41 protein-coding genes (1 of these 41 running past the window's edge) are annotated in these 44,686 nt (G+C 56.7%); 19 read left to right on the top strand and 22 right to left on the bottom strand.

The genetic code is table 11. The features are described from left to right. Positions 1 to 226: 226 nt before the first annotated feature. Positions 227 to 1,477 (bottom strand): HhoA/HhoB/HtrA family serine endopeptidase, encoded by a 1,251-nt coding sequence (locus LEP6406_RS0207495; RefSeq protein ID WP_008308602.1) that lies wholly within the window; start codon positions 1,475 to 1,477, stop codon positions 227 to 229. Positions 1,478 to 1,694: 217 nt separating this feature from the next. On the opposite strand from LEP6406_RS0207495, the gene petJ reads away from it, so the two are divergent. The 4 genes from petJ to LEP6406_RS0207475 all read left to right on the top strand — a co-directional run bounded on the left by petJ (position 1,695) and on the right by LEP6406_RS0207475 (position 4,766). Then, positions 1,695 to 2,036, top strand: coding sequence for a cytochrome c6 PetJ (petJ, locus tag LEP6406_RS0207490; RefSeq protein ID WP_008308604.1), 342 nt, complete (start codon positions 1,695 to 1,697; stop codon positions 2,034 to 2,036). Then, entirely contained in the window at positions 1,993 to 2,922 is a 930-nt protein-coding gene (locus LEP6406_RS0207485) for a tetratricopeptide repeat protein (protein WP_008308607.1), read from the top strand. Before petJ ends, LEP6406_RS0207485 begins: the two co-directional genes overlap by 44 nt. A 167-nt stretch (positions 2,923 to 3,089) precedes the next feature. After that, positions 3,090 to 3,614, top strand: a complete 525-nt coding sequence (locus LEP6406_RS0207480) for a Ycf51 family protein (RefSeq protein ID WP_008308609.1) — start codon at positions 3,090 to 3,092, stop codon at positions 3,612 to 3,614. Between the two features lie 42 nt (positions 3,615 to 3,656). After that, the gene (locus tag LEP6406_RS0207475) at positions 3,657 to 4,766 is read left to right on the top strand and encodes an iron-containing alcohol dehydrogenase family protein (protein WP_008308611.1); all 1,110 of its coding nucleotides are present in this window, start codon (positions 3,657 to 3,659) and stop codon (positions 4,764 to 4,766) included. Positions 4,767 to 4,779: 13 nt separating this feature from the next. Here the strand turns inward: LEP6406_RS0207475 and arsH are convergent, their stop codons facing one another. The 6 genes from arsH to LEP6406_RS0207445 form a co-directional block, all read right to left on the bottom strand. Then, positions 4,780 to 5,433 carry an arsenical resistance protein ArsH gene (gene arsH, locus LEP6406_RS0207470; protein WP_008308613.1) on the bottom strand — a complete coding sequence of 218 codons (654 nt, stop codon included), beginning with the start codon at positions 5,431 to 5,433 and terminating at the stop codon, positions 4,780 to 4,782. Between the two features lie 21 nt (positions 5,434 to 5,454). Next, on the bottom strand, positions 5,455 to 5,976 hold the full coding sequence (locus tag LEP6406_RS0207465; RefSeq protein WP_008308615.1) for a pentapeptide repeat-containing protein: 522 nt from the start codon (positions 5,974 to 5,976) through the stop codon (positions 5,455 to 5,457). Positions 5,977 to 6,112: 136 nt separating this feature from the next. Further along, entirely contained in the window at positions 6,113 to 7,855 is a 1,743-nt protein-coding gene (locus LEP6406_RS0207460) for a TolC family protein (RefSeq protein ID WP_008308617.1), read from the bottom strand. 83 nt (positions 7,856 to 7,938) lie between these two features. Further along, entirely contained in the window at positions 7,939 to 9,330 is a 1,392-nt protein-coding gene (locus LEP6406_RS0207455; RefSeq protein ID WP_008308619.1) for a TIGR03279 family radical SAM protein, read from the bottom strand. A gap of 32 nt (positions 9,331 to 9,362) precedes the next feature. After that, a complete protein-coding gene (locus LEP6406_RS0207450) occupies positions 9,363 to 10,289 on the bottom strand; it encodes an undecaprenyl-diphosphate phosphatase (RefSeq protein ID WP_008308621.1) in 927 nt (308 codons plus the stop codon). 802 nt (positions 10,290 to 11,091) lie between these two features. Then, complete coding sequence (locus LEP6406_RS0207445) at positions 11,092 to 11,754, bottom strand: L-threonylcarbamoyladenylate synthase (protein ID WP_008308923.1); 663 nt, start codon at positions 11,752 to 11,754, stop codon at positions 11,092 to 11,094. A gap of 61 nt (positions 11,755 to 11,815) precedes the next feature. Here LEP6406_RS0207445 and larC point away from each other — a divergent pair, with 61 nt between their 5' ends. Then, positions 11,816 to 13,420 carry a nickel pincer cofactor biosynthesis protein LarC gene (larC, locus tag LEP6406_RS0207440; RefSeq protein ID WP_008308921.1) on the top strand — a complete coding sequence of 535 codons (1,605 nt, stop codon included), beginning with the start codon at positions 11,816 to 11,818 and terminating at the stop codon, positions 13,418 to 13,420. Positions 13,421 to 13,523: 103 nt separating this feature from the next. On the opposite strand, the gene LEP6406_RS0207435 is transcribed toward larC, so the two are convergent. Then, positions 13,524 to 14,900, bottom strand: a complete 1,377-nt coding sequence (locus LEP6406_RS0207435) for a hypothetical protein (protein ID WP_008308919.1) — start codon at positions 14,898 to 14,900, stop codon at positions 13,524 to 13,526. 715 nt (positions 14,901 to 15,615) lie between these two features. Next, positions 15,616 to 15,768, bottom strand: a complete 153-nt coding sequence (locus LEP6406_RS32740) for a hypothetical protein (protein ID WP_155834651.1) — start codon at positions 15,766 to 15,768, stop codon at positions 15,616 to 15,618. A gap of 47 nt (positions 15,769 to 15,815) precedes the next feature. On the opposite strand from LEP6406_RS32740, the gene ndhL reads away from it, so the two are divergent. Then, positions 15,816 to 16,067, top strand: a complete 252-nt coding sequence (gene ndhL / locus LEP6406_RS0207430; protein WP_008308918.1) for an NAD(P)H-quinone oxidoreductase subunit L — start codon at positions 15,816 to 15,818, stop codon at positions 16,065 to 16,067. Between the two features lie 2 nt (positions 16,068 to 16,069). Then, a complete protein-coding gene (locus tag LEP6406_RS0207425; RefSeq protein ID WP_008308917.1) occupies positions 16,070 to 16,369 on the top strand; it encodes a DUF3007 family protein in 300 nt (99 codons plus the stop codon). 261 nt (positions 16,370 to 16,630) lie between these two features. On the opposite strand, the gene LEP6406_RS0207420 is transcribed toward LEP6406_RS0207425, so the two are convergent. The 8 genes from LEP6406_RS0207420 to ispD form a co-directional block, all read right to left on the bottom strand. Further along, positions 16,631 to 17,227 carry a DUF3318 domain-containing protein gene (locus LEP6406_RS0207420; RefSeq protein WP_008308915.1) on the bottom strand — a complete coding sequence of 199 codons (597 nt, stop codon included), beginning with the start codon at positions 17,225 to 17,227 and terminating at the stop codon, positions 16,631 to 16,633. Positions 17,228 to 17,283: 56 nt separating this feature from the next. After that, on the bottom strand, positions 17,284 to 18,006 hold the full coding sequence (locus LEP6406_RS33545) for a hypothetical protein (RefSeq protein WP_008308913.1): 723 nt from the start codon (positions 18,004 to 18,006) through the stop codon (positions 17,284 to 17,286). Between the two features lie 103 nt (positions 18,007 to 18,109). Beyond that, positions 18,110 to 19,324: a M20 metallopeptidase family protein gene (locus LEP6406_RS0207410; RefSeq protein WP_008308911.1), complete on the bottom strand. Its 1,215-nt coding sequence runs from the start codon at positions 19,322 to 19,324 to the stop codon at positions 18,110 to 18,112. A gap of 489 nt (positions 19,325 to 19,813) precedes the next feature. Beyond that, on the bottom strand, positions 19,814 to 20,569 hold the full coding sequence (gene bioD, locus LEP6406_RS0207405; RefSeq protein ID WP_225886450.1) for a dethiobiotin synthase: 756 nt from the start codon (positions 20,567 to 20,569) through the stop codon (positions 19,814 to 19,816). Further along, positions 20,566 to 22,455: a serine/threonine-protein kinase gene (locus LEP6406_RS0207400; RefSeq protein WP_008308906.1), complete on the bottom strand. Its 1,890-nt coding sequence runs from the start codon at positions 22,453 to 22,455 to the stop codon at positions 20,566 to 20,568. Before LEP6406_RS0207400 ends, bioD begins: the two co-directional genes overlap by 4 nt. A 776-nt stretch (positions 22,456 to 23,231) precedes the next feature. Then, complete coding sequence (locus LEP6406_RS30985; RefSeq protein WP_008309080.1) at positions 23,232 to 24,077, bottom strand: DUF3037 domain-containing protein; 846 nt, start codon at positions 24,075 to 24,077, stop codon at positions 23,232 to 23,234. An 11-nt stretch (positions 24,078 to 24,088) separates the two neighbouring features. Next, complete coding sequence (locus LEP6406_RS0207390; protein ID WP_027268929.1) at positions 24,089 to 24,826, bottom strand: HipA family kinase; 738 nt, start codon at positions 24,824 to 24,826, stop codon at positions 24,089 to 24,091. A gap of 203 nt (positions 24,827 to 25,029) precedes the next feature. Then, positions 25,030 to 25,737 carry a 2-C-methyl-D-erythritol 4-phosphate cytidylyltransferase gene (gene ispD / locus LEP6406_RS0207385; RefSeq protein WP_008309084.1) on the bottom strand — a complete coding sequence of 236 codons (708 nt, stop codon included), beginning with the start codon at positions 25,735 to 25,737 and terminating at the stop codon, positions 25,030 to 25,032. Between the two features lie 222 nt (positions 25,738 to 25,959). Between ispD and LEP6406_RS0207380 the strand changes: the two genes are divergently transcribed. Both LEP6406_RS0207380 and LEP6406_RS30075 read left to right on the top strand, forming a co-directional pair. Beyond that, positions 25,960 to 26,925 (top strand): glycosyltransferase family 9 protein, encoded by a 966-nt coding sequence (locus tag LEP6406_RS0207380; RefSeq protein WP_008309087.1) that lies wholly within the window; start codon positions 25,960 to 25,962, stop codon positions 26,923 to 26,925. A gap of 63 nt (positions 26,926 to 26,988) precedes the next feature. Next, on the top strand, positions 26,989 to 27,522 hold the full coding sequence (locus LEP6406_RS30075; protein ID WP_008309088.1) for a hypothetical protein: 534 nt from the start codon (positions 26,989 to 26,991) through the stop codon (positions 27,520 to 27,522). Positions 27,523 to 27,672: 150 nt separating this feature from the next. On the opposite strand, the gene devC is transcribed toward LEP6406_RS30075, so the two are convergent. Beyond that, positions 27,673 to 28,818, bottom strand: a complete 1,146-nt coding sequence (gene devC / locus LEP6406_RS0207370) for an ABC transporter permease DevC (protein ID WP_008309089.1) — start codon at positions 28,816 to 28,818, stop codon at positions 27,673 to 27,675. Next, positions 28,819 to 29,991 (bottom strand): efflux RND transporter periplasmic adaptor subunit, encoded by a 1,173-nt coding sequence (locus LEP6406_RS0207365; RefSeq protein WP_008309092.1) that lies wholly within the window; start codon positions 29,989 to 29,991, stop codon positions 28,819 to 28,821. It abuts the gene before it with no gap. 180 nt (positions 29,992 to 30,171) lie between these two features. Here LEP6406_RS0207365 and LEP6406_RS33540 point away from each other — a divergent pair, with 180 nt between their 5' ends. Next, positions 30,172 to 30,315 carry a hypothetical protein gene (locus LEP6406_RS33540; RefSeq protein WP_008309093.1) on the top strand — a complete coding sequence of 48 codons (144 nt, stop codon included), beginning with the start codon at positions 30,172 to 30,174 and terminating at the stop codon, positions 30,313 to 30,315. A gap of 82 nt (positions 30,316 to 30,397) precedes the next feature. On the opposite strand, the gene cydB is transcribed toward LEP6406_RS33540, so the two are convergent. Next, complete coding sequence (gene cydB, locus LEP6406_RS0207355; protein ID WP_008309095.1) at positions 30,398 to 31,408, bottom strand: cytochrome d ubiquinol oxidase subunit II; 1,011 nt, start codon at positions 31,406 to 31,408, stop codon at positions 30,398 to 30,400. A gap of 288 nt (positions 31,409 to 31,696) precedes the next feature. On the opposite strand from cydB, the gene LEP6406_RS0207350 reads away from it, so the two are divergent. From LEP6406_RS0207350 to LEP6406_RS30070, 9 genes are all read left to right on the top strand, one after another. Continuing rightward, a complete protein-coding gene (locus LEP6406_RS0207350) occupies positions 31,697 to 33,190 on the top strand; it encodes an FAD-linked oxidase C-terminal domain-containing protein (protein ID WP_036029637.1) in 1,494 nt (497 codons plus the stop codon). A gap of 29 nt (positions 33,191 to 33,219) precedes the next feature. Then, positions 33,220 to 34,779: a glycosyltransferase family 39 protein gene (locus LEP6406_RS0207345; RefSeq protein WP_008309097.1), complete on the top strand. Its 1,560-nt coding sequence runs from the start codon at positions 33,220 to 33,222 to the stop codon at positions 34,777 to 34,779. A 177-nt stretch (positions 34,780 to 34,956) separates the two neighbouring features. After that, the gene (locus LEP6406_RS0207340) at positions 34,957 to 35,829 is read left to right on the top strand and encodes a coiled-coil domain-containing protein (protein WP_027268928.1); all 873 of its coding nucleotides are present in this window, start codon (positions 34,957 to 34,959) and stop codon (positions 35,827 to 35,829) included. A gap of 186 nt (positions 35,830 to 36,015) precedes the next feature. After that, positions 36,016 to 36,396 carry a trypco2 family protein gene (locus tag LEP6406_RS0207335; protein WP_008307942.1) on the top strand — a complete coding sequence of 127 codons (381 nt, stop codon included), beginning with the start codon at positions 36,016 to 36,018 and terminating at the stop codon, positions 36,394 to 36,396. 4 nt (positions 36,397 to 36,400) lie between these two features. Next, positions 36,401 to 37,918, top strand: a complete 1,518-nt coding sequence (locus LEP6406_RS0207330; protein ID WP_008307944.1) for a CHAT domain-containing protein — start codon at positions 36,401 to 36,403, stop codon at positions 37,916 to 37,918. 12 nt (positions 37,919 to 37,930) lie between these two features. Continuing rightward, the gene (locus tag LEP6406_RS0207325) at positions 37,931 to 38,956 is read left to right on the top strand and encodes a hypothetical protein (RefSeq protein ID WP_008307946.1); all 1,026 of its coding nucleotides are present in this window, start codon (positions 37,931 to 37,933) and stop codon (positions 38,954 to 38,956) included. Positions 38,957 to 38,958: 2 nt separating this feature from the next. Continuing rightward, the gene (locus tag LEP6406_RS0207320) at positions 38,959 to 39,891 is read left to right on the top strand and encodes an AAA family ATPase (protein WP_008307948.1); all 933 of its coding nucleotides are present in this window, start codon (positions 38,959 to 38,961) and stop codon (positions 39,889 to 39,891) included. Further along, positions 39,888 to 40,973 (top strand): hypothetical protein, encoded by a 1,086-nt coding sequence (locus LEP6406_RS0207315; RefSeq protein WP_008307950.1) that lies wholly within the window; start codon positions 39,888 to 39,890, stop codon positions 40,971 to 40,973. The genes LEP6406_RS0207320 and LEP6406_RS0207315 overlap by 4 nt, the downstream gene beginning before the upstream one ends. Next, positions 40,970 to 43,591 (top strand): caspase family protein, encoded by a 2,622-nt coding sequence (locus LEP6406_RS30070; protein ID WP_008307952.1) that lies wholly within the window; start codon positions 40,970 to 40,972, stop codon positions 43,589 to 43,591. The genes LEP6406_RS0207315 and LEP6406_RS30070 overlap by 4 nt, the downstream gene beginning before the upstream one ends. On the opposite strand, the gene LEP6406_RS35595 is transcribed toward LEP6406_RS30070, so the two are convergent. Next, complete coding sequence (locus tag LEP6406_RS35595; protein ID WP_008307954.1) at positions 43,588 to 43,794, bottom strand: formylglycine-generating enzyme family protein; 207 nt, start codon at positions 43,792 to 43,794, stop codon at positions 43,588 to 43,590. The genes LEP6406_RS30070 and LEP6406_RS35595 overlap by 4 nt on opposite strands. 709 nt (positions 43,795 to 44,503) lie before the next feature. After that, positions 44,504 to 44,686 carry the 3' end of an IS4 family transposase gene (locus tag LEP6406_RS0207295; RefSeq protein WP_027268927.1) on the bottom strand. Its footprint extends 1,017 nt past the window's final position, so only the last 183 of its 1,200 coding nucleotides appear in the window; its start codon lies beyond the right edge, outside the window; it ends in the stop codon at positions 44,504 to 44,506.

The following is a 44,686-nucleotide window of genomic DNA, read 5'->3' as shown; positions in this document are numbered from 1 at the left end:
GGCAGGAGTTTTGAATTTTGAGTTTTGAATTAAATTCCTGGTGCCCTGGCTCTGCCTGGGTACCTCTTCTGGAGGCTCTGCCTCCCCTGTTTTCCGTAAACAACCGATCAAAACCTGCTCTGCCCCATAGAGACAAAAAAAATCCCGTTGCGATCGCAACGGGATTGGGTCAGATAGGGTGTGAGGAGAACGCTGTTAAAGGGAAAATCTTTGAGGTCACCGCCGATTAACGGCTGGTGGGTAGGGGCTCAGGCTGCACCGTCAAGGTTTGGTTCCGCCCGTCGCGGGTGAACTCAACGGCCAAATCCTCCCCGACCTGAGTGGCTTCCACCTGGGTTTGCACATCCTGGGCTTCTTCTACTACCGTGTCGCCCACTTTGAGCAGGACATCACCGGGTTGCAATCCGGCTCGGGCAGCGGGGGAATTGGGCATGACCTCTACCACTAGCACCCCATTGCCCTCGGGGATGGTCAAATCCGTTTGCTGGGCTAGGTTAGCCTTGGTCTGCTCATTTAGGGTCACCATGCGAATACCGAGATAGGGATGGTCTACTCGCCCCGTCGCCGCTAATTGATCGGCAATGCGCTCCACCGTGTTGATGGGAATGGCAAAGCCGATGCCCTGGGCATTCTGGATAATAGCGGTGTTCATGCCGATGACCTCACCCTGCTCGTTGAGCAATGGCCCCCCGGAGTTACCCGGATTGATAGCGGCATCGGTTTGGATGAAACTCACCCGCTTGTCGGCAACGCCAACTTGACCACTAGAACGGCCCGTACCGCTGACAATACCCATGGTCACGGTGCTATCGAGTCCCAGGGGATTGCCGATGGCGATGGCCCATTCCCCTGGTTGAAGTTGGTCTGAATCGCTGAGGGCCACCATGGGCAGATCGTTGGCCTCAATATCGATAACCGCTACATCGGTGACGGGATCGGTACCCACCACGCGCCCTTCAAAGGTCCGGCCATCCTTGAGAGTGACCTGTACCGTATCGGCTCCATCCACCACATGGGCATTGGTGAGAATGCGGCCATCTTCGCTGACGATGAAGCCGGAGCCAACGCCCTGTTCTACCCGCTGTTGGGGATCCGGCGCTTCGCCAAAGAATTGGCGAAAGGCGGGATTGCGAAAGATTTCGGGTACCTGGGCGGTGACGGTGCGGGAGGCGTCAATTCTCACTACGGCTGGACCGACTTCCCGCACAATATTGGCGACAAAGCTTGTAGATGTAGGCGCGATGGGCTCATTGACCATCGCAGTTTCCCCTGTCCCATCCACTGCCGCCCCGTCTCCATTCTCTGAGGGGATGGACTCGGCTGGAAGATTGTTGGGGCGGGGCTGCATGGCCTGGAGTGCGCCGGTTCCAGCGGTGGCCAGTCCTGCCCCCAGTAGCACCAGCAACAGGGACTGGCCTGTGCGGGGTATCCAGGAGTAGCCACCAGGCGACTTGGGGTCAGGAAGTTGGTCTGTCATGGTCATCAGTCTAATACGGAGAAGGTAAAGGCTTATCGCTTAAATTCACTGTAGATAGGCGATTTGATTTCCCTGTGACCACGATGTGAAGGCTTTGTGATGCTGGAATTTTCCTGGCTTTCATGACAGGAGTAGGGGATTTCCTGTAAACTCTCCCCTTAGTGGAGATTATACTCTCCCCTAAGAGGAGAATTGCAGCAAAAGGAATGGTTTTACCGTGACAAAAGTGGCAAAAGTATTGATGGGTATGGTCTTGGGACTATACCTGATGGTGGTGATGGGCATCAGTCCGGCAATTGCGGCGGATACAGCCCACGGTGCCCAGGTGTTTGCAAGCAGCTGTGCGGCTTGCCATATTGGCGGCGGCAACGTGGTCAATGGGGCCAAAACCCTGAAGATTGAGGCGCTGAACCAGTACGAGATGGCCTCTATTGAAGCCATCAAAATCCAGGTGACCAAAGGGAAAAACGCTATGCCTGCCTTTCTAGGGCGGCTGACGGAGCAGGATATTGAGGATGTCGCGGCCTATGTGCTGGCCCAAGCTGAACAAGGCTGGTAATTCCCAATCCGTTGCGGGGTGGGGGCTGGTGCTAGGGATTCTGTTGACCTGTGTGGGGATCCTAGCGCTGCCCCAGCCCACTTGGGCTGGACCGTTCCAGCAGGGGGTGGCTGCTGCCACGCGGGGGGATTATGCTGCTGCTACGGACTATTTCACCCAGGCCGTTAAGCAGGGGGATCATCCAGGGGCAGCTTGGGGAAATCGCTGTGCGATCGCAGTTCAGATGAATGCCCTAGATTCTGCGGTGGACGACTGCACTGAGGCTCTAGGACTCCGACCAGATCATCCCCAACCCTATCTCCATCGGGGGCTTGCTCTATATCGCCTTGGTCAGTATGCTGCCGCGATCGCGGATTTCAGCCATTATCTAGCCGCTCAACCGGGGGATGCTCTGGCCCATTACAATCGGGGTCTGGCGGCCTTTGCCCAGGGCCAGTATGAAACTGCGATCGCAGATTACCATGCCGCTCTAGCCCATCGCAGCCAGCTCCAAGCCAGTGCCCAAGCCAGCCTTTACAACGATCTGGGCCTGTTGCACATGGCCCAGTCTCAACCCGCCGTAGCGATGGCCTATCTGGACCAGGCCATCGCCCTAGATGCTCAAGATCCCCGCGCCTATTTCAATCGAGGCTGTATTTGCCACCACCAAAAGCACTATGCTGCCGCCCTGAGTAATTTCGAGCAGGCCCTAGCCCTAGATCCTAACCATGGCGACGCCTATCTAAATCGGGGCGTCACCCGCCATGCCCTCGGGGATGAGGCAGGTGCGATCGCGGATTGGCAACAGGCTGCTCAAGCTTTCCGCGATCAGGGTGAGGCTAGGGGCTATCACCAAGCCCAGCGCCTGCTGCGCCAAGTCCAGGAAATTCCAGTGACCGTTGGTTAGTGCTTGCGGCAATCGGGACGATTGCGCGACGTAGATGAATATAGCCTCCAACCCCATCCGCCATGGCTGGGGCTGATAGGATCAGGATAGGATCGGGTGCCTGTGCCTGATCTTGGGATGATCGCTGTGATGGATCGTCTCGCTGTTACCCTTTTCTGATTGCTCCTATGCTGACCCCCACCGACTTTTTCGAGGTGACCAAATACGCCGGAGCCGCCACCCTGACCATGGCGGTGATCACCCTGATTGCCTTTATCGCAGGGTGGGGGTTCCGTTTTCGTCTAGTGGGGGTGACTGGGTTCATTGGGGTGCTGACGGTGGGCTTGTTTGGCCTCAGCTTCCAGCCCTTTAGTCGCACGACTATTCCGGGGGCAGTACCCTTTCAAACCGTATATGATTCTGGCTCGGCCCAAATCGCGATCGCGGTTCCCCCCACCATCACCCCCAGCGCCCTAGAGGCCACCCTCCAGCAAGCCGCTAGCAACCTGCTAAAACCCAGCCGCCTAGGACTTCTAGGCCAAGTCGCCACAATTCGGGCACGCACCCTAGTCCATGAGGCGGGGGGTGTCTCGCGCTTGGTCTATCTAGGAGAGGTGAAGGCGATTCCCAACCCCGAAACCGGGGAACCCTTGACCATAACCGTGCAGCGTGATCAACTGGCCCAGTTAGCCGCTGCTGCCGACCCGTCCTAGGTGAAGTCGGCCCCAAACTCCGATGCTCTCCCTGCCAAAGCCATGCTCTCTACTGTCTCGACACTGTTGACAATTGCTCCAGCCCAGGTAGTGCGGGGGGCAGGTATCTTAGCAGATCAGGGGTCTGCCATTGCTCGGTTGGGGCAACGCCCCTTGGTGACGGGGGGTGATCGGGCGATCGCGATCGCGGCTCCTGCTCTAGATGCAGCCCTAGGGAAACTCACCCCAGCCCAGATTCCCTTCGGCGGGGAATGTAGCGAAGCCACCCTAACTCGTTTGCGGCAGGCGGCGGAGCAACACCAAGCCGATGTGATTGTCGGCGTGGGGGGCGGCAAAGCCCTAGATGCCGCCAAACTTCTGGCCCATCAACTCCACCTGCCCGTGGTGACCGTACCCACCACCGCCGCCACCTGCGCCGCCTGGACCGCTTTGTCCAATATCTATTCCGATACCGGAGCCTTTCTCTACGATGTCCCCCTCGATCACTGCCCCGATCGTCTCGTGCTGGACTATGACTTGATCGTCACTGCTCCCCAGCGCACCCTGATCGCAGGCATCGGTGACGCCCTAGCGAAATGGTACGAAGCCTCCGTCAGCAGCGGCACCAGCGATCAAACCCTGATCATCGCCGCCGTGCAGCAGGCCCGCGTTCTGCGAGATATTCTGTTTCAGAAAACAGCCGCTGCCCTAGCGGCACCGGGCAGTGAGGTCTGGCGAGAGGTGGTAGATGCCGCCGTGTTAATGGCGGGCGTCATTGGCGGTCTTGGGGGTGCCCAATGTCGCACGGTCGCGGCCCACGCCATCCACAATGGTCTCACCCACCTACCCGCCAGCCACGGCACCCTCCACGGCGAAAAAGTGGCCTACGGCATTCTTGTACAACTGCGCCTAGAGGAAATGGCCCCCGGCACCTCCCTCGCCGCCACCGCCCGCCAGCAGTTGCGCCAGTTCTATGACGAAACGGGTCTGCCCCAAACCCTGAGGGATCTGAATATGGGAGACATTTCCCTGGCCGACCTCACCCATGCCGCTACCGTTGCCTGTCGGGAGGGATCGGACATTCACCACCTGCCCTTCTCCGTTACCCCGGAAGCCGTGGCTGGGGCCATGGTGTCTACCACGGCAGCCCTCATGGTGAGCCGCACCTCCTAACCGATAAATTGAGTTACGGATTTGGACCAATGGACTGACTGACAATTTCCTTCGCCTGCCGTTCAGTCTCTGCCTTGCGCTCACTGTAGCGATCGGTCAACTCGTCCACCTTATCCCGCAGCAGTAGTGTGAACTTGTACAGTTCCTCCATCACATCCACCACCCGATCCCGATAGGCGGAATCCTTCATCGTGCCGTCTTCATTGAACTCCTGGTACGCCTTGGGCACCGAAGACTGGTTGGGAATCGTAAACATCCGCATCCAGCGCCCCAAAATCCGCAGCGTATTGACGGCATTGTAGGATTGGGAGCCACCGCACACCTGCATCACCGCCAGGGTTTTGCCCTGGGTAGGACGGACAGCCCCCAGGCTGAGGGGAATCCAGTCGATCTGCAACTTCAGCAAGCCGCTGATATTGCCGTGCATCTCGGGACTAGACCACACTTGACCCTCTGACCAGAGCACCAGCTCTCGCAATTTCTGAACCTGGGGATGGGTTTCGGGCACGCTGCCATGGAGGGGAAGATCATGGGGATGGAAAAACCGGGCCTCTGCTCCTAGGGATTCTAGAATTCTGGCCGCTTCTTCCGCTAGGAGACGGCTATAGGACCGTTCCCGCAAGGATCCGTACAAGAGTAGAATTCTGGGCTTATGGTCAAATTGCATGGCTTTCTGGTGCCGATGGTTTTACCGACAGCCCAAGCTATCACGGGTAGCAACCCCAGTTACCGGGTTTACCCCATCAGCGTATTCACACATCTGGGCCACCTGGTAGCGGTCAAGAATGGTGCCGGAAAAGTCGGCTCCTTGGATTGTGGCCTCGCCAAAGGAGGTGCTGGTCATGATGGCATCGACTACTAGGGCATTGCTCAGGTCTGCTCCGTCAAAAATGACGCGATCGGCGAAGGACTGAGTTAAGTTCGCCCCCACCAATTTCGCCTTATAAAAATTGCCCTTGGTCAAGATGGTTTGGCTCAGGTCAGCTCCAGAGAAGTTGGCTTCCCGCGCATCTGCCGCCGCCAAGGAGGCCCCTGCCAAATTTTCTCCTGCAAAGTCCTGGCGATTCAGGTCGGAGTAGGTAAAGTCTTGGGTAATTTCGCCTATCGCGATCGCACGAGCCGCTATTCCCCCCCAGAGCACTATTGCGATCGCAAATAGCAGCCCCCCCCGCAAAATTTGCCGCCATTCCCCCGACCGTTGCCAAACCATAGGACTTCTCCCTTTATCCTGCCCCAGCTTTAGCCCATCGGGACTCAGCCATCAGCACGTTTTAGCCCCTATGGTAACGCTCACCCGGAAGGGCGTATCTTTGCTCTCTACTCCTGAGGGGATTCCTAGGAATGCTCTAATACCCCAACTCCCGGTAGTAGCGTTCGGGCAAGTTACTCACGGCTCGCTCCAGTGCTGCCAAAGAACGGTTGTAACCGAGGATGGCCTGTACGAGATTTACTTCCGATTCCGTCAGTGCCGACTGGGCTGTGATCACATCCAACTGGGTGCCCACACCCGCCTCAAAACGCAAACGGGCCAGTCGCAGCGCTTCTCGGGCCTGCTCTAGGGCAAGGCGAGCGGTGTTGATATTTTCCCGATTGGCTTGCAAGGTGAAGTAGGACTGCTCCACATCAAACCGGACCGTGGCCCTGGTTTCCTCAAAGCGGCGATCGGCAATGGCAATATCTGCCTCCCGTTGGGACGCCCGAGCCGCTGCGGCCCCCCCTTCAAAGATCGTCCACGATACCCGCGCCCCAAAGCTATAGTTGTCCACAAAGCCCGATGAACGGCTGAAATTATTTTGCACGCCGTAGTTGGCAAACAGATCTACCTGGGGACCCAGGGCCGATAGGGCAATGCGCCGCTGTTGCTCATTGATTTCTCGCTGGACTAGTTGCTGTTCTAGCTCAGCCCGGTTTTGGTAGGCTAACACGATGCTGTCCTCCAAGGGCAGGGGCCAAGTGCCAGCAATTTGCACCTCTGCCGTGGTGACATCTAGGGATGGGGGGAGATTTAGGCGACGAGCCAGTTGCCGCTGGGCCACTTGGCGATCGCTCTGAGCCTGGACTAACTGCTGACGGGCATTGGCCACCTGGACTTCGGCCCGCAGCACATCAAATCGGGTGCCTACCCCCACCTCTTCCCGCAGTTGGGTGTCCCGTAGGTTGCGGGAGGCTTCCTCTAGAAAAGCTTGGGTGATGGTGATCTGTTCTATCGCCCGTTGCAGGTCGTAATACTCATTGGTGGTGCTGAAGCGTAGGGCCGCCCGCCGCCGCTCTAGCTCTAACTCTGCTAGGCGCACTTGCTCTTCAGCCGTCCGAATGGTGGCTGCCCGCTGGCCAGAATTGTAGATGTTGTAGGTGAGATCCACTTGCCCATTGGCGGAGATGGCTAGGTCGTCGGCTTGGTTGATGCCCGTTGCGGTGATGGAGGTGCTGCGGCTGCTCTGGCCTTGGAGGGTACCGCTGACCGCCACTCGGGGTAGGAGGGCTGCTTGGGCTTCTCTCAGGGCAGCACGGCTCCGCTCCAATTCCAGTTGGGCCACCCGGAGGTCGGGGTTGTTGCGGTAGGCCAGTTCTAGTGCATCCTCTAGGGCAAGGGGCTGGGTACCAATGATGGTGACCTCTTCTGGCTGAGTCTGGATCAGGAGAGGATTGGGGTCAGGGTCAAGGTATTCCAGGGTGTCTACCACCCGTTCTGGGGGAATGGGGAGGACCGGAGGACCGTTGATTGGGGCGGGGGGGATGGGGCTAGTCTCCGGGGAACCTGTCACTTCCCCGTCTCGGAGGGGACGAAAGGTGCCCTCTTCATCTTCCGGTGGCAGGTCGGTAGCTGCGGGGGGATCGGTTTGGGCGAGGGATAGGGGGGCACTGGGGGGCTCAGAGGGCTCGATTTCCGCCTCGATCTCTGGGGAAATTTTTAGGGAAACCTCTGGGACTATCGCTGGGGAAGCCCAGCGCGTCTCTGCCTGGGCAGGAAGACCAAGGGCTAAAAGAATGCCCCAAGGAAGTGCGATGGTCAGGGAGCGGCCCAATGGGGCCACGGTCAGGAACCGGCCCAATGGGGTCAGCCAAAACTGAGCTATACCATTTTCCATGAAATTTATACTCACAGGCACTCGCAGGCTGACGAAGGAGGCGCTTTCAGGGAGTCATAACGGGGCTAACCCGAGGCTCGACCCTAGGATACTACACTGATCAGTTTAGTTGCCGGAAATGCCTCGGGGGGACGCAGGCAGCCCTGGATTAACCCTTCTACCCCCTCCACCACGGTGATGGGGCATTGCAGCGCTTGGCTCACCTCCACCACTTGACGATCGTCTAGAAACAGCCCTTGTTCTGAACCCTCTGCTCCCGGTTTCACCATGACTGAGGGGAGTAGTAGTCCATCCCCGAGGTCGCGATCGCGCAGGTGGTGCAGCAGGTCATGCCCCGTGAGCAGCCCCGTCACCGTCAGGTCTCGGCCCCAGTAGTCACTGGCGAGGGGGGCCAGGGTCACCCGCAATCCTTTTACCTGGTGGAGTCGATCCAGAATAGGCTGAAAGGCGTGCTGTACCGCATTCCCCACTACCCAGGTGTAGTGCCGGGGGGGAGTGACTTGGGGGGGCAATAGTTCCTCAGCCGCCGCTTCAAAGGCAGAAAGAAATTGGCGAATGGAACCCACGCCGTTACCCAGTTGGGGGTAGTCTTCATAGGCTGTCGCTGGGGGCAGCGATCGCCCCGCCAGCAGGAACCATTCATCCGCCAACCAAGCAAAGGTGGTGCCCCAGCGCTGGCGAAATTGGGCCTGGAGAACCTGGACTTGGTCCACTACTTCAGCGGCCTTGGCGGGGGTGACGGGCACGAGCTGATCCGCCGGGGGGCGGAATCGGGTCAACCCCACAGGCACCACCGCCACTGAGGCCACAGCGGGAATGTCAGCGTCATGGAACTGGGCTAGGTCTTGCAGGGTTTGGGTGAGGTGGTCACCGTCGTTGATGCCGGGACACACTACCACCTGGGCATGGATTTGCAGGCGGTGCTCTTGAAACCAGGTCAACTGGTCGAGAATTTGTCCGGCACGGGAATTTTTCAGGAGCCGCGATCGCACCTCCGGTTCCGTCGCATGGATGGAAACGTAGAGAGGCGACAGTCGCAATTGGGCAATGCGATCCCACTCCGCCGGGGGCAAATTGGTCAGGGTCAGATAGCTGCCATAGAGAAAACTGAGGCGGTAGTCATCATCCTTGAGGTACAGCGTGCCCCGCTTACCGGGGGGCTGCTGGTCGATGAAACAAAAGGGGCAGCGGTTATTGCACTGGATTAGCCCATCAAAGAGGGCAGTTTCAAACTCCAGCCCCAGATCATCGTCGTAGTCCTTCTCTAACTCAACGGTGTGGGTTTCCCCCGCCGCGTCTAGCACCTCTAGGGTCAGCTCCTCCTCCGCGCAGAGAAACTGGTAGTCGATCAAATCCCGAGGTCGCTGGCCATTGATGGACACCAGCCGATCTCCCGATTCAAAGCCCAACTCCGCCGCAATCGAGTCCGGTATCACCTGGGTCACCACCGCTGGCTGAATTGAGAGGGTACTCATAACTGTCGAAATTCCGAGGACAGATCATCACCCTACACATTTTGCATGAGTTGCAGGGCAATAGCCGCCAACAGTGCCACCCCAAAGCCCAGGCGATACCACACAAAGACCCAGGTGCTATGGCTTTTGAGGAATTCGATCAACCATGCGATCGCAGCATAGGAAGACACCACCGCCGCGGCCAGTCCACCGATCAGGGACAGCCAGCCAATCCCCGCCATATTGCTCTCCAGCAAGTCCTTTAGCTCCACCAGCCCCGCCAGGGTAATGGCGGGCACCCCTAAGAGAAAGGAAAACCGCGCCGCCGTAGACCGCTCCAGCCCCATAAACAGCCCCGCCGTCAGGGTCGAACCCGATCGCGATACGCCGGGAATAATGGCTAAAGCCTGGGCAATTCCCATCCAAATCCCGTCCCAGAGGCCCAATTTGTCAAACCCCCGCCCTCGCTGGCCCCACTGCTCCGCCGCTGCTAAAAATAGGGCCATAACGATGGAAGCGATGGCAATAGCCGCCGTGCTACGGAGAATCGATTCATCATAGTTGGGCACAAAAACCTTAACCAGCAGCCCAAAAAATACAATCGGCACCGTGCCCAGAAGAATCCCCAGCCCCAGTCGAAAGTCCACAGAAACCCAGTCTCGTCGCTGGGTTGCCCGCACCATATTCAACGTCACCTGGGATAAATCATCCCAGAAGTACCAGAGCATGGCGGCAATACTGCCCAGTTGAATCACGGCAGTAAAGGCCACTCCCGGATCACCCCACCCCAGCAGCACCGGGATAATCTTGACGTGGGCAGTGCTGCTAATGGGCAGAAATTCCGTAAAACCCTGGACAATGCCAATCACAACGGCCTGCCATAAGGGCATGGAGGAAACAGGCTCCGTCAGCGTCTCTGCCAGCAGCATCAGGGAAGGCGCGATGGCCCCAATGGGCCAGTCTGTGACTATCGCGGTCATAGACAGTTCTCATAACTCATAACATCGTTGTCCATACTGACACATCACCCCATCCCCCCCTGTCACCCCCTACATTAGGCGCAGAAACCGCGCCCCTACCATTCGCGGCATCACCCCACCACCTGTCACCCGGCAACAGCCGGGCGGGTTTTGAGCCTCCCATCCCGGATTCCCCATTAGATCCGAGCCAAACCTGCCCCTACGGTGACATCCTGCATTGGGCGCGGAAACCGCGCCCCTACCGGGAAATTCAATTCAAAACGAAACGACTGGATTACCCGGTACGGGGCAGGGCGGGTTTTGCTAGCCCATTCCTGAATCACCCACCCAATCCCGGCTAAACCCGCCCCTACGAGACATTCAAAATTCAAAACTCAAAAATCCCCCCCACTCCCTGGCAGGGCGAGCACCGCTCGCCCTTACCGCGCCTCCACTCCCCCACTCCCCCACATCGGTCACCCGCCACAAGGGCAAGCATCCTATGCCCTCCGGTCAGACTCCGCCCTAGCGTTAGCCATGCCCGAAGGGCTATACGACTCCGTTGCTCCTGCGGAGCCGCTACGCGAACAGGACAGGCAAGGGATTGCCCCTACGGAATTAACTTCAATCCTGGATTACCCGGCACTGGGTAGGGCGGGTTTTGAGCCTCCCATTTGGGATTTCCCAGTAGACACGAGCTAAACCCGCCCCTACGGGATTTACCCCAACACCCCAATACCCCATCACTCCATCACCCCATCACTCCATCACCCCAATACCCCAACACCCCAATACCCCATCACTCCAATACCCCATCACCCCATCACTCCATCACCGCCCCCTGCTCCACCGCTGCCTCCCAGCCCAACCCCTGTCGTACCAACAGCGGCACATCGGTCGCCGTCAGGTCCAGAATTGTGGACAGGCCATAGCTCAGATCGCGATCGTCATCCACAACGACATCCACTTGGCCCCCCACCCGATCAAAAAGTTCTGCCTTAGAGGCATGAGTTGCCCCCTCTGGGCCATGGTCTTCCCCCAACAGCGACAGTGCCGAGGTGGAAATAATAGGATTCCCTAGGGCCGAGAGCAGCCCCTGGCAAATGGCATGGTCTGGAACCCGAATGCCGGTGGTGCGTCGCTTTGGACTCATGACTAACTTGGGCACCTGCTTGCTGGCAGGAAGCAAAAAGGTATAGGGACCAGGAATCAATCGGCGAATAATCCGGTAGGCGGGGTCTGTGACCTCCGCATAGGCCGCAATATTCGACAGAGAGGAACAGAGAAAGGTGAGGGGCTTCTCGTTGGCAAGACTCTTGAGTTGACGGACTCGCTGCACCGCCGCCTTATCACTCAGGTCGCAGCCAATGGCGTATACCGTATCAGTGGGGTAAAGAATCACCGCCCCCTGGCGCAGGGCGTCTCGCACGGCATCTATCTTGCGCCGTTGAGGACTGTCGGGATGAATTTTATAGAACGTAGTCATAGCTCGCTTCCTTAGCCAGCTTCCATAATGAAAGCTGGCCGCTAGGGAAATAGAGCATCGCATGAAAACGTTAGCTTTCCTGGACTGCCCCACCGGGATTTCTGGGGATATGTGTCTCGGGGCGCTGGTGGACGCGGGGGTGCCCTTGGCCTACCTGCAAGCCCAACTAGCCCTGCTCCAACTCTCGGAAGTCTACGACCTGACCGCTGAGACGGTTCATCGCAACGGCTTAGCCGCTACCCAGGTCCAGGTTCACTTAGGGAAAAATTCCAGGCAGAATCCCGGCTATGGTCCCCATTCAGATCCGGATCATGGGCACAGCCATGGTCCCAACTACGCTCCTAATTCGGTTCAGGTTCAGGGGCATGGCCACAGTTCCCACGACGATCATGGCCATATCTCCAACCCGAACCCTGGCCATGGAGTCGATTCTCTGCTACCACCGCCCCGTCACCTAGCGGAAATCACTGCCCTGATCCAGGCTGCGCCTCTGCCGCCCCGTGTGGTCACCTGGAGCCTAGCCATTTTTCAGCGACTAGCCCAGGCGGAAGGGGCCGTCCACGGAATTGATCCCAGTCAGGTCCATTTCCATGAGGTGGGAGCTACCGATGCCATTGTGGATATTGTTGGTACCTGCTTGGGGCTGGATTGGCTCCAGATAGAGGCACTGTACTGCGGTCCCCTGCCTACGGGCTCGGGAACGGTGCGGGCAGCCCATGGGCGCTTGCCCGTGCCCGCTCCCGCTGTCTTGGCGTTAATGGCCATGGCCCAAGCCCCCCTCTACAGCAATGGGCTTCAGGGAGAACTGGTGACGCCAACAGGGGCCGCGATCGCAACCACCCTATGCCAAAGTTTCGGATCAGCTCCCGCTATGGTGCTGCGTCGGGTCGGTCTAGGGGCGGGCAATCGAGACTTAGCCCTGCCCAATATGCTGCGGCTGTGGCTAGGGGAGAGGGTTGGAGAGGAAATTTCGCAAGGGTCAGGAACTGTTCCCAACAGGCCATCGCAGTCCATGCCCACTCCAGTTCCATATATCCCAGTCTCCTCGAATCCCGTAACACCAGATCCTGTAATGCTAGATTCCGTAACACCAGATCCAGAGGCAGTTCCAAAAACAATCCCAGAGAAAACCCCAGAAAAAAAAACAGAGGCAGCAGCAGGCATCGAGACCGTAGTGGTCCTGGAAACTCAAGTAGATGACCTCACCCCCCAAGCTATCGGTTATGTGGGGGAGCGCCTGCTTCAGACCGGAGCCTTGGATGTCTTCACCCAATCCATCACCATGAAAAAATCCCGCCCTGGCCACCTGATTACCGTGATTACCTACCCGGATCAGGTGCCCCAGTGTGAGGAGATCCTATTTCAGGAAACCACAACCCTGGGCATTCGCCGCCAAGAGCAACAGCGCCTGCGCTTGGGACGAGAACACCGCACCGTAATTACCCCCTGGGGACCCGTGGGGATCAAAATCGCCTTTGATCCCCACGGAACTGTAGTGATTAATGCTCACCCAGAATACGAAGACTGTGCCCGCCTTGCCCGCCAGCACCAGATTCCCTGGCGCACCGTCCATCTCCAAGCTCTCTGCCAGTGGCAGCAGAGCCAAGCTGGGGAAAATCCCAATCTGCCATGCCACCTGAGCACTACCCCCACAGAAAAAGCGTAGTGCTCAGTCAATTAATGATTGCTGGGTGATCGAAATCCTGAAGTAAATCCTGAAGTTTAGTTGGGGGTAAATTTTGACGGGTCTTTGACCCGTCAAAATTTACCTAACCGCCGTCGGCCTCAAGGAGTGGGGAAGCCACCTTGACCTGATGTCCCCACTGGGACGCCGTCAATTGGGAAAATACTCGGCAGGCTTCCAGCGCCTCCGCTGACCACTCCACTTTTCCGTTCGGATCCTGAGGATTGATCAGGTTGTACTCCACATTCTCGGCATAGATGGCAAAGGTGACCTGGAAAACCTCCAGAAAGTTAATGACCCAGGCGCATTGATCCGGCGGGAACTGATCGTAGTACCAGATCAGGCTGGCAATGCGGCCCTCTAGGTAGGGGTGAGAGTTGCGGGAGATCAGGATAATTTTAAGCAGGACGATCGCCAGGGACAAAGAACTGCTCTGGGACAGCAGCAGTGTAAAGAGTTCTGAGGGAGACTTTTTATCCTCCGTCATCAAATAATCGATGACCCGATTGCAGGTTCGCAATATAAGGGAGGAATCGACAATATCGTCATCGTATTCCTGGTAGAGGGGGTCGAGACGCAGATGCAGGTGGCGTTTGAGGGTCTTGACCAACTGGGGTTCATGGGCGGAATAGATCAAATACTCGATCAGACTCCGCTTGAAACGGCGATAGCTGAGTTCCTCGGTTTGCGTCAAAAACAAGTGGGCCAAGTTGCGGTAGCTAAACCGCCCCCGCTTGGCCACGATGGTTTTGATGAGGCGCAGAGCACTATCTCCCAGGGCGGTCGGATTTTGCAGTACCCGCTGTTTTGCCAAGGCCGACTGGGAGTGGGCCGTGTACATGGCTAGGTCAAACTTGTACTTGTCCTTCAACCGCCGGGATAAGGTCCGCGCCGCCTCTCGCTGCTCTTGAGGATTGTCAGTATTCATATACTGATCCACTAGCAGATAGGGGGTGTAACGAGAGGTCCAGGGTGTCGTCTTGGCTTCCTCTGAAAACCGAGCGGCAAAAAGTTGGAGATCGCGGTAATCACTGCTCTTCACAAAATGCTGTAGCCATTCCCGTAGCCGCTTGAGTGTGGGGGAAAAGGTCTGGCGGGTAAGGCTTGTGTCTTGAAACAGGGCTACGACGGCTTGAATCGCCTCGTATTTTCGAGCTAGCTCCCAGTTGTTGACCAGGATGTAACATGCGCGCTTGAGGGTGTTGTGAAAGTCGGGCTCAGAGTTGGTAAACAGGATGGCGTAGAGTCCGGCCTCCGCTTCGGAGCTAGTGGTATCCCCCTGGTTGAAAAATAGCCGCTTGAATTCCTCCACCACGACGTCCCACGGCTGATAACGCACGATGTCTAAGAGAAAATCGAAGATCTGCTGCTGTGCCTGCTGAAGAGTCAGTTCGGCACGACTGCTGGAACGGAAGGAGTTTGATTGGCTACGATCCAACACGGTGACGGGGATCCTTTCCATGAACTTATGAGCTGACGCCTAGATATGGAGTGATATAAACCTTGTCCAAGTCCAGAAGTGGAGTTTTCCCGGTGGGGGAACTCCACTTCTGGACTTGGTATAGATCCCTGAGTGTTCCAGAACCGGAAAACGGTAGCAACGTAGGCCCATCCTAGCGGTCTTTACTGACTTCGGTATCGTTCAAGGATATGGATTCGGAACCCGTCAATAGGGAATCTATGGAGATCAACAAGGGCGCGATCGCATATTCCGTAGTTTTATAGGCGTTTTTACGGATGCCCCCATTATTGATCTTCCTGGATGGAAATGGAGGCCCCTGTCAATAATTACGGGAATTACGCGGGTCAATTGCTCCGACTCCATAGCCGTGAAGATGAGCCCCACTTGACCCCAGCCCCATTGACCCGTATTCCGTAAAATGGCGCTGGGGTCCGGGGACTCCAGCGCCATTTGGTCTGTCAAATTACATGGGGGCGGAGGGACTTGAACCCTCACGACCTTGCGGTCAACGGATTTTCATCCTCCCGCAGCTTTCGCTGCTGCCGAAAAGTGCGATCGCGCTTATTCGCCCGTTCTACACCTCTGGCTTTGAGAATTGGACCCTCCCTTTACCCTCGTCTTGACACGTTAGGGTAGCTCCCGTCGGGCCTCTGCACCTTCCAGGGGGTATCCCTGGCTTGGCTCAGGATTGCCATGTCTAGACTGCGTTGACAGCCTAGAGGTAGGTTTCCCTGAGTTTGAGAGCATCCACTTGGCAGGTTTCTCCACCAAGGCCCAGTTTTCCTAAGTCCGTAGCGTCTACCATTCCGCCACGCCCCCGCAGACAACGGGTAAGGTTGCCGTGCTGGCTTTCCATTGTATCGGTCAATAGCCCTTAAAATGAATGGGACTTCATGCTCTTCAGAATTAAGTGCCATGTCCCTTTTGAGCAATTTCAACCTATCCCCCGATACTTTGCTGGCCTTGGCCACCTACGGGGTGCTAGGGGGTGCGTACCTCCTAGTGGTGCCCGCTGCGCTGCTGTTTTACCTCAAGGTGCGATGGCACACTATGGGCTCTGTGGAGCGTACCTTGGTCTATGGCCTAGTATTTGCTTTCTTTCCCGGTATGTTGCTCTTGAGTCCCTTTGTGAATTTTCGTCCCCAGCCCCGTCCCCTCAAGCCCTAGCCATGCGCCGCATTGATGTAATTGGCATTGGCGTTGGCATCTTTACCGTGGGTGGGGTGCTCTACCTGGGTCTGCGGCTGGCGGGGTTAGATACCCTCTCGGCGGGAATCTGGAGTCAGGTACTCTTTCTTGGCGGCTTGCTGGGCTGGATCGCCACCTACCTCTTCCGGGTGGTGAATCGCGATATGACCTACAACCAACAACTTCAGGACTACGAGGACGCGGTGTTGCGAAAGCGTCTAGAGGAGATGACCCCAGAGGAATTAGCTGCGCTCCAAGCGAAATTAGAGGCGGAGGATTGATACGGGAGGTTAGGAAACTCAGCCTTCCGAGTTGAACACCCTAAGATGCGTTACGGTTTCACCTAACGCATCCTACTGGTTTGACACAGCTAAAACTGTGCTTTAGAAATTCCAGCGAATTCCTTTTTAGTGGGCAAAGCCCACCCTAAGTAATGCAGTAATGCACTATTTTAGCTATGTCGTACCACTACTAATACTGGACGGTGGCAGTAATTTACCTCGTTGTCAAAGCGGAAACCCTTCTTTCTGTAAGGGAATCACCTATTCATAGGTGGCCGCAGTCTTCTGGACCCGCATCCGTAAATTTTGGGTTCGCAGTAGTTCCAGATAATTTAGAACTCCCCGGCCCTCAATGACGGGGACTGCTTCAATGGCAGTGAGCAGATATTGAATCGCCTCCTGCTCACTGTAGCCCCGTCGTTGGGCCACACGAATTGCAGCCTCATCCGCCTCAATTTGGCTCTGGGCTCCCTGACGACTGCGCCAGATTTGGCTCGCCGCGATCGCGGCTAAGCCACCCCCGGCTAGAGTGCCCACCACATCCCCTTGAATCAGTTCAAAGATCCCCATCACGGCTCCCGCTGCCACCACCCCTTGATAGGGTTCCAGCTTTAGAAGGCGGACGGAACTAAGCCAGCAGACCGCCTGTAAAAACAACAGATCTCGCTGGGGCAGAGACATTTCCTGCCACAGTACCCAGTTGAGGGTAATCGGGTGACTGCGATGCCAGGGACGGGGAAAGGGAGTTTCAATCACGCTAGTGAGGCGATCATCCAGCATCAGACGGGTGTTCATTCGCCCTGAAGCGGGCATTAACTCCCGCAGGCGGGAAATTTCAGCATTAGTGTTGACTGCCATGGATCTTCGCTGCCATAGAGCCTTCAGGATGGCTCGGATTTCGGGTTACAGGCGGGTTACAGAATGGTGAGGCTTTCCACTAGGGCCGATGTCGCTTCAGGCAACTGCTCTAGCGCGGCATCCTGGGCGGCTACGACTAGCAGGTACACCGCTGCTCCTCGCTGCTGGGCCACAATCGTACCGCTAATGGGGGCTGGGGGAGCCATACCCTGGGTGAACTGACCCGTCCAGGCAATTTGAAGTCCCGTTGAGATCGGCTGAAATGTCTGGGTCTGAAACCCTTCGCCTCGCCCCAACACCTGCCGAGCCAGTTCCACCAGACCAATTTCCGAGAGGGGTGTTTCGCTATTGAGGGGAGCATGAATGAGGCTATAGGCCAAACTGCCATCCGGTGAGGTGAACAAAGAAGACCCTGCTGCCGTGCTCACGGCGTAGCCCTCGGCTAAGCCAATCTGAAACCGATTACGGGGATCTTCATAGGTGCCGCTGAGGGGAAAGGCAGAATTTGCCTCGGTAGCCTCAGTCTCAGGGGCCTCAGTAGCCTCAGTTTCAGTAGCCTCAGTTTCAGTAGCCTCAGTTTCAGTAGCCTCAGTTTCAGTGGCCTCGGTAGCCTCAGTCTCAGTGGTCTCGGTAGCCTCAGTTTCAGGCGTTGGCTCTTGGGCTATCAAAGCTGCGGGGGGTTCCGCTATCGCTACGGAGGCCGCAGGCACCCGCCAAACCAAGGTAAAGATGAGGGCGATTGCCGCCAGACCCAACCACCACCATGTGCGTCGCTTCATTGCTGTCTACACCTACCTGAATATGCCTACCCAGTGGGCTTTAACCCAAAGTCTTCCCTAGCTTACCGGGGAACTCTAGAGACAGCGTAGCCCTTGCCAGAATTTAACGAACACAGAAGGTTTCTACACAGCGCACAAACATTTCTACCCCTATGGCCAGGGCAGTTTCATCGAAATCAAAACGGGGGTGATGGTGGGGGTAGGTGAGATTGCGATCGCGGTTAGCAGACCCTAGGAAAAAGTAGCATCCCGGCACCGCCTCCAAAAAGAAGGCCATGTCTTCTCCCCCCATGGTCTGACAGTCAGGGGTCACCCCCGCAGGCGTCTCTACTACCGAGAGGGCCACCGAGCGCACCATATCGGTCACATCGGGATCATTAACTACAGCGGGGTATAGAGCTCGATAATCGAGGGTGTAGGTGGCCCCCTGGCTGAGGCAGATGCCCCCAATGACCCGATCCAGCCGTTGGGCAAAGAAGTCGCGGTAGCTGGGATCGAAGTAGCGTACTGTCCCACTCATGTGGGCACTGTCGGCAATTACATTCAGAGCCGTTCCCGCCGTCAACTTACCAATAGTGACCACCGCCGCCGCCAAGGGATCAACATTCCGAGACACGATGGTTTGGAGCGCGTTAATGATCTGGGCGGCAACCACGATGGAGTCCACCGTCTGGTGAGGGATAGCACCGTGACCTCCCTGGCCCTGAATGGAGCAATGGAAGAGTTCCGTCGCCGCCATCATGGGGCCAGTCCGCACCCCAATGGTTCCCAGGGGCAAGTTATTCCACAGATGGAGACCAATCATGGCATCCACTCGCGGCGATTCCAGGGCTCCGGCTTCGATCATCGGCTTAGCTCCCCCTGGCCCTTCTTCGGCAGGCTGGAAGAGGATCTTCACCGTCCCTGCAAAGCTATCTCGATGCTGGGAAAGGTAGTAGGCGGTGCCAAGGGCAATCGCAACATGGCCATCATGGCCGCAGGCGTGCATGACGCCATCGTGCTGGGAGCGATAGTCAACCTCATTTAGCTCATGGATCGGCAGGGCATCCATATCCGCCCGGATACCCAGGACGGGACCGGGCCGATCGCCAGGAATCACGGCGACCACCCCAGTCTTGGCCATACCAGACTGGTATTCAATGCCCCATTGGGTGAGCTTTTTGCAGATAAACCGGGCGGTCTGGGCCTCCTGAAAGCCTAACTCTGGGCGCTGATGAATTTGCCGTCGCCAGGTCATGAGTTGGGGCTGGAGCGATCGCAGGGCAAGGCGAACGCTAGCGTACTGGGCCGTAAGTGTGGGGAAAACCGTGGGGAGCATCGAAGTTATCAACCAATTCTTTGATAAGAGGGAGTTTCAAATAACAGCTTTGAAGCTTGAGGACCGCTGCCCATCGCAGGCGGGGGGATCCTTTCGGTTTCATCAATGCTTTTTGTCAACACCAATTTGGGAATGCTACGGGTAGACCAGCCCCTCGATCGGCTAAGGGTAGATAGGTAGGGTGCACCCTTCTATCAATGATTACCTATTCAGACTTCAGCCCCTAAAGCCTTAAGAATATTATGAAAGCCTGTCTCCCCGCTGTGTGTGATCCCAGTCTCTATGGTAAGTAAATTTTCTGGCGTACCCGTATTTTCTCGGTTGAAGGTTCTGTGAAGAAATCGGGGTGTCTTAACCATTGCAGGGCTTGAATTGTTTTTCTAGTAACAATTCCAGGGGATCGGTATTAGATGTTCAGTGGGGGATCGATTGCCCCGGACATTAGCCCCCGTTCCCCTCTGGTTACAAAGGGTGAAGCCCCTAGGGATCTTAACCCCCTTTAACAATTGCAGGGTCTGAGGGCGTCCAGAGGGCGTCTAGATTGAGGTGAGTGGCGGCGACCTCTAGGGCCGCCCGGTAGCCCATTTGGGACGCCCTCTGAGCATCGCGAGGGGCCTCCAGCCAGGGTAGAACCCCCAAAACTGGGGTTTGGGTAAGATTTTCCAGCAGGGGAATGGGAGCCCAAACGTCCTGCTGGGTTTCCGCCTCTGGGGTGCGGCAATTGAGGATCAGACCCCGGAGGGATAGGTGGTGCTGACGGGCTAGGGCCACATTGGCCACCGTCTGGGCGATGGCCCCTAGCTTGACGGGAATGACGAGTACCAAAGGCAGGTGCCATGCTGCTGCCAGATCCGCCACTGTCCATTCATGGGTGACCGGAGAGCCCAGCCCCCCTAAGGCTTCTACTAGAACCCGCTGGTGCTGCCCTAGAAGTCTTTGCAGTGCTTCCCAAACTGGAGCTAGGTCAATAGTGCGTCCCTCTTGGTCAGCGGCTAGAGGAGGAGCCAGGGGGGCTGAAAACCAGAGGGGATTGAGATCGGCAGGATTCTGGGTCAGGTCTGGGAAAAGGCGACTGTAGCATTCCCGATCCCCATAGCCCGTCTGCAAAGGTTTCATGACCGCGATTTCCGCCGGATCGCCATAGCGCAGCCCATGGGCCAGCAGGGCTGTAGTCACCACGGTTTTACCCACATCCGTGTCACTGCCTGCGATCAGCAGTGCCCGATCCATCGCTGCCGGGATCAATTTCGCACCCCTAACCGTAGGGTGAACTCGGCATCCCGAGGGGCGCTGACATCAATGGCGTATGCACCTCCCAAAGGCACCTTTCCCTGCCAAAACCGAATCCGTTCCGCATCGGGAATGAGCGTCCCCGAGGGTTGATTAATGGCAAACAGGACCGGACCTGACGCATCCTCTACATTCACCGTCAGGGTCTGGCCTTCCTGGATATTGATGACATAGCGCTGAATCCGACCCGACCCCACTCGGTTAGAAACTAAAAGGCTTTCTTCCCCCTGGGGAATACTGACCTGCTGTTCCGAGATGCTGGGAGCAGATTCAGGGGGGGATTCAGGGGGGCCAGGGGTCGGTTCTTCCGGCTCTGGGGCCGGATCCTCCAAGGCTACAGTCAGGGCGTAGTTGCTCTGGGTTAGTCCCTCTACGGGCTTAAGTTGCACCACGTATTCCCCTGTGAACTCCAGCGGCCCCGTCCAGCCCAGAACCCGACTGGCCTGACCATCCACCGGATTGCCGTTGGGGGCCAGCACCGTTAATAGCACCCCTTCTCCTGCCAGTTGTGCCCGCAGCGTTTGGCCTTGCTGTCCCTGGAAGCGGTAGTTCACTGTTTCATTGGCCCGCAGGCTGCCCTCCACCTCCGTTGACTCTCCCCCCCGCAGGTTGAGCTGTTGGCTGTACTCCACGGGCTCTGCTGGAGTTGTGGGCGTAGGTGAGGGGTCGGGGGTCGGGCTAGTAGTTTCTGGCTCTAGGGTGAGGGTGGGAGATGGAGGGGTCGTGTTGGGCTCACTCTGGTTGAGGGCATTCACTACCCCCCAACCGCCAATGCCCGCCACCACGGCAAGGCCCACCCCCATAGCGGCAACGGCCCAGGGATTTTCCCAAACGGAGCTGTCCTCTGCCACCATTGGCGGCGGTGCAGCGTGGGTGGGGCGGGCTCCAGGAGCGACGCCTGTAGTGGGTTGGTAGGGTCGGCCCACGGCCATGGTCCGCATCTGAGAAGAGGGCGGTACAGGCGTCGCTGGAAAGGCAGCGGGGGATGTCGCGATCGGGCCGAGGGGGGCACCGCCTAAGGCTTGGGCCATTTCACTGACGGACTGGAAGCGATCACCGGGGCGATAACTTAAAGCTTTGTTTATAACCTGGGCCAGATCGGGGCTGACATTGGCATACCGCTGCCAGTGCCAGGTGAGGTTGACATCATCGAATAGGTCTTGGGGTTCACGCCCGGTTAAGAGCACAACTGCGGTCACCGCTAGGGCGTAGAGATCGCTGTTGGGATAGGCGCGACCGGACTGCATTTGTTCGCTGGGGGCATAGCCAACCTTGCCTACGGTGGTGGCGGGGACGGTGGTTTCCGTCAGTTGAATGCGGGTAACGACCTCCTTCACCACCCCAAAGTCAATTAGGACGGGCAGGCGATCGCTGTTTCTCAACATCACGTTGTCGGGGCTAATATCTCGGTGGATAATACCCTTGGCGTGGATGTGGGCCAGCAATGGCAGCATCTGCCGCAAAAATTCCCGCACTTCAGATTCGGAGAAAGAGATGCCTTGGGGGCGGCGCTCGTTAAGGAGATCCCGGTAGGTGGTGCCGTCTACGTAGTCCTGCACCAGAAACAACCGCTGCTCGATCTCAAAGGTGGCCCGAAACTGGGGAATCTGGGGATGCTGAATTTGGTACAGGATCGCCGCTTCTCGCTGAAATAATTCTGTGGCCTTGCTGGAGAAGTGGTCTTCTCCCTGGCGGGGGACAAACTCTTTGATGGCGCATTGTTCGTCAAAGCGCCCTTGGTCTTCTGCCAGGTATGTACGGCCAAACCCTCCCTGTCCCAGCAGTTTGATTACACGGTAGCGATTTTGCAGCACAGTGCCGAGGGGCAGCGGGGGTTGCATGGCCGATATCCCTAAAACGTTGTCAATACAGTAGCGATCGCAGATGGAATCTGGGGGTATTCCGGAGCTGATTTCCAGCCGGGGGACACTCAGGGAATCCGCAGCGGTCGATTACTGATTGTAGAGCCTCAGCTTGAAAATTCTGGGGGATAGGTGTCAGGGGAGTAAACCGGAAAAGCGTTCTCCCCCCAAAAACTGCTCTGTGCCGGATGATCTGTTTGTCCTGGGATGCAGTGACTAGGGGCTGTGCGGCGTAAATACTCTGGCCGTTTCATCGTGGTACACCTCGGCCCCTCACCCTAGCCCTCTCCCACGGGGAGAGGGGACCAGAAAATGTTGAGTTGGCGCGACAATAGTGGACTGATTTACGCCCTGCGGTCCTAGGAGCTGTGCGGCGTAAATACTCTGGCCGTTTTATCGTGGTACACCTCGGCCCCTCACCCTAGCCCTCTCCCACGGGGCTACTGTGTACACACATCTCTCTGAGCAGTCACATTTTGGCGAATCCCCCGCGATCACCGCCCCCTTTTCAAGGGGGCTACTCCAATTCTGGATAGGACTGCCCCCCTTGAAAAGGGGGGTTGGGGGGATCAAACCCTAAACAAGACTCAACCGAAGACTTATGTATACACAGTAGCCCACGGGGAGAGGGGACCGGAAAATGTTGAGTTGGCGCGACAATAGTGGACTGATTTACGCCCTGCGGTCCTAGGGGCTGTGGGCAATCCAAGTCGGATTCCTGGTTATGGGGCGGTTACAGTCCCATAACCAGGAATTCATCCGTTAATGCGCTCTAATTGTCCGACAACCCAGGAACTCAGCTGCTGTTCCTCGCCTTGCAGTACTTCAAGAACCCGAGCCCCTAACGTTGTATAGGTATGGGTTGTTTCCTCATACAGTTTTACCAAGCGGTCATAATCTGGTATGGCCTGCTTCGGTGGCAAGGCCATTACCGCCAACGGAAAATCAGGTGAAGACTCTTTCACATCTGCAATCATCCAGGCCAAAGCATCTCTCACTGTTTCGGGGGGCTGCACCTCGAACGAAATGCCGTGAGCGGCAAAACAGGGTTTACCATTAGCCACTGCTACGTCAAACGTATGGGCTTGATGACGTCCCAACAGCTCATATTTTCTCTTTAATAGCCCCTTGGCCTTCTCGGGACCAACTTGCCGGATCAAAAGATCGCGAACAATGTTGATTGTTATCCGAGCAGCGGCTTGCCGATCTCGGGCCTTTGGCTGCTGCTCCATCTCCTTCAGATAGATTTGAGCCATATCCTCCAGCAGGTTTTCCGTTGGCTCCAGTGAGCCCTTAGGCTCCGTAAACTGAATCGCGTTCATCGACCCCTGAGCTACTTTCAGTAACCGTTCATGTCTTGGTAAACCGTTAGGCTGATCTCCTGGAAACACTTGCCCCAATTTTGCTGAGGCTTCCATCTGCCGTGCAAAATCCTTCAGAAGCGGCAAATCTTGTCGGTGGCCGAAACAACGTACCCGCTCCCAGCCCGCCAAAAATCGCACCAGTACCCTATCTTCATCAAACGCTACAACCCCAAAATTTATGCGCTCATCAGAGATCGGATCGGGCACATATTGAATCACGCTATAACGACTCACCATGGCTCTGTCCTCTATTCCTCTGCCTGAAGGGTGCTAGGCAACTCGCTCCGGCGATATAGCAAGTACTGCACCAATACCACTCGCTCTTCGATTGTAAGCCCCCATTCCTCTGGGATGGCGGCTACTGTATGCACGATCTCCTCTTCAGGGATCTGGGATAAAGCTAGCAATGCCTCTACCCAATCCTCAGGAGTCAGAGCACATACAGAAAAACACGAAGGAAGATAGGGGGGAGCAGCCTGTTGGAGATCTCTGACCGTCCACTCTGGGCCACCAGGGAAAAAATGGCCATGATCCACTGAGTAGACCAGCCGAGGGGGAGACTTGCTAAAGAGGAATTGCCAGTCACCTGGAACTACCCAAGCATAAAGCACAGCTAACCTGGCCAGACGCGAGCGGTTCTCCGGCTGACTGGTGGCAATTAGCTCAGGCTGATCCATGCAGTCTGGAATGAATCGGGTGCCGTGGGCGATCCCTGGTTGAAGATGAGACAGGTTTGGCTCAATCTCAATTAACGCTGAAGGAACATCAATCAGTTTTGGCTCTCCAACAGGAGCCCCAAGAAGCGTACCGAGACGGGCGACGACTTGGTCATTGATAATTTGGCGGCCTGCTTGACGACCTTTCACCATGTACTGCCCTCCATCTGCACAGTTCAACAGGACAGGCTGGGCCTTAGTGCGCCAAGCTCGGAGGTAGGTTCTAGCCTGGAGAGGGGGATCTTGTGTTGGAGATGCATTTTGGAGCATCTGTTTCCAGTGCTCATCTTCCTGATCTGTCCTGTTGGCCTCGTTTCTCACATACTTTCCTGACTGGTCAGAACCGTCAGCCCAGAGTATCGCAAAACTTGAACTGGGAAGAAGCTACCATCCCGTATTGGGCACCCTATGAGGTAGGGGCTGTGGACAATCAAAGTCAGAAGCTTTATTCAGGAGGGCGGGCGTGGTCATATCTACCCCACTGAGGACGAGGAATCGTCCAATTCCCGATCGCTTAGGATCCGTTCTGCGATCGCAAGATCGCTGGGGGTGGTGATCTTGAGGTTGGTTTCCTCCCCCGGCACGATGGTCACGGGCAGGCCGATTTTTTCAAACAGAGCGGCGTCATCGGTAACGGCCCAGCCCTCCGCCAGACCGCGATCGTGGGCCTGTTTTAGCAGGGGTACGGCAAACCCTTGGGGGGTCTGGGCGGCCCAGAGGGTGGCTCGATCGGGGGTGGCGACAATGATGCCATCGGTCCCGACAACCTTGATGGTGTCCTTGACGGGGACAGCGGCGATAAGACCGGGGCAGGTGTGGAGGTCTGCCCCACAGCGGTCAAACAGTCCCGGCGTCGCCAGACACCGTGCCCCATCGTGAATCAGTACCCGCTCTACTCCTGAGGGTAGGTTCTGGAGGCCGTTGTAAACCGATGCTTGCCGTGTGTCGCCACCGGGGATGAAGGTAATGGGTTTGGTCAGGGCCAAGGTGGGGAGTAGGCTTTCTAGAAACGGGCGGTCGCTGGGCTGGCAGATGATGCCAATCCAGTCCAGTGTCGCTGCTGCCTCCGCCGCCAGTAGGGTCCAGGCGATGATGGGCTGGCCCCGCAGGGTCAATAGCAGCTTGTTGCGATCGCTGCCCATGCGTCGTCCCATTCCGGCGGCTGGAATCAACAAATGCACGGGCGTCTCCTCGACATAAAGGTCTATTTTCCAACCCTACCGTGAATTTCGGCGGCAAAAATACCGGGTTAGGGATAGCCCGACAGGGTGACTTCAATAGGGTGACTTCAATCTGGCATGACAGTCCCGCTATCCCGCTATCTCCTACTTTGTCAGCTATAACGCACCTGGAGGGGCCACGTTCCACTAGAATGTGGGACGATAAGGCAGGACACTCAGCATATGCGCGTACTGGCTCTGGTTCCGGGAGGAATTAGCGAACAGCTTCTTTTCTTCCCGACCCTCGAACATATCAAGCAGGCATTTCCCAAAGCTGAGATTGCCATCGTGGCGGAACCCGTCTCTGGGTCGGCCTACCGGGTCTCCACCTTGGTGAAGGATGTATTTCCCTACAGCTTTTCCAAGCCCAACAGTCCGGCAGACTGGGCCAATCTTTTGGGGATTATTCGCGATCGCGAATTTGAAGCCGTTCTCACCGTCACCCCCAAAACCTCTCTAGGGTTGATGCTTTGGCTAAGTGGCATTCCCACCCGTGTGAGCTATCAAACGGGAATTAGTAATGTCTTAATGACAGCTACAGTTCCGGCTAAACCCAAGCAATACCAAGCCTTTCAATACCATGACCTACTGGCTGCCTTGGACATTACTGGTCCCTGCCCCGCCGCCACCATCAATGTGCCCCAAAAGGACATCGACTGGGTCGGTCGCCAAACTAAGGAGCAGGGTATTGGCGATCAGGGCTACGTGCTGTTCTACGGCGGTCCCGTGGATGGCACCCAAGGCGACCTCTATCCGGTGGAAAGCTGGGCCGCAATCGCCCAAGACTTTCAGGCTCGCCAGCCCGGACTACCGCTGGTGGTGGTGCAACAGCCAGAAACTGCTGACCTAGTCAAGGCGTTAACCCAGATTCAACCTAATCTCAAGGTGATTCGCCCCGAAAATATTGGCCAGATGGCCTCCCTGATTGCCGGGGCAAACTTGATGATCGCCACCGACAGCTACCCCCTGCAACTGGGCATCGCGCTGAATGTCTTTACCGTGGCCCTGTTTGGCAGTAACGTCCCGGAGCGCCGACTACCGCCGGTAGACGGTACGGAAACCCGGTTTGTGGGATTGACGGCATCAAGCGGTAAGGTGGCAGATATCACCCCTGAGACGGTGTTAAAGAAAATCTGGGGAGAAGGCTAGCTGTATTATTTTTCCTTGGCTACCTTTCCCTCTGCTGTGATGGGTTTAATGGGATAAACAACCATGGATAAAATCAAGACACAGGCTAGTAAAGTTGGGGAACTCCTATTCGCGCCAGACACTGGCGCGGCCTACAAGAAGACCCTCACCCTCACCTGGGACATCCTACGAGAAACGGGACTACTGCTGTGGCTAGTGATCTGTTTCGTCTTTGTCGGTGGAGAGTGGTTCTGGAACAGCGCCATTAGCCTGGGACAGAAGGGTCGAACTTGGTATGAAGGACTCAGTCAAGAGACCACTACCGAACCTAAATCTGCAGGGGAAATCGGTCAGTCCCTATTGGTCGCGGGGGAAAATAGTGCGGCCTTCCTGCTCTACCAGGCTAAGAAACAATTGGGTATCGATGCTGAGCCTCCCCAGCCCAAGGTTCCTGCTCCTCCCCAAGCGTCTGCCCCGAAACCCCCGACCGCTGCTACGGTCTCCTCAGCGCCAGTCTCCTCAACAGTGGACATGCCCACTGCACCTGCTCCAACAGCGCCTGCCCCAACAGCAGTAGACAGTGAGCCAGAAGAAGGCAGCGAACCAGAAGAGGAGTAGGGAGAGTTCTCCAGGGTGCAACCCCACTCGCAGAGAAGCTATTCCGTGTCTACCCTGAATTCCTATTCCAGGGTGGAAGAGCAACTTTGAATCCGGTTCCCCTTTTTCCAGTGGAAAAAGGGGAACCGGATCCCATTTAGCTGCAACATGCTAAAACACGTCGGCGGGGTCGGTGGTGACGGCCTTGCGAACGGAGATCAGGCCAGAGGCGCTACACATGACGATGGTGAGGAGCAACACAAAGATGATGCGGGAGAAGGTCATGGCGACGGGGAGGCTGCCAGCGGTGGCGGTGACGGTAAGTTCGTAGAGGCCCAGGGAGATGATCAATCCTGGCACGTAGCCCATGAGCGCTAGTATTACTGCCTCTTGGAGCACCAGTTGAAATAGGTATAGGCCGCTGTAGCCCATGGCCTTGAGCGTGGCGTACTCCATCATGTGGTCGCGGATATCGGTGTAGAGAATCTGATAGACGATGACGGTGCCAACGATAAACGAGACGACTACCCCAAGACCAAAGATGAAGCCGATGGCGGTGGTTTCCATCCAAAAGCGGCGGTCATTGTCGATGATTTGGGCTTTGGTATAGACCATGACATCGGCGGGGAGACGGGCCTCCATCAGGGGAATGACCCGGTTGGGGTCGGTGCCCGGTGTGAGTTTGATCACCCCTAGGTTAATCAGATTGAGGGGGCGGGGGCTAAAAAAGCGCCGGAAGTTCTGATCACTCATGATCACGGTGCCATCGGCAGCAAAGCCCCCGCCAAGGGTGTATTGGCCCCCAATGGTGACCCGCCGCCGCCCTGCCTCGGTTTCTAGGCCCGTGGTTTGGGGGCCAAATTCCTCGCGGGAAAGGCGGTCAATAAAGACTATGTTGGGCTGGGAGAGGGATGCGATCGCAGTTTCATCCTGGAGTTCCGGCATCAGAAAAACCGGATCCTGGGGATTGATGCCATAGACGAACATGGCCCGACTAACGCCAGTATCGGGGTTGCGCCACAACAGATATTCCGCATACAGAGGCATCACCCGCTCCACGCCTTCGATACCTGCTACCTGATAAAGGCGCGATCGCGGAAAGGACTTAGAGGAACTAATCTCCAACGTTTGGGGAGAGAGGAGAAAAATATCCCCATTGAACTGGTCGTAGATATTGGTCGCGGTCGCCAGCAATGCCCCCCGGAACCCTAGATTCATAAAAATCAAAAGCACCGCAAAGCCTACCCCCGCGATCGCCACCCCCAATCGAGTGCGCTCGTGGAGCAGATTCAGCCAAGCCAACGGAGTCCGCCCCATTCACCTCTCCACATCAATCAACACATCCACCTGCAAATTGGTCAATCCTCGTACCACCTCACTCTGGTCAATCCGTACCCGCACCTCCACCACCCGAGCATCAGCATTGGCGGTGGGGTCATCGTCCAGCACATCATTTTTGAAAATTTGCAACCCCACCTGCTCCACTGTGCCCGTTAAGGTTTGATCAAAGGCTCCATTGCGACTCGTGATATTGGCCCGTTGTCCCACCGCCACCAGCCCTACATCGGTCTCATAGACCTCCGCTACCACATACATTTGCTCCGTATTCCCTAAGGCCAGAATCGGCTGACTGGGGCTAATGGCCTCTCCCGGTTCCCCGTAGAGCCGCAGCACCTGGCCCGCACTAGGGGCGCGGACAATGGTTTGGGCCAGTCGTGCCTCTGCTAAGACTAGATTCTGAGCCGCTGACTCTACCTGTACTTGAGCTTGGGCCAGTTGCAGACTTGCCGCCTGGGAACCAACCTGGGCCTGGGCATTGGTGAGGCCGCTGGACCGGGCAGCTTGGAGTTCGCGCCTCCGGTTTTCAGCGCTGTCAATCTGTCGTCGCAGTTGGGTAACCACAGTCTGTTGCTGATCCAGGTCTTGGCGAGAGATTGCCCCATCTTGGTGCAGGCGCTGGAATCGAGCCAAATCCAGCTCGGCTCCATTGAGTTGGGCCTGCAAACTGGCAATGGTGTCCTGTTGGGCTTGGATGGCGGCAGCCTGGGGACCGTCGATTTGCCCAATGCGGGTCTGGGCTTCTTGGATGTTGGCTTCTCCGGCCTGGGTCTGGGCCGCTAGCAGGGCGCGAGCCTCTGTGAGTTGGCTGGCGGCATAGTCTCGCTCCGCTAACCGCACATCATAGAGATCTAGATAGGCTAAAACCTGATTGGCGGTGATCTGATCCCCTTCTGCCACCATCAATCGTTCTAGACGCCCACTCTCTGAAGGCACTACCTCCACCACTCGGCCAGCGGGCTCCACCCGACCTAGGGCCGCCACCTGAACCTGCTGGGGGGGTGGGACCACGGTTTCCGCTTGCTCTGCTCGGCGGGCCTCGATCAGCGATCGCACTCCCCAAAACGTTCCCCCCGCCAGCACAATCAGGACGCCGACTAAAATCCAGGGCATTGTTCCCGAGAGGGGCCATTGGGGGCGATTAGTGGCCATAGAGTAGCGGTTCCTTATTCCGAAAAAGAGAGAGGATTACGAGGCGAAAACCCTATCTAGGGTAACTGTACCGTTTAGTGTAGTGGGGTGACTTAACCTTATATTCCGCCAGCACCCAAAGGGTTTACCGTTGAGGTACACCAGAATCCCCGATATCCCCCTAGTCTTGAGGACTGTGCCATGGATCGTTCCAAAGTTGTTGCCATACTAACCGGGGCCGTGTCGCTGCTTCTGGCGATCGCCTACCTGCTTCTCGTCCAACTCCTCGACTTCCGGGGCGAGATGCTTCCCGCTCCTATCGGTACCCTATTTCATTGGGGCTAGGGGCCTGTCGCCGGGGAAAGACTGAGGTTTTTAGCAATCACCTTGGGCAAAGGGATGACTGCCGCCGCTTAATGCCGATCCCTTAACCGTAGTGATCGCCGGTAACTTTGCCGCGAAACACAACGTACTGATAAATGTTGTAGGCCAGCATGATGGGAATCAGAAAGCCAATAAAGATGATCATAAAGACCAGGGAACTAGGGGCAGCGGCGGCAGCGTAGATCGTCACCTGGGTGGGGATGATGTAGGGGAAGACAATCAGAGCCAGACCTAGGAACGTCAACAGAAAAATTAGAATCGTCCACAGGAAGGGAGCGCGCTCAGCCTCGGCATTGAGGCTCTTGATCAGTTGCCAGACTAAAAAGAGTCCCAAGAGGGGAATCACGGCAAATAGGTACACTTGGGGCGCTTGAAACAAGCGATCGCGGGCATATTCGATCAGTACCGGGGTTGTAATCGTAATCAGCAACGCCCCAATTAGGGTGGTGATTGCCGCGAGTTTGGCGGTGCGGTAGTGGGTGGCTTGCAGGGGTCCCTCAGTTTTCATAATTAAATAGGTGGACCCGATCAGCACATAGCCCTGGATCAGGGTGAGGGCTATCAAGATGGAAGGCAGGTTCAGCCAATCCCAGGTGCCGCCGATGAAGTGACCGCCACTATCTACCTCAATACCTCCCAGGACACCGCCCAGGGCAAAGCCTTGGCCCAGGGCGGCCATAAAGCTACCGGCTCCAAAGGCAAGGTTCCACAATACTTTGTTGTCGGAATGCTCGCGAAACTCAAAGGCCACCGCCCGAAAGATCAGCCCAAAAATCATGATCCAGATGGGCAGATAGAGGGCGGTCAAAATGGTGCCGTAGGCTAGGGGAAAGGCTCCAAAGAGACTGCCCCCCATGATCACCAGCCACGTTTCATTGGCGTCCCAGACGTTGCCCAGGCTGGTCATAAGAATGCCCCGCCGCTCTTCGGTCGAGGAGGTCAGCGACAGGATGCCCACCCCTAGGTCGAAGCCGTCGAGCATGACATAGAGAAACAGAAACAGGGCCAGAATGGCGAACCAGACTTGGGGTAGAAAGTAGGTAAGAGATTCCATGGCCTGATCATACCGATTTAGGCGTGTTTCAGCTAAATCCCGTTCCCAGTGGGGGTACGAAATATAGCGGCTCCCTAATGTGTGAGGTACACCTCAACTTCTTCATGGCACTTCGGCGAACAAGGGGCTTAAGCCCCTTGCCTGTACTTAACCCGAGTGGGAACCGCAATCAGACCCGTAGCGGTCATCTTCGGCCTAAGATCTACCCAGGGGTCTCTATACAAGGGGGCTCCAAAGGGGCAGGCTAGAATGCAGCCTCGGTTGTAAACGTTGGGGGCGATGGCGGCGATGGTGAGTCAACTGAATCTACCCCAGGATCGGCCTCCTGAGGCTCAGGACTGGACCGCCCTAGCCCAGGAATTTGCGGCGGTGCTGGGGAAAAAGGCGGTGGTGCGCCGCCAAGAGGAACTGCTGGTGTATGAATGTGATGGCCTCACCAGCTATCGCCAGCGGCCTCCCCTAGTGGTGCTGCCCCGGACGACGGAGCAGGTGGCGGCGGCAGTGCAGATCTGCGATCGCAATAACGTCCCCTTTGTAGCCCGAGGGGCAGGTACGGGGCTTTCTGGTGGAGCCCTGCCGGTGGAAAATGCGGTACTGATCGTCACCGCCCCCATGAACCAGATTTTGAACGTGGACTTGGACAACCAACGGGTGACGGTGCAACCGGGTGTGATCAACACCTGGGTCACCCAGGCCGTCAGCGGAGCCGGGTTCTACTATGCGCCGGATCCCTCCAGCCAGACCGTCTGCTCCATTGGCGGCAACGTGGCGGAAAATTCCGGCGGGGTCCATTGTCTGAAATATGGCGTTACCACCAACCACGTCCTGGGGCTGAAGCTAGTGTTACCCAATGGCGAGGTAGTGGAAATCGGCGGTGGGGTGGCGGAGCCGCCGGGATACGATCTGACCGGCGTATTTGTCGGCTCCGAAGGCACCCTGGGCATCGTTACGGAAATTACCCTACGCATTCTCAAAGCACCAGAGGCCATCAACGTCCTACTGGCGGACTTCACCAGCGTCGAGGCGGCGGGGGCCACGGTGTCGGACATTATCGGCGCGGGCATCATTCCGGCGGGGCTGGAGATGATGGACAATTTCAGCATCAATGCCGTGGAGGACGTGGTGCAAACCGCCTGCTATCCCCGTGATGCCACCGCCATTTTGCTGATCGAAATTGATGGGCTACCTGCTGAGGTCGCCGCCAGCCGCGATCGCATCGCCGCCCTGTGCCACCAGAATGGAGCCCGCCAGGTCACCGTCGCCGCCGACCCCGAGGAGCGGCTGCGACTCTGGAAGGGACGCAAAGCCGCCTTTGCCGCCATGGGCAAACTCAGCCCCGACTACTACGTGCAGGATGGCGTCATTCCCCGCACCCAACTCCCCTACGTGCTGCGGGAAATCGCCGCCCTGGGGGAACAGCACGGCTATCGGGTGGCCAATGTCTTCCACGCCGGAGACGGCAACCTCCATCCCCTGATCCTCTACAACAACCAGATTCCCGGCCAGCTAGAAGCGGTGGAGGCCCTGGGGGGTGACATCCTCAAACTCTGTGTCCAGGTTGGTGGGAGTATCTCTGGGGAGCACGGCATCGGTGCGGACAAGCGGTGCTATATGGCAGACATGTTTTCCCCCACGGATCTAGAAACCATGCAGTGGGTGCGGGCGGCCTGGAATCCTAAGGGGTTGGCCAACCCCACCAAACTTTTTCCCACCCCCCGCACCTGTGGCGAAGGGGCACGGGCGACCGTCGATCCCCAGTTCACGACGTTGGAGCGGTTTTAGTGGGACGGCGTCTCCAAAGATCCTGGCCAATGGTGATAGTCTCCGACCGGCCTTTGGCCATCGCCATTGGTCTGGCCATCCTCCTGGGAGTTATCCTGCGCTGCTGGGGGCTGGATCACAAACTGTTCTGGGTCGATGAGGTCTATACCCAATTCAACATCGGCGGCTATACCAACGGCGAGGTGGCCACTCTGTTCCATCCTCCCCATCTGACCACCGCCGAGGATCTGCTGGAGGAGATCGCCCTGAAGCCCAATCGCGGTTTAGGAGCCATGGTCCACAGCCTGATTACGGAGGACACGACCCATGTGCCCCTGTACTACGCCCTGACCCATCTCTGGGTGCGGGTCTTTGGCAGCTCCGTCAGCGCCCTCCGCAGCACCGCCGTCCTCTTTAGCCTGCTGGCCCTGCCCAGTTTCTATGCCCTGGCCCTGGGCCTATTTCGCAGCCGCTTGCGGGCTGGGCTAGCGGTAGCCCTCATGGCGGTGTCCCCCTTCCATGGCCTCTACGCCCAGGAGGCCCGCCCCTATAGTTTGTGGCTGCTGCTCACGGTGCTCTCCAGTGCGCTGCTGGTGCAATCCCTACACCGCCGCCGCTGGCAAGATTGGGGACTGTACGGCCTCAGCGCCAGTTTGGGACTCTACACCTTCCTCTATATGCCGCTGGTGTTGCTGGCCCAATGCCTTTACGTCCTGGGGCTGGAGTGGGGCCGCTGGACGCTGACCCTGCGGCGGTATTGGGTGGCCGCGATCGCGGCGGCGATATCCTTTTTACCCTGGCTGGTGGCCATCGCCCCCTACCGGGCCAACCTCACGGGCAACACCCGCTGGCAGGTCCAATCCGCCAGCACCAGTCCCTGGGAATTACTGCACAATCTGGGCCTAACCCTGACCCGAGGCTTTATCGATTTTGACTGGAACTACAACTTCAGCCTGGGAAACTGGTGGCCCTACGGCTTGGTGGTCCTCGCCACGGTGGCCCTCGTGGGCTACAGCTTTGGCCTGAGTATTCGCCACAGTCCCCGCCAGTCTTGGCTGCTGCCGCTGCTGTTATTTCTAGTTCCCCTGGCTGCGATCGCGGTTTTGGAAATCGCTATCGGCCAACAGCAGTCCGGCATTCCTCGCTATTTCACCCCCTGCTATGTCGGGGCGGAACTGGCGGTGGCCTACAGCTTGGGCCATTGGCTAGAAGGAGCATCCCGCCGCCTCGGCATCCTGGTAGCGACGGCAATCCTAGCCATCGGAGCCCTGTCCTACGGCAATAATGCGATCGCGCCCACCTGGTGGCACAAATCCGGCCACTACATTCCCGTCGTTGCCCAGATCATAGGAGCCAGGGATCGGCCCCTAGTGCTGCTTGACAGCGATGCCTGGAGCTTTGCCTTGGCCCACCGACTGCCCCCCACCACAGCCCTCATTCCCTTCAACAGCACCCTAGGAATGCCAGCGGTTCCCCCCGGCTATAGCGACTACTTTCTGGCCTATCCCCCCGCCGACTGGATGGCAGAATACGGTGCCGCCAGCGGCTATACCTTAACCCCCCTAGAAAATCTAGAAAATGTCCCCATTTGGAGCCTCACTGTTGAATAGCGATTGAATAGCGATCCGCAAGTATCCCCTAAAGAACTTTCCCAGGTAGCAACGGCGGTAGAGCGGGGACGGGCGGTGGTCAGGGACTGGCCCAGAAGGGCTATCGCTGCTTTGGAGAGAGACCGTACCCCTATCCTAAAACGGTTAAAATCTGAAAACTTGTGATGGGGCAAGGCGATGGCGACGAATGAGACACGGCTCGACCGTTTGGAAACTTTGGCCGAAGTGACGCTACTGGCGGTGCGGGAAAACGGCAGACAGATTTCTGAGCTAAGGCAGTCTGTAACGCAACAGGGTGAACAAATTACCCAGAGCAATCAGGAGCTACGGGCTAGTGTGACCGACTTGGTGGGGATGATCACCACTATGGCCGAAGAACAGGGGGAGATCAGGCAGCGCCAAGCAGAATTCAGGCGGGAACAGCAGGAAGCAAACCAGCGGTTTGAGAACCTACTGGCGGATGCTAGGGCGGATCGCCAAAGGGCTGACCGCGATCGGGAACGGGCTGACCGCGATCGCGCCCTCAATGAAGCAGAGCACCAGGCTTTTCTAGAATCCTTGCAGACAGACCGAGAACAGGCTGACCGCGATCGCGCCCTCAATGAAGCAGAGCACCAGGCTTTTCTAGAATCCTTGCAGACAGACCGAGAACAGGCTGACCGCGATCGCGATCGCAATGAAGCAGAACATCTAGCTTTTATGGAAGCCTTGCGGGCAAGCCAGGAGCAGGCAGAGCGTGACCGGGAAAGGGCTGATCGCGATCGCGATCGCAATGAAGCAGAACATCTAGCTTTTATGGAAGCCTTGCGGGCAAGCCAGGAGCAGGCAGAGCGTGACCGGGAAAGGGCTGATCGCGATCGCGATCGCAATGAAGCAGAACATCTAGCTTTTATGGAAGCCTTGCGGGCAAGCCAGGAGCAGGCAGAGCGTGACCGGGAAAGGGCTGATCGCGATTTCGCCCTCAATCAAGCAGAACACCGGGCCTTCCGGGAAACTTTTCAAACCCTGCTGGCGGAAGTAGCCCGGATCTGGGGACGGCTGGCGGGGTAATCCCATGCGGAGCTAGAGGATAGCCCAAATGGTTGAAGCGTCGCTTTCAGGTTTAATCAACCTTGCCGAAAATGCCTGTTTTCGGCAAGGTTTTTGACTGAGGTTAGGGATTTTTCCTTATTAAGGATGACATCCTCGCCGATGCATCGCTTTAATTAGGAACGGGTAAAAACAACTACGGCTGTCATGACTCAACCCATTGGGCTGTCTGAACTCATCAACCAGGTCAAAAAGGAGCTGCTGACGCCCCCAGACAAGGAGGGTGAGCCACCCATCTTTTTTGTGGACTCGGTGGAACTGGAATTACAGGTGACCGCCAAGCGGGAAGGCAACGCGGGAATCAAAATTGATGTGGTCGCGATTGGTGGGGGGGAAGCGGGCGGAACCCTCAGCCACGAGAAAACCCATACGGTGAAGGTGTCTTTGTCACCGCTGTTTGACAAGGCCCAACTGGTGGAGTGGTTTAAGGATGTTCGCGGGGAGCAGGTCATGCCTGCGATCGCGCGCAGCTTAGAGGCCCTGACGAAAGACGGGGCGGCAGAGGACAACCTAGCCGATCGCTTCTAGCCCGATGGCCAGTTCTCCCCATTTGTTTGAGCTGTATTTGACGCCGCTGGATTCGCTGCGATTCAAGGCGATCGTCACTGCATCGACCTTGGGCAGTGATGCGGAGTCTGAATCGGCCTTGCCCTTTTGGGACGGTGAACAGGATTGGCGGACGACGGTGATTAAGGGGTTGGAAAGTTCAGGGGGGTTCAAATCTGAACACTTTCCCCAGCTCGGTGAGCAAGATTGGATGAAGCGGGCTGGGATTTTGTCCGCAGGACATCCCAGTTTTGCACCGGACTATTTGGCCAGGATTGGGCAAGCCCTCTTTCAGGCGCTATTGCCGCCCAATCAGCCCGTCGGGCAAGCGTTTCAATCTGCCCTGCGCCAAGCCGAAAATGCCAGCGCGACTTTGCATCTCAGGCTGAAGTTTGCGGCGGATGCGGCAAAGCGATCTCGCCTTGCGGATTACCCTTGGGAACTGATCCACGACGGGACTCGATTTCTCCTAAACCGACGGGTGCAACTGTCTCGCTACATTGCCTATGATGCGGTGCCTCCCCGGCAGCCCTTGGGCGATCGCCTGCGCGTCTTGTTGGTTTCCCCACGGGCTAGGGATGTGGGCCACTTGTCCGATGGGGAGCCCCAGGCGATCCAAACTGGCATTGCTAAGGCTGAATCCGTTTCCCTCGAAAAGTTGCCTACCCCCACCTGGCGCGGGCTGAGTGCGTACCTGACGGAATCGGCCACCCCACCGCAAGTGGTTCACTTTGATGGCCACGGCATCTTTGGCAAGCGCTGTCAGGTGTGTGGCCATTTGCAAGCCAGCACGAAGGCGGAAACCTGTCAGCGTTGTGGTGCGCCGTTACCGGAGGCCCAGGGGTTTCTGGCCTTTGAGGATGAGCAGGGCAAGGCGGAGTTTGTCAGTGCGCGCAGGTTGGCGGCTTTGGTGGCGGATCAGGGCATTGCCCTGGTGGTGTTGAGTGCCTGTCAGTCGGGGATGGCGGTGACGGGGAAGTCGGTGTTTAATGGCACTGCCCAGCAGTTGATCGATGCCCAGATTCCGGCGGTGGTGGCGATGCAGTACAGCGTGCAGGTGCGGGCGGCGCAGGACTTTGCGGAGCAGTTTTATCGGGTGTTGGGGCGGGGGCAGTCGGCTCTGGCGGCGGTGCAGGCGGGGCGCACCTGGATGGATCCGGAGGGGAATCAGTGGTACCGTCCGGTGTTGTACCTGCGATGGCAGGAAAATCACCACGGCGAGCTGTTTGTGAAACCGGAACCCCAGCCCTCTGCACCACCCAAACCAGAAGCAGCGCGATCTCGCCCGCAACCACTGGGCCTAGCCGCACAGCTAGAGCTGCAAGACCTCCAAGCGCAACTGGTACAACTGCAAGCGGAATATCAAGCCTGCCAAGAAGCGGCCCGCTCCACCCTAGATCCCGATAGCAAAATTAAGCTGCAAACCAAAGGACAAAAAATATTGGCGGATATCTCTAGAATTGGTGAGCGCATTGAAGCCCTGCAATCTGGAAGTGGGGCGTAGTTGACAGGCGAGATGGTGAACGATCGCAACCCGCAACCTGATTTGACAAGTGTCGCACTCCAGAAAAAGGAATTAGAGCGCGACATGGCCGCCCTGATGCTTGAGCATAGTGTCTGTGCAGAGACAGCCCGCACCACAAACGATCCCGTGGCGAAGGTAAAACTAGAAGCTCAGAGAGATACCCTCCTAGGGAAGTACAAAGCCAAAGAACTGCAACTCAAAGCTCTGGAGAAACAGGGCCAAGACCTCAACCGCCAGACCCTGGATTTTGACGAGGCCCTGCCCAGAATTGACTTTCGCAAAGCACGAAAAGTAATCGAACAGGTTCTCGATACCCTTCAACTCGATGGAGGGGGAGCGCTGATGCTCATGCAGCAGAGTCGCGCCATGGCTGGAGACTTGTTGCTGCGGGCACTGGATGACGTGCTCAGAAATGGGGTGACAACGCCCCTCTGGTACAAAATCACCTTCTCCCCTGCGGTGGGTGGCACGGACGATCGCACCTTTTTGAAACTGTTGGGTAAGTACCTGGGGGTTGAACCCAGTGGCGACCCAGAGGCAGACATGGCCACTGTTGCCCAAACCCTCTGTGCCTCCCTGCGGGAGAGTTCCACCGTGGTCATTCACCTCACCAACTGGGATGCGGTGGGCAGCGGTAACCAAAAGGCGTTTATGGAATGGCTGCTGGAAACCTTTTGGCGATCGCTGGTGCAGCAACTCTCGTCCGTTCTGGACGATTGGTACGCTCGGGTGATTTTTGTGATTGTGGCTAACCGTGAGTTAACCCCCGACTGCCGCGAATCTGCTTGCTTTTGCACCGTAGACGAGTTTGACAGTCGCAGCATCTTAGAATTGCCCCTAGAACGCTGGACAGAGCAAGACATTCGCCTCTGGCTCCAGGATCACTTTCAGCTTCCTAAACACCAACGGAACCAATGGGCTGAGCTGATTTATACAGAGAGCAATGGCGACCCTGCCTTAACCCGCACCGCCCTGCAAGAGTATTTTGATGAGTTACTGGCATTCCAGACGGAGTAAGTATGGCCCCCCTCACGTTTACCGGCAACCCCGCCCATCGGCCCGCCGATGCCCATTCCGAGTCGCCCCAGCGGCCCGAGCCCTACCTGGCCTCGGAGGAATTGATTACGGCGGTTAATCTGGCCATTTTTCTCCAGCGGCCCCTGCTGCTAGAGGGGGAAGCGGGCTGTGGCAAAACTCGACTGGCGGTGGCGGTGGCCCATGAACTGGGATTGCCCTTCTATCGCTGGGATGTGCGCTCCACCACCAAATACCAGGAAGGGCTCTATGAATTTGACACCATCCTGCGGCTCCATGATGCCAACTTGGTGAAAGGGCTAGACGGCCAAACGGACCAGTCCCAGCGCTCCATTGACCCCAGCAATCCCAATAACTATCTGGAATTGAAAGCCCTAGGCAAAGCCTTTGAGTGTGAGAATTGTCCAGCGGTGGTGCTGATTGATGAAATTGACAAAGCGGATCTGGACTTTCCCAATGACTTGCTGGCGGTGCTGGATGAACCCTGGTCCTTCACCATTCGCGAAACCGGGGAAGTGAAACGGGCCAAGCACCCGCCCATTGTTATCATTACCAGCAATAAGGAAAAGGGCAATCTACCCGCCCCCTTTCTGCGGCGCTGTTTGTACTACTTTGTGGAGTTCCCGACAGAGCGGTTACAAGACATTGCCGCTGCCCACCAGGCGGTGCTGGGGGATCTCTCGGAAGAGTTGGCGGAGGTGGCCACGGAGCGATTTTTGCAGATTCGCAACCGAGATGGCCTGTTCAAGAAGCCCGGTACCAGCGAATTTCTAGATTGGCTCCGGGCTTTGAATCAGTTTGGGTCGCAACCTTTCTCCCCTCAGACTCTGGCCGATGCCAACCCGGTGCCCTACCGCGAGTTGCTCTTTAAGCTCAGAGCTGACTGGCGCAATGCGGCACGACCTGCGGTGACATGAGTTTAGATTTGTCAGCACTGGTGACCCAAGCCCTGCTGCGGTTTCGCCGCAGTGGCTTTGATTTGGGCGGTCAAGAGTACCTGTCCGCCTTGGCACTGGTCAGGGGGCAACGGGTGACGCAACCGGATGCCCTCAAATCGGCACTGAAGCTGCTCTGGTGCAGTTCCAGATCCCACCGCAGTCAATTTGACCCTATCTGGGAGGAGGTGTTGGCGATATTAGCTCCAGATCCAGCCCTCCCACTTCCGGGGGAAATCCCAAGACACCCCCCCCCCGTACCCCCGCTATCACCGGAATCAGTGCCGCTGTCCCGCCCGCAACCCGATCCAACAGTGGTGCAGACGGCAACGGAGGTGGCGGTGCAGCCAGTGCGGGCACCATTCACCCCAGCGGAGGTAGAAGACCCCACCGATTTAGCCGCCTATTGGCCCGTGTCGCGGCGGTCCATGAGCTATACCTGGCGATATTTGCGGCGGCCTGTAGCCATGGGAGTCGCCACAATCTTAGATGTGGAGGCAACGGTGCAATCAGCGGCCCGCAATGGCTTCTACCTGGCTCCGGTGTTGCGGCGTCGGGAGCAAAACCAGGCGCGGCTAGTGCTATTCATTGACCAAAATGGTTCCATGATGCCCTTCCATCGCTTCACCCGTGACCTTGTGGAGACCGCCAGTAGCGAGGGCACTTTGTCAGAGGGGCAGTTCGTCCCCTACTACTTCCACAACCAGCCAGGGGACTTTCTGTATCAAGATGCTTTTTTAACCCAGCCCATCGCCCTGGGCAAGGTGCTGGCAGCGATCGATAGCGACACCAGCGTGCTCATCGTCAGTGATGGGGGGGCAGCGCGGGGCTATCGGCAACTCTCTCGCATTCAGTCTACGACGGGCTTTCTGTTGAAACTGCGGCAGGTGACCAACCTGATGGCCTGGTTAAATCCTATGCCTACGGAGCGGTGGGAAGGTACTTCTGCCGATATCATTGCCAATATTGTGCCGATGTTTCAGATGGATGAGGATGGCCTCAGCAATGGGATCGACATTGTCCGGGGTCAACCCCTCCAGCACTTGCATTCTCCGTGGTTATGACTGATTCGCTGTCCTTAGAACAACGCCAAGCTCAGGCGGCACAAACGGTACGGCGTTTTGTGCGGCGGTTCCAGCCTGCTTACCGAGCGCTCGCCTGCCATGCGGCTCTGCCCCTAGTACTCACGCCGGAACTGGTCAACTACCTTCGCAATGAGTTTCTGCGGGACCAGGGGGTGCCGTGGGTGGCAGAGGTGGATTTGCTACTCTCAGATCTGTGTCAGCCCGTGGGCTATGAACTCTATGCCCTAGATACGGATGTTCGGGCTTATCTATTTGATGAATTGAAGCGCCAGTATGGCCAGGAACGGATAGAACAGGTGGCCAAGCTGCTGATTAGCTATGTCAGGTACCTGGCAGAAACCAACCCCCAGGCTAATGAAAAGGAATTGGAAGCCCAACAGTGGGCGGCGATGGTCTATTTGAATGAGGAGCAGCGCCGGGAGGCGGTGAGTCAGATGGCGGCCCAGTTGCAAATCGGCACCACCACGGTAGAACGTCTAGGGGACAACTTGGTGGGGAAGGCGGAACTGGCCCGACTGGCGGAGATCGCCCTGGAGCTAGCGCCGCAACTCGCGGACTATCCAGCACTGTTAGACTATGCGGCTCTGGTGCGGGCGGTGGTGGTGGGGGAAGGGGATATTGCCCCTGAGCATCTCGCGCAAAGCTATGAGGTGCTGCCGGGGCAAACCCTGAGGCTACCGGAGCCCGTGGCACGACAGCTAAAGGTTGCACTCTTAATTGGTGTCAGTGAATACACTCCGGACTTTGCTTCGTTACCTTCAGCCTTAAATGACATCCAGGCACTGAAGCAAGTCCTAGAGGATCCAGAGTTAGGGGGATTTGACGATGTTAAGCTCCTATCCAATCCTGACCTGCAAACCATGCAGTCAGAAATCGAGTCTTTTTTGCTCAACATCAGAAAAGCTGATTTAGGTGTCTTGTACTTTTCTGGATATGGCCTCAAGACTGACCTAACCAATAAAATTTACCTAGCGACCTCCAGCACGCGCAAGGATTCCAATAACCGCTGGATGCGCTCTACGGCAGTATCTTTCGACTTTATTTATGAGATTCTTCAACACATCAGAATCGGCGGATTAGTTATTATCCTGGACTGTTGCTTCAGCGGTGCCATTAATCAATCCTTCTTCAAAGCAGATATGTCTTTAGATCTTCAGCAAAAATTAGAAGCAAAGGGCCATATCGTCCTAACATCCTGTAGTCCTATCGAATACTCCCTTGCACATGTTTCTTTGGAGCCCGAGGAGGAGCCATCAGGACTGTCATTATACACCCACTATCTGGTGAGAGGCATTAACACGGGCGAAGCAGATATCGACCAAGACGGGTACATTTCCTTCGCGGAAATTCATGAGTATATCAGTCAAAAATTACAGGCCAATCCTGTTATTAGAGGCATGGATAGGTCCATAACTCCACAGATAATTCCGATTAATCCACTCAAGGGTCTCGGCACGGATATTAGACTATCCAAGGTCAAAACTATTGACCCGATACAAGTCTACCGTGCACTAGCCAGCGAGTATCACGACAATAGGGGTTCAGCCGGTCAAATATACCTGAAAATCAAAGCTAAGCAACTGGGATTGAGTGAAGTCGAAATAATCTCAATCGAAGAAGAAATCTTGTTTTCAACTCAACAAAACGTTGACCAATATCAACGGTATGAAAACATTCTGCGAGCGCAAGTCTTACAAGATGGTTCGATCAATGCTGCTAACCGCAAGTTTCTAGAGGAAATTGCTAACTCCTGGAATCTGAACGAGATAGATATCCAACGCATAGAAGCGGAAGTCATTCAGAGCCTAGAGCGTACGACTCTCCTAGCTTGCTGGTGGAAATGGTATTTTAAGATGCAAGATGATCGACCTTTGAGGGCTAAAGTTTCTGATTTATGGTTCATCAGACTGGCTTATCACCTTATATCCAGGAAAATTTATGAACAGATTACAAAAGCGCAAAGACTATACGATCGGAAGCAATTTCAGGCCTCCCTAGAGTTGCTGGATGTAATTCTAGAGATTGAATCGGAGTCTATTTTTGCCTATTATCAGCGGGCCTTGGTGAAGAAACAGTTGGGATACTACGAGGGAGCTATTGCTGACCTCAATTCTGCCATTAGGCGCGATGCTGATAACCATGTGATGTACTACGAGCGGGGGCTTCTCAAGATTGAGCAAGGGGATAGGGAAGTCGCGATCTCGGACTTGACCCAGGCAATCGATCTGCATCCCCAGTATGGCCCTGCCTACTACCGTCGGGGTAAGGCCCATTTTGAGCGGCGCTACTTTGCAGCCGCGATCGCGGACTATCAATATGCGATTCAGTACGCCTCTAATCAAGAGACCTATCAGGCCGACGCCTATTTTGATAGTGGCCGTGCCCATTTTCATTTAAGAGATTATCCAGCAGCGATCGACGCCCTGACTCAAGCCATTGCCCTTGACAGCAAAAATCCGGAATTCTATCGTCAGCGGGCCTACGCCTATGACAGCCTAGGCCAGCAAAGGTTGGCCAAAGCTGATTTTGATACTGCTACCAGATTGACCACAACCCCAGTTGCCAAGCCCAGATGGCCTTGGCAATCTGGACATTAACTCCTATGAGCCTGCACACGGGGCGCACTTAGGGATCTGCGGGTTAATCGTGTACCCAGTGGCCAGGTTTCGACTGTGACAGGGTAGCGCCCCATAAAAAAGCTGGGCACAGTCACCGGATGCTGGGGACGTTCATCGTTATATCCCTGGGAGTCTTGATCGGCGAAGCCCATGACAAACTCCCCTCCGGGCACCGAAACCATACCATGTCTAGACTCACTTCATCACTTAATTGCTCGGTGAAGTAACGGGCGGTCTTGGTTTCAGGCTTGAAAACGAGGCTAGCCATGGCGACAAAGCTGAGAGGGGTCAGTCAACGCTTCGGTTTCCCTACCACGCTAACCGACCCCGGTTGATTTTCGGATACCCGCAGATATCGCTGGAGCAGGTCTGGACTCCTCAAAACACGCCCGACAGATTCCCACCTGCCAGCTCTGATCCAGAAGAGTGCTGGGGGCAACGCAAACCACTCGAAACCCAATGTTGTTGTTGGATTCGCGCGGATTGTTGTTGTTGCGGAAGGCAGAACGGCAATTCCTAGCATTGTTGTTCCAGGAACCGCCGCGTTTACCCGGCCTGCCCCAAGAGCCAGAATACACCAGGCAAACATTGCGTAGGCTGGGTCAAGGCACGCCGACCCAGCGCCCCCCAGGAGCGCTGGAGTGGCCAGGGGACGGGTTCGCGCTATCTCCGCCGATGCTGCCGCTAGTACCACAGGGCGTAAATCAGTCCACTATTGTCGCGTCAGCCCAACATTTTCCGGTCCCCTCGCCCCGTGGGAGAGGGCTAGGGTGAGGGGCCGAGGGTGCCACGATAGAACGGCCAGGGTATTTCCGCCGCCCAGTACTAGCGCGCTGTCAGCCCTGATTTTGTGGGTATGACTGTTCTTGGCCTTACAGGGTGACAACCCCCCTAGAGAGCTTGCTGGATAAGGGATAGGGCGTGAAAACCTCGCTGAAAATAGCGGTGTTTATGGGGTTTGAGGGCTACCAGCTTGAGCGCCCAATCGGCCCATAAATCCATGGCATAGAGCCATCGTTGACCATAGAGACTGAAGCTAAAGTCACTGTGCCGTGGAGCCTTATCTTGGTGCTC

The organism is Leptolyngbya sp. PCC 6406 (assembly GCF_000332095.2).
Taxonomy (GTDB): Bacteria; Cyanobacteriota; Cyanobacteriia; order Phormidesmidales; family Phormidesmidaceae; genus PCC-6406.
This window is presented reverse-complemented; position numbering and strand designations above follow the sequence as displayed.

Excerpts from the sequence above, each read along its gene's own strand:
- LEP6406_RS0207480 (WP_008308609.1), top strand. The coding sequence starts at position 3,090 with ATGCTGACCCCCACCGACTTTTTCGAGGTGACCAAATACGCCGGAGCC.
- arsH (WP_008308613.1), bottom strand. The coding sequence starts at position 5,433 with ATGCAATTTGACCATAAGCCCAGAATTCTACTCTTGTACGGATCCTTG.
- LEP6406_RS0207320 (WP_008307948.1), top strand. The coding sequence starts at position 38,959 with ATGGCCCCCCTCACGTTTACCGGCAACCCCGCCCATCGGCCCGCCGAT.
- LEP6406_RS0207315 (WP_008307950.1), top strand. The coding sequence starts at position 39,888 with ATGAGTTTAGATTTGTCAGCACTGGTGACCCAAGCCCTGCTGCGGTTT.
- ndhL (WP_008308918.1), top strand. The coding sequence starts at position 15,816 with ATGTCCCTTTTGAGCAATTTCAACCTATCCCCCGATACTTTGCTGGCC.
- cydB (WP_008309095.1), bottom strand. The coding sequence starts at position 31,408 with ATGGAATCTCTTACCTACTTTCTACCCCAAGTCTGGTTCGCCATTCTG.
- LEP6406_RS0207465 (WP_008308615.1), bottom strand. The coding sequence starts at position 5,976 with ATGGTTTGGCAACGGTCGGGGGAATGGCGGCAAATTTTGCGGGGGGGG.
- LEP6406_RS30070 (WP_008307952.1), top strand. The coding sequence starts at position 40,970 with ATGACTGATTCGCTGTCCTTAGAACAACGCCAAGCTCAGGCGGCACAA.
- LEP6406_RS0207335 (WP_008307942.1), top strand. The coding sequence starts at position 36,016 with ATGACTCAACCCATTGGGCTGTCTGAACTCATCAACCAGGTCAAAAAG.
- LEP6406_RS0207325 (WP_008307946.1), top strand. The coding sequence starts at position 37,931 with ATGGTGAACGATCGCAACCCGCAACCTGATTTGACAAGTGTCGCACTC.
- LEP6406_RS0207345 (WP_008309097.1), top strand. The coding sequence starts at position 33,220 with ATGGTGATAGTCTCCGACCGGCCTTTGGCCATCGCCATTGGTCTGGCC.
- LEP6406_RS0207475 (WP_008308611.1), top strand. The coding sequence starts at position 3,657 with ATGCTCTCTACTGTCTCGACACTGTTGACAATTGCTCCAGCCCAGGTA.
- LEP6406_RS0207455 (WP_008308619.1), bottom strand. The coding sequence starts at position 9,330 with ATGAGTACCCTCTCAATTCAGCCAGCGGTGGTGACCCAGGTGATACCG.
- LEP6406_RS0207425 (WP_008308917.1), top strand. The coding sequence starts at position 16,070 with ATGCGCCGCATTGATGTAATTGGCATTGGCGTTGGCATCTTTACCGTG.
- LEP6406_RS0207410 (WP_008308911.1), bottom strand. The coding sequence starts at position 19,324 with ATGCTCCCCACGGTTTTCCCCACACTTACGGCCCAGTACGCTAGCGTT.
- LEP6406_RS0207330 (WP_008307944.1), top strand. The coding sequence starts at position 36,401 with ATGGCCAGTTCTCCCCATTTGTTTGAGCTGTATTTGACGCCGCTGGAT.
- LEP6406_RS0207445 (WP_008308923.1), bottom strand. The coding sequence starts at position 11,754 with ATGACTACGTTCTATAAAATTCATCCCGACAGTCCTCAACGGCGCAAG.
- LEP6406_RS0207485 (WP_008308607.1), top strand. The coding sequence starts at position 1,993 with ATGTCGCGGCCTATGTGCTGGCCCAAGCTGAACAAGGCTGGTAATTCC.
- LEP6406_RS0207390 (WP_027268929.1), bottom strand. The coding sequence starts at position 24,826 with ATGCTCCAAAATGCATCTCCAACACAAGATCCCCCTCTCCAGGCTAGA.
- LEP6406_RS0207460 (WP_008308617.1), bottom strand. The coding sequence starts at position 7,855 with ATGGAAAATGGTATAGCTCAGTTTTGGCTGACCCCATTGGGCCGGTTC.
- LEP6406_RS0207340 (WP_027268928.1), top strand. The coding sequence starts at position 34,957 with ATGGCGACGAATGAGACACGGCTCGACCGTTTGGAAACTTTGGCCGAA.
- LEP6406_RS0207350 (WP_036029637.1), top strand. The coding sequence starts at position 31,697 with ATGGTGAGTCAACTGAATCTACCCCAGGATCGGCCTCCTGAGGCTCAG.
- LEP6406_RS0207495 (WP_008308602.1), bottom strand. The coding sequence starts at position 1,477 with ATGACAGACCAACTTCCTGACCCCAAGTCGCCTGGTGGCTACTCCTGG.
- LEP6406_RS35595 (WP_008307954.1), bottom strand. The coding sequence starts at position 43,794 with ATGGTTTCGGTGCCCGGAGGGGAGTTTGTCATGGGCTTCGCCGATCAA.
- LEP6406_RS0207450 (WP_008308621.1), bottom strand. The coding sequence starts at position 10,289 with ATGACCGCGATAGTCACAGACTGGCCCATTGGGGCCATCGCGCCTTCC.
- LEP6406_RS0207365 (WP_008309092.1), bottom strand. The coding sequence starts at position 29,991 with ATGGCCACTAATCGCCCCCAATGGCCCCTCTCGGGAACAATGCCCTGG.
- LEP6406_RS0207400 (WP_008308906.1), bottom strand. The coding sequence starts at position 22,455 with ATGCAACCCCCGCTGCCCCTCGGCACTGTGCTGCAAAATCGCTACCGT.
- devC (WP_008309089.1), bottom strand. The coding sequence starts at position 28,818 with ATGGGGCGGACTCCGTTGGCTTGGCTGAATCTGCTCCACGAGCGCACT.
- LEP6406_RS33545 (WP_008308913.1), bottom strand. The coding sequence starts at position 18,006 with ATGAAGCGACGCACATGGTGGTGGTTGGGTCTGGCGGCAATCGCCCTC.
- LEP6406_RS33540 (WP_008309093.1), top strand. The coding sequence starts at position 30,172 with ATGGATCGTTCCAAAGTTGTTGCCATACTAACCGGGGCCGTGTCGCTG.
- LEP6406_RS30075 (WP_008309088.1), top strand. The coding sequence starts at position 26,989 with ATGGATAAAATCAAGACACAGGCTAGTAAAGTTGGGGAACTCCTATTC.
- LEP6406_RS0207435 (WP_008308919.1), bottom strand. The coding sequence starts at position 14,900 with ATGGAAAGGATCCCCGTCACCGTGTTGGATCGTAGCCAATCAAACTCC.
- LEP6406_RS30985 (WP_008309080.1), bottom strand. The coding sequence starts at position 24,077 with ATGGTGAGTCGTTATAGCGTGATTCAATATGTGCCCGATCCGATCTCT.
- LEP6406_RS0207420 (WP_008308915.1), bottom strand. The coding sequence starts at position 17,227 with ATGGCAGTCAACACTAATGCTGAAATTTCCCGCCTGCGGGAGTTAATG.
- LEP6406_RS0207380 (WP_008309087.1), top strand. The coding sequence starts at position 25,960 with ATGCGCGTACTGGCTCTGGTTCCGGGAGGAATTAGCGAACAGCTTCTT.
- larC (WP_008308921.1), top strand. The coding sequence starts at position 11,816 with ATGAAAACGTTAGCTTTCCTGGACTGCCCCACCGGGATTTCTGGGGAT.